The sequence below is a fragment of the Pseudomonas putida NBRC 14164 genome (assembly GCF_000412675.1).
In the GTDB taxonomy this organism is placed as follows: domain Bacteria; phylum Pseudomonadota; class Gammaproteobacteria; order Pseudomonadales; family Pseudomonadaceae; genus Aquipseudomonas; species Aquipseudomonas putida.
This window is the reverse complement of the sequence record NC_021505.1, coordinates 284,717-340,577: the sequence shown is the minus strand read 5'-3', so window position 1 is coordinate 340,577 and position 55,861 is coordinate 284,717. Positions and strand designations below refer to the sequence as shown.

Sequence of the window (55,861 nt, the reverse complement as noted above, 5' to 3'; positions counted from 1 at the left end):
CTGGAGTGGCGAATCGGCCTGGGTGCTGATCAGCGACTACCTGTTGCGGGTGTATGCGCTGCGGATTGTCGCGGTATTGCTGGTGTGCCTGATTGCCGTGCGCCTGTGCCTGCGCCCGTTGCGGCGCCTGGCCGACGCAGCGCGCGGCCTGGGCGGCAACCTCGAGCAGCCTCCCCTGGCGCTGGATGGCCCGGAAGAAGTGCGCCAGGCGGCCCAGGCGTTCAACGCCATGCAGCAGCGGCTGATTGCCATGGTCAATGACAAGGCCTACTTCCTGGCCGCCGTGTCCCACGACCTGCGCACCCCGCTGACCCGCATGCGCCTGCGCCTGGAGCGGCTACCGGACGACGAACATCGCCAGCGCCTGCGACAGAACATTACCCAGATGGACGACATGATCGGCCAGGTACTCGATTACCTGCGCGCAGGCGAGCAGTTGAATTTGCAGCAGGTGGACCTGGACAGGCTGGTGGCACGCCAATGCGCCGAGTTGGCCAGCGCCGAAGAAGCGCTGCCGGTGCATGGCAAGGTGGGGTGTTCGCAGGTGGATGCCCTGTTGCTGCAACGCTGCCTGCAAAACTTGTTGGTCAATGCGTTGCGCTACGCGAAGGACATCTCGGTCACACTGGAACGGGCTGTCGATGGGGTGTTCATCCACATCGACGACCGCGGCCCTGGGATTGCGCCGGGCCTGCTGACAACCATCACCGACCCGTTCGTGCGCGGTGAAGGCTCGCGTAACCAGGCATCCGGCGGCTACGGGCTGGGGTTGAGCATTGCCCAGCGGATTGCCAACAGCCATGGCGGTGAGCTGATGGTGGCGAACCGCGAGGGCGGTGGGTTGCGGGTCAGCATACTGCTGCCTGGCTAACGCTATTTTTCTGTGGGACTGCGCAATCAGGTAACAGTCTTTTACCGATTACCCAGGTTTTCCCCTCCCCGCCTTTGCCTATCCTATGCCCGGTCATCCTGCCTGCGATGGACCCATGAATCACTCTCTGCCCAGCCGCTACGCCTGCCTCGTCATCTGCCTGTTGTTCACCTTTGCCAGCCTGCCGCTGCTGCCCCAACATGCCTGGCTCTGGCCAATCACACTGATCACTGCCCTGCTCAGCCTCGTCGGGCTCAACGACCTGCGCCAGAGCCACCACGCCGTGCGCCGCAACTACCCGATCCTGGGCAATATCCGCTACCTGATCGAAACCATCCGCCCGGAAATCCGCCAGTACCTGATCGAGGGTGACGACGACAAGCTGCCGTTCTCCCGCTCGCAGCGCTCGCTCGTTTACGCACGCGCCAAGAACGAAAGCGCCGAGAAAGCCTTCGGTACCCTGAACGATGCCTACAAACCCGGTTTCGAATTCATCAGCCATTCGATGCTGCCAGTGGCCACGCCAGACCCGGCCTCGTTCCGCATCGCCATTGGCGGGCCGCAATGCCGCCTGCCCTACTCGGCCTCGATCTTCAACATCTCCGCCATGAGCTTTGGCGCCCTCAGCGCCAATGCCATCGCCGCGCTAAACCGCGGTGCGCGCATGGGCCGTTTTGCCCATGACACGGGTGAAGGCAGCATCAGCCCCTACCACCGCGAACATGGCGGTGACCTGATCTGGGAAATCGGCAGTGGCTACTTCGGCTGCCGTACCGAGGACGGTCGTTTCGACCCTCACCGCTTCGCCGAACAGGCCCGCTCGCCGCAGGTGAAGATGATCGAGATCAAGCTCAGCCAAGGCGCCAAGCCAGGCCACGGCGGTATCCTGCCAGGGCACAAGGTCAGCGCCGAAATTGCCGAGACCCGTGGCGTGCGCGCAGGTGAAGACTGCATCTCCCCGGCCGCGCACAGTGCCTTCCGCACGCCAGCCGGGTTGCTGCAATTCGTGGCCAGCCTGCGCGAGCTGTCGGGTGGCAAGCCCGTAGGCTTCAAGTTCTGCTTGGGCCACCCGTGGGAGTTCATGGGCATTGCCAAGGCCATGCTGGCCACCGGCATCACCCCGGACTTCATCGTTGTCGATGGCAAGGAAGGCGGTACCGGCGCGGCACCTCGCGAGTTCAGCGACAACATGGGTGTGCCCATGCGCGAAGGCCTGATGTTCGTGCACAACACCCTGGTCGGCCTGAACCTGCGCTCCAGCATTCGCATTGGCGCTGCGGGCAAGATCGTCAGTGCCTTCGACATCGCCAGCGTACTGGCCATCGGCGCTGACTGGGTCAACTCGGCACGCGGCTTCATGTTCGCCATTGGCTGCATCCAGTCGCAAAGCTGCCACACCAACAAATGCCCGACCGGCGTGGCCACGCAAGACCCACTGCGCCAGCGCGCCCTGGTGGTGCCAGACAAAGCCGAGCGGGTGGCCAGCTTCCACCGCAACACGCTGCACGCACTGGCCGAAATGCTGGCTGCTGCGGGCCTGGAGCACCCTTCGGAGCTTAAGCCCAAGCACCTGGCACGGCGTATCAGCCCCAGCGAAATCGGGCTGTTCTCGGACCTGCACACGTTCCTCAAGCCAGGCGAACTGCTCAGTGGCTCGATTGAAAGCGAGTTTTATGCGCGGATGTGGCGGATGGCGCGTAGCGACAGTTTTGCGCCGGAGACGGGGGACACTGCAACACGAGTTGTGGCATCAAGACTGCGCCACGAAGAGACTGAACCCGCATGATAAACAAGACTGGGGCTGCACCGCAGCCCCAGCTTTCAAGCAAACAACTGCGGATCAGAAGATGCTGATCGGGTACTCGACGAATACGCGGACTTCGTTGCCGTCGTCGTTGTAACCGTTCTGCTGCACAGCGTTGTTGGTACGCAGGAACGAGCTACGCAGCTTGATGGAAAGGTCCTTGGCCGGGCCGTCCTGCACCACGTAACGGATCTGGTTGAAGATCTCGCGCTCTTTACCTTCGCCGAAGCCCTGCGGGTTGGCGACGTTACGGGTGTTGATGTTGTCACCTACCACGTAGGCCAGCTTGTAGGTCAGGCCCGGAATGCCGTAGGCACCGAAGTCCAGGCCGTAGCCCAGCTGCCAGGAGCGCTCGTCTTCGGCGTTGAAGTCGGACCAGTACGAGTTGGCCAGGTAGATGGTCGAACCACCGTCACCCACGCCACCGGCGTTCTGGTAGAAGCCATAGTTGTAACCGGTGCTGCCGGTGCTGCGCTGATGCGCGAGGGTGAACGAGTGCGCACCGTACGCGTAAGTGGCTGCCAGGCTCCAGATGGTGTTGGAGTCGCCATTCAGGCCAGCGGCTTGTACGTACTTGCTGTCGATGTCCGACTTGTAGCCGTTGAAGTCCAGGGTCAGGGACTGGTCGCTGGCGATCGGGAAGACGTAGTTCAAGCCCAGGTAGTGCTTCTTCATCACGTCTTCGTTGTCTGCGGTGTACAGCGAAGCGGTGAAGTTGTCGGTGAACTTGTAGCTACCACCGAAGACGTTGATCGACTTCAGGCCGCCACCGTCACGGCGCTCGGCGCTTTTGCGCGCTTCCTGGGTGAAGCGGCCGGCGTTCAGTTCCAGGCCCTCGATCTCTTTCGAGGTGATCAGGGTACCGGTGAAGCTTTCTGGCAGCAGACGCGCGTCGTCGTACTGCAGCACTGGCAGAGCTGGCATCTGGTCACCGTACTTCAGCACGGTGTTGGAAATGCGGAATTTTACTGCTGCGCCACCACGGGCCAGGTTGTGCGGCGAGCTGGCGTTGCCTTCGGCATTGGTGGTTTCGTGCGGCTTGAAGAAGTCGACGCCGCCGCCACCGTTGTGGCCTTTGCCGCCATCAAGGCGGACGGCGTACAGGCCGAATGCGTCGACGCCGACGCCCACGGTGCCCTGGGTGAAGCCGGAGGAGAAGTTGGCGATGAACGCCTGGCCCCATTCGATCTGGTCGTCGGTGCCGTGCTTCTTGTCACGGTTGATGTAGGCGTTGCGCAGAAGGACGTTGGCGTGGCTGTCCTCGATGAAGCCCTTGCTGTCGGCCTGGTCATTGGCCTGTGCCTGGGTCGCGGCGATCATCGCCAAGGCGACCAGGCTGATCCTGGTTTTCAACATGTTGTTTTCCTTATTTCTTAATCAAAAACGCTCTGCACTATGACGCCAGGAACCAACGCCCCTTCGTAGGTTCGACGCTATGCGGATCCCGCCTGGTGGGCCAGCCGGTAAGTCCACGGCAGCCCTCGGCAGCAGCATGGCCAAGATAATGGCCAGCAGGCGTTGGCCGAATCCTAGCCGTGTGCGATTACAAATGTCAAAAAGTCGTGAAATGCAGGTTGATATAACCAAAATTATCGGCAGAGCTGGTGCATTTCCATGCAGGTTTGCGCTATCAGTGGGCAATTTATCTCGTGTGGGAAATTACCTTTTGATCGAACGGACAATTTCCCGAGAGCAGGCAAACCGTGGCGGCAGAGGCTGTTACAAAGAGACACATATGTAAAGACAACCCTTTACAAATACCCAAGCAAGAGCAAATAGCAAGCATTACCATTCGCGCCTTATTTTTCACCTGCCCGGTCCGGATGTGTCCATGCTTGTACCTTGCCGCCTTTCCCCCTTGACGCTTGGCCTGTCGCTGCTGTTCAGCGCCGGCCTGGCCAGTGCCGCCACCACCACGCTGCCAGAGTCGTCGGTTACCGCCGACAGCGAGCGTGAGAAGGACAACCCGCGCGTCAAGGAGGTGAGCACCGCCACCCGCACCTCGACGCCGGTACGCTATGTGCCACAGGCCATCGACACGGTGAAAACCGCCAATGTGCTGGACTACGGCAACAACACCCTGGGCAAGGCGCTGGAGGGGATCCCCAACGTAAGCAGCGGCGCCGACACCCGCTTTGACAGCGTGCGCATCCGCGGCTTCGAGGCCAGCAACGACTTCTACCTGGACGGCATTCGCGACGACAGCCAGTACATCCGCGACCTGCACAACATCGAGCGGGTCGAGGTGCTGAAGGGGCCAGCGGCGGTGCTGTATGGCCGTGGCAGCCAGGGCGGCATCGTCAACCGGGTCAGCAAGGCTCCGGAGCAGGGGCGCCGCTCGAGCATCGAAGCACAGGCCGGCAGCGAAGACCTGCGCAGCCTGTATGCCGACCTCAGCGCCGACCCCAGCGACACTGTCAGCCTGCGCCTGAACATGGGCAACCAGGACAACAACAGCTTCCGCGAGGGTATCGACGGCAGCCGCCAGCTGTTCGCCCCGTCGGTCAGCTGGCAAATCACCCCCGACCTCAACTGGCTGGTGCAGTACGAATACAGCCGCTACAACCGTACGCCCGACCGGGGCATCCCCGGGGTGAATGGCCGCCCGGCCGACGTCAGCCGCGGCACCACCTACGGCGACCAGCGCGACTACATCGATGATCGCGCCCAGTCCCTGCGCTCACGCCTGAATTACCAGCTGAACGAAACCTGGCAGCTGCGCCATACCCTGGGCCTGTTCAAGCTCGACAGCGAGTTCGACAACACCTACGTCACGGGCTACAACGCCAGCACCAATGTCCTGACCCGCCAGCGCTGGCAGCAGGACCTGAACACCCGCAACCTGTTCAACAACCTGGAGGCCGAGGGCGACTTCGACACCCTGGGCCTGGAGCACAAGCTGCTGCTGGGCCTGGAGTTCGGCAACCAGAAGCGTGACCCTGTGCTGTATACCGCTGGTAGCCAGCCGCTCCCGGGCTTGGGCAAACCCGGTAGCAACCAGCAGCACAATGGCACACTGGCGCTGTCGAGTAACAACCACACTGTGGTCGATAGCCGCGGCCTTTACCTGCAAGACCAGATCCGCCTGAACGATCAATGGCAAATCCTGGCTGGCGTTCGCTTCGACCAGTTCGACGTGGAAACCACCAACAAAGATGGCGTGCGCGAACCGCAGGACAGTAACAGCACCAGCCCGCGCCTGGGCGTGGTCTACACGCCATGGCGGGATCATTCGTTCTACGCCTCGTGGAGCAAGACCTTCTCGCCGGTGGGCGGCGGCTTGATCGGCATCACCCCGGATGCACCGGGCAACGGCAACGACGCCAAGCCGGAAGAGACCCGGCAGAAAGAAATCGGGGTGAAAAGCGATTGGCTCGACCAGCGCCTGACCACCACCCTGGCCATCTACGAGCTGGAACTGTACAACCGCCGCACCCGTGATCCGGAAAACCCGAATAACATCTTGCTCAGCGGCTTGCAGCGTTCGCGCGGCATCGAGTTGACGGCCACCGGCAATATCGTCGGCAACTGGTATGTACGCGGCGGCATCGGCCTGCAGGATGCGATCATCGTCAAGGACAACAACGGCCAGGAAGGCAACCGCATCAACGATGTGGCCAAGCGCAACGCCAGCCTGTTCGTGACCTGGAAACCAGAGCTGGGCTGGTACGCCGAAACCGGCGTTACGCTGGTAGGTGAGCGTTATGCGGACAACCAGAACACCACGGTGTTGCCAGGGTATGGCCGTTGGGATGCGCTGGCGGGGTACCGCACCCATGACTGGGATGTGCGGGCGGCGTTGAGCAACATTGCCGACAAGACCTACTACAGCTCGGCGACCAGTGCGGCGCAGATTCAGGTGGGGGACCCGCGTAGCCTGGTGGTGACGGGTAGCTACAGCTTCTGATCGTTGTTGACTGTACTGGCCTCTTCGCGGGCGCGCCCGCTCCCACAGGTGTTTCACAGGTTTCGAGCCATGTGGTGACTCTGTGGGAGCGGGCATGCCCGCGAAGAGGCCGGTACAAGTAATACCGATCCGATCAGTGCCACACCGCCATCAGCGCCTGCATCTCTGCTTCGCTGATCAGCCCTTGAGGGTACCGCCCGGCAAGCAGACGTCGTGGGTCGGTCGTCCTGACCCTGATGCTTCCATGGTGTTTCAACCACTTCGCCACAACCTTGAGCGACTGGTGATTCACTGCCGATGGGCGCAAAGCCGACTCACTTGCTGCGTTCATGTCTACACGTACTCCCTGGCCCGTGAGCGGCTAATTTACGTAGGTAATGTTACAGATCCGAGAGCGCGGCCCGGCCGAGCTATCTGATTGAAAAACAATACAAAACCTATGCCAGCCTGGGCGCCGGGTGTCGCCAGAAAAAAAGCCCGTCAAATGACGGGCCTTTTTTTAATTCACGCTGGGCTCAACGCTTGACCGGCGCCGGCTGCTGCTGAGTCAGGCAGTGGATGTTGCCGCCACCCAGCAACAATTCGCGGCCAGGGATCATCACTACTTCGTGGTCAGGGAAGATCTTTGCCAGGATCGCTCTGGCTTCGGCATCTGCCGGGTCGTCGAAGCTTGGCGCAATGATGCCGCCGTTGACGATCAGGAAGTTCACGTACGAACCGGCAAGGCGCACCGACGGGTCTCGCTCCTGGCTGCCGGCCACCTGATCGACACCGGCACACTCTTCAGCGGTGGCAAACAGCGGGCCTGGGATCGGCATCTTGTGCACGATGAACTCGCGGCCCTTGGCATCGCGGGTGTTCTTCAACACCTCCATGGCCGCGTGGCAGCGCGCATAGTTGGGGTCGTTCGAATCATCGGTCCAGGCCAGTAACACTTCACCCGGGCGCACGTAACAGCAGAAGTTGTCGACGTGGCCGTCGGTTTCGTCGTTGTACAGGCCATCCGGCAGCCACACCACGGTGTCGACCGCCAGTTGGTCACGCAGCACGGCTTCGATCTGCTCGCGGTTCAGGTGCGGGTTGCGGTTACGGTTGAGCAGGCATTCCTCGGTGGTGATCACGGTGCCCTCACCGTCCACGTGGATCGAACCGCCTTCAAGTACGAAGCCTTCGGTTTGGTAGCGCTGGCAGCGCTCCATTTCCAGCACCTTGGCGGCCAGTTCCTCGTCGCGGTTCCACGGCGCATACAGGCCGCCGTCGAAGCCGCCCCAGGCATTGAAGCCCCAGTCCACGCCACGCACTTCACCTTGGTCGTTGATGACGAAGGTTGGGCCGGTATCACGCACCCAGGCGTCGTCGTTGCTGATTTCGACCACGCGAATGTTCGGCTGGTCGAGTTGGCGACGGGCATTTTCGTACTGGCCGGCGGAGGCCGCGACGGTGACAGGTTCGAAGCGGGCAATGGCCTTGGCCAGGGTCACATGCGCAGCCTGTGCCGGCTTGCCGCCCAGGCGCCAGTTGTCCGGGCGCTCCGGCCAGACCATCCACACCTGGGTTTGCGGGGCCCACTCGGCGGGCATGTGGAAACCATCGGCACGGGGCGTGGAGTTGAGGGTTTTCATGGGTGACCTCTATGATGGCCCTGAGCCGGAGTGTGCTGGGGCGTTTGTCAATTTATAACCGATATATATCGATATTTGAAGCCCGGCAGTCGGGAATGACTCGCGAACTATGCGCAATTAGATCGATAACAATCGAACCATTGAAAGCCGTGCCTGGTGCCGCTACCGGTCTGACGTCTACCATAGCCACACCTTATGCATCCTGTTGCATCGGCATGCGGAAAATTCCAGCGGGGCCGACTAGGGTCAATACTTGGGCAACGGGCCAGCGAGCCACTATGAACATCATCCCTACCGCAATCCCTGAAGTACTGATCATCGAGCCGAAGGTCTTCGGTGACAGCCGTGGTTTTTTCTTCGAAGCATTCAACGCGCGTGAGTTCGCGCGGCAAACTGGCGTGCGCACCGAGTTCGTGCAGGACAACCACTCTCGCTCCATCAAGGGTGTACTGCGCGGGCTGCACTATCAGGTCGAGAACACCCAAGGCAAGCTGGTGCGGGTGGTACACGGGGAAATCCGCGATGTCGCCGTGGACGTGCGCAAAAGCTCGCCAACCTTTGGCCAATGGGTCGCCGTGCACCTCTCGGCCGACAACCACCGCCAGCTATGGGTACCTCCCGGTTTCGCCCACGGTTTTGCGGTGATGAGCGAATCGGCCGAGTTCCTCTACAAGACCACCGATTACTACAACCCCGGCGCCGACCGCTGCATCCGCTGGGACGACCCGCAACTGGCCATCGACTGGGGGTTGCAGCAACCACCGGTGCTGTCGGACAAGGACAAGCTCGGCCTGCCACTGGCAGAGGCGGAACTGCTGCCTTAACTAGCGCATAATTGCGCCAGACTTTTCTGGCGCATTTACGTGATGATTGCAAAACCCACGCCCCCACGCCGTCCCCGCTGGCGCAGCCTGGCCTTGTTGGCCCTGTGCCTGGCCCCGTTGTTGTGGCCCCTGCATCACCTGGCCGAACGCTACTACCAGGAAGAGCTCGCCTCGCAGAACCGCCAGACCCTCGACCTGTACGTCGCCAACCTGCTCGGCACCCTGCACCGCTACGAAACCTTGCCGCAGATCCTCGGTGACCTGCCGGCGCTGCGTGGCGTGCTGGCCGACCCGTTCCGCCTGGAAGCGGTGACCAACGCCAACCGCCTGCTCAAGGACATCGTGCAGCAGACCGGTGCCGAGGTGATGTACCTGATGGACGTCAGCGGCAACACACTGGCCGCGTCCAACTGGGACAAGCGCGACAGCTTCGTCGGTCGCAACTTCGCCTTCCGCCCCTACTTCAACGAAGCCATGGCCGGCCACCTGGGCCGGTTCTTCGGCCAGGGCACTACCTCGGCCAAGCGCGGCTACTTCTTTGCCGCAGCTGTGCGGGACCGCGAGCGCATCGTCGGCGTGCTGGTGGTCAAGGTCGACCTCGACCACACCGAAACCCTCTGGGGCCGCACCCCCGAGCAGTTGCTGCTGACCGACCACAATGGTGTGGTCATCCTGACGTCGCGGCCCGACTGGCGCTTCCGCTCCACCCGCACGCTGACCGAGGCCGAGCGCCAGGCCATCATCGCCATCCAGCCCTACCCGACCCAGGCCCCGCAACCGCTGGTGCTCAACCCGGACGCCTGGATCACCCAGACCCGCGACATCAAGGAAACCGGCTGGCAGGTCAGCATCCTCGCGCCGCGCATGCTGGTCGATCGCTCGGTGCAAACGGTGATGGCCATCGGTGCCGGTACGCTGCTGGTACTGATGCTGCTGGCCGGCCTGGTGATGCAACGGCGGCGCCACTACATCGACCGCATCGACTTCGAAGCCCGTGGCCGCCAAGAGCTGGAAAAGCGTGTGGCCCAACGTACCGCCGACCTTGAAGGCCTGAACACACGGTTGAAAAATGCCGTGCTGGAACGTGAAAACGCCCAGCAAGAAGCAGTGCGCGCCCAGGACGAACTGGTGCAGGCGGGCAAGCTGTCGGTACTCGGCACCATGTCGGCCAGCATCAGCCACGAGCTGAACCAGCCGCTGGCGGCCATCCGCAGCTACGCGGAAAACGCCGAAATCCTGCTGGACCACCAACGCACCGATGACGCCCGCGGCAACCTCAAGCTGATCGGCGAGCTGACCGGGCGCATGGCCTCGATCATCGCCCACCTGCGCGCCTTCGCGCGCCGCGACCGACATGCCCCGGAAAGCGTGGCCTTGCAGCCCGCCCTGGACGATGCCCTGGCACTGCTGGCCAAGCGCCGCCGGGCGATGGCCGTTGAGCTGATCCGCGACCTGCCGGAGGCGACCTTGTGGGTACAGGCCGGTGAAACCCGCCTGCGCCAGGTGCTCGGCAACCTGCTGGCCAATGCCCTCGACGCCCTGACCGAAAAGGCCAACCCGCGCCGCTTGTGGCTAAGTGCCGAGCAGCGCGATGACTGCGTCTACCTGTACATCCGCGACAACGGCCCCGGCTTCAGTCGACAGGCCCTGGAGCATGCCAAGGAGCCGTTCTTCACCACCAAGACCCGCACCCAGGGCCTGGGCCTGGGCCTGGCCATCTGCGAAAGCCTGATGCGCGCCCTGGGCGGTGAACTGCTGCTGGCCAACCACCCGGAAGGTGGCGCACTGCTGACCCTGCAGCTGCGCGTGGCCGCGCCTGGCGCTACTTTGCCCAATTCGGAGGACTCCTCGGCATGACCACCGAGACACTGATCGACAGCCAAGCCCAGGTCATCCTGGTGGACGATGACCCGCACCTGCGCCAGGCGCTGAGCCAGACCCTGGACCTGGCCGGGCTCAAGGTAGTCGCCCTGGCCGATGCCCAAGGCCTGGCCGAGCGTATCGAGGCCGATTGGCCCGGTGTGGTGGTCAGCGACATCCGCATGCCCGGTATCGATGGCCTGCAACTGCTGGAGCAACTGCACGGCCGCGACAGCGAGCTGCCGGTGCTGCTGATTACCGGCCATGGCGATGTGCCGCTGGCGGTGCAGGCGATGCGCGCCGGGGCTTATGACTTCCTGGAAAAACCCTTTGCCACAGACGCCCTGCTCGACAGCGTGCGCCGCGCCCTGGCCCTGCGCCGCCTGGTGCTGGACAACCGCAGCCTGCGCCTGGCACTGAGCGACCGCCAGCAACTGGCCACCCGCCTGGTCGGCCACTCGCCGTCCATGCTGCGCCTGCGCGAGCAGATCGGTGCCCTGGCCGGCACCCGCGCCGATGTGCTGATACTGGGTGAAACCGGCGCGGGCAAAGAGGTGGTGGCCCGCGCCCTGCACGACCTGTCCAGCCGACGCGACGGCCCGTTCGTGGCGATCAACGCCGGCGCGCTGGCAGAGTCAGTGGTGGAAAGCGAGCTGTTCGGCCATGAGCCAGGCGCCTTCACCGGCGCGCAAAAACGCCGTATCGGCAAGTTCGAGTTCGCCAACGGCGGCACGCTGTTCCTCGACGAAATCGAGAGCATGAGCCTGGATGTCCAGGTAAAACTGCTGCGCATGTTGCAGGAACGGGTGGTCGAGCGACTCGGCGGCAACCAGCTGATCCCGCTGGATATCCGCATCATTGCCGCGACCAAGGAAGACCTGCGCCAGTCCGCCGACCAAGGGCGCTTCCGTGCCGACCTGTATTACCGCCTGAACGTGGCGCCGCTGCGTATTCCACCGCTGCGCGAGCGCGGCGATGACATCCTGGTGCTGTTCCAGCACTTCGCCGACGCCGCCAGCCAGCGCCATGGCCTACCCCCGCACACCTTGCAGCCGGCGCAGCGTGCCGTGCTGTTGCGCCACCCCTGGCCAGGCAACGTGCGCGAGCTGCAAAACGCCGCCGAGCGTTTCGCCCTTGGCCTGGAGCTGGCCCTGGACGGCCAGGCGCCGCCGGCGACAGCAGCTGCTGTGCCAGTGCTGAGCGGCAACCTCAGCGAGCAGGTCGAGCAGTTCGAACGCTCGCTGATCGCGGCCGAACTGGCCCAGCCACACAGCTCCATGCGCAGCCTGGCCGAGGCGCTGGGCATCCCCCGCAAGACCCTGCACGACAAGCTGCGCAAGCACAGCTTGAGCTTCGACGGCGGCAGCGGCGGGCATGACGACCAAGAGGACCACCGTTAATGAACACCGATAGCCAGTACCTGCAGTCCGTACTGCACAGCGACATCCCCCTGACCCGCGAAATGGGCCTGGAGGTGATCGATTGGCAGCAGCACACCCTGCGCCTGCAACTGCCGCTGGCGGCGAACGTCAACCACAAGAGCACCATGTTTGGCGGCAGCCTGTACTGCGCCGCCGTGCTGGCGGGCTGGGGCTGGCTGCACCTGCGTCTGCGGGCGCTGGGGATCGATGACGGGCATATCGTCATCCAGGAAGGGCAGATCAGTTATCCGTTGCCGGTTACCGGTGCGGCGGTGGCGCGTTGTGCACCGCCCGACGAAAAGACCTGGGAGCGATTCCTGGCCATGTACCAGCGCCGTGGGCGGGCGCGGTTGACGTTGGAAACCACCGTGAGCAATGCCGGAAGTGACGAGCCTGCGGTGAAATTCAGCGGCCAGTACGTGCTGCACCGCTAGCCCAACAGCCGCTTGAAGCAACTGCCTGGCACACAACCCAAAGACTGGCGCAATTCCTGTGGGAGCGGGCAAGCCCGCGAACACCGGCGAAGCCGGTGCCGTGCACCGCGGTGCCTGCTTCGCGGGCTCGCCCGCTCCCACAGGGTACGGTTAAATCCGTCAGATCAGCTTCAGGAAGGCCTGGCGCCATGCAGCATTGGCAGGCAACGCCAGGAAATACGGATTGAGCAGCGACTCGCGTGGCGGATACCGAAACGGCAAGCCATCCAGCCCGATCACTTCGCCACCGGCCCCCTCCACCACACCCTGGGCCGCAGCGGTGTCCCACTGCGAAGTCGGCGCCAGGCGCGGATAGCAGTCTGCGCTGCCCTCAGCCAGCAGGCAGAACTTCAACGAACTGCCGATATTGGCCAGCTCCAGCTCACCCACCGCAGCCCCAAGGCCGGCCAACAGCGCTTCCTGCTCCGGGCTGGAATGCCGGCGGCTGGCCACCACGGTAAAACGCTCGCCCTGCGCGGGTGCGTTGCGTACCTGGATCGGCTGGGCTGCCTCACCGGCATCTGCACGCCAGGCCCCCATGCCGCGCCCCCCAAAATAGCAGCGCCCATTGGTGGGCATCGACACCACGCCAAACACCACCTCGCCGTTTTCGACCAGGGCGATGTTGACCGTGAACTCTTCGCTGCCGGCAATGAACTCCTTGGTGCCGTCCAGCGGGTCGACCAGCCACCAGCGGCTCCAGCCCTGACGCTCGGCCAGCGGAATGTTGCAGTCTTCCTCGGACAGCACCGGAATGTGCGGCGCCAGCGCCAGCAGGCCATCGGCAATCACCCGGTGCGCTGCCAGGTCGGCGGCGGTCACCGGCGAATCGTCGGCCTTGTTGGTCACGGCCACGTCGGCACGCCAGAACGGCAGGATCGCCTCGCCTGCGGTCAGTGCCAGCTTGACCACTTCGTGCATCAGTTGCAGGTCGTTCATAGCTCCAGCAGCCCCCGCTGGATCATCAGGTCACGGGCCAGGTACAGCGCCGCCAGGGCGCGGCCCTCGGTGAACTGTGGGTGCATGGCCAATGCCGACAACTCGCGCAGGTTGACCTTGTCGACCCGCATCGGCTCTGGCTCATCGCCTTCCAGGCTCTCTTCGTACAGGTCGGTGGCCAGCACTACCTGGATCTTCTGGCTCATGTAGCCCGGCGACAGCGACAGCTCGGTCAGGTGCTCCAGCTGGCGTGCGCCAAAACCGGCTTCTTCCTTGAGCTCCCGGTCGGCTGCCGCCAGCACATCCTCGCCCGGCTCGATCAGGCCCTTGGGCAACGACAGCTCGTATTCATCGGTGCCGCCGCAGTATTCCTCCACCAGCACGGCATGCTCGGCGTCGAGCATGGCCACGATCATCACCGCGCCGTAGCCGTTACCCCGGCCCACCAAACGCTCGTAGGTACGCTCATTGCCATTGCTGAAACGCAATTGCACGGCTTCGACGCGGAACAGGCGGCTGCTGGCGACGATTTCGCGGCTGAGGACGGTGGGTTTCTGGCGCATGGGGCGGCTCCTTGGCGTGAACGGGTTACTATACCGTGGCTAGCCGACTGATCGAGAGTTTCCCATGCCTGTTATTCCCTGGTCTGCCATCGATACCGTCCTGCTGGACATGGACGGCACCCTGCTCGACCTGCATTACGACAACCGCTTCTGGCTGGAGCACCTGCCCCAGCGCTATGCCGAGCTGCACGGGGTGAGCCGGACCATGGCGGAAATGGAGCTGCAGCCACTGTTCGAGCGCAATGCCGGCACGCTGAACTGGTATTGCCTGGATTTCTGGAGCCGCGAGCTGCGCCTGCCAATCCGGGAGCTGAAGCAGGAAATCGCCGACCTGATCGCCCTGCGCCCAGACGCCGACACCTTCCTGGCGGCAATCCGCAAGGCGGGCAAACGCGTGGTGATGATCACCAATGCGCACCGCGACTCGCTGTCGCTGAAGCTGGAGCGGGTGGAACTGGCGCCGTACTTCGAACGGCTGATCAGCTCGCACGATTATGGCTACCCGAAGGAAAGCCCGCAGTTCTGGGATGCCTTGCAGGCGGACATCGGTTTTGAGCCGGGGCGCAGCCTGTTTATCGATGACACGCTGGCGATACTGCGCAGTGCACAGCGATTTGGGGTGGGCCACCTGCTGGCGGTGCGCCAGCCGGATAGCAAGGCAGGGCCGCGGGATACCGAAGAGTTTGCGGCGGTCGAGGATTACCGGGAATTATTGGTAGGCCTATGAGGCCCTCTTCGCGGGTTCACCCGCGAAGAGGCCGGTACAGGTTTCAGAAATCAGTCAGGAATACGCAGCACCTGCCCCGGATAGATCTTGTCCGGGTGCGACAGCATCGGCTTGTTGGCCTCGAAAATCTTGTTGTACTGGTTGGCGTTGCCATAAACCACGACTGAAATGGCCGATAGCGTGTCGCCCTTTTTCACCGTAACGAACCGGGCCGCCTTCACAACCGGCCCAGTCACGGTGATCTGGTCATCCACGCTGGCTACACCATTGATGTTGCCGGCTGCGAGGATGATCTTCTCCTTCTCTTCCTGGCTGGCCACTTCACCCTTGAGGGTGATCGTGTCTCCCTCTACAGTGGCGGTGATGTTCGGGTTGCCCAGGCCAACGTCTTGCACGTGTTTTTTCAGCTGCTCCTCGGCATTGGCATTGCCAGGGGTCAGCAGATCGATCAACTTCTCGCCGGCTTCCTTCACGAAACTGAACAGGCTCATTGCGCTCTCCTTGTTGACGAAACCTCGGACTCACGAGTCTAGGCCAGCTTTTCCACTCCCGCCCCCTGTGCGACCAATCGACACGGTCTATCAAGGCATAGACCCTAGCGATTAGACGCCGCCGGCCCGCAAGCCTAGGCTTGTGCTATCAGAAAGCCGCCGGTATTCAACGCCCCGATGAACAGCAAACCTCCGGTCTGCGCGGCATCATCGCCCTTGTCCATGCCCGCCGCCAGCAACACCTACGATTACGTCCAGCTCAGCGACGCCCAACGCGACAGCACCCCGCTGGCCGAAGAAGTGGCCCTGGCCATTGTCTACAACGGCCTCAACCAGGCGGTGATGCTGGTCAGCCCCACCGACCTGGAAGACTTCGCCGTCGGTTTCAGCGTTGGTAGCGGCATTGTCGAAGGCACCGCAGAAATCTACGACCTGAAGCTTTCCGGCAGCGGCTCGGCAATGTATGCCGACCTGGAAATTTCCAGCCGGGCGTTCTGGAACCTCAAAAACCAGCGCCGCCAGCTGGCCGGCACCAGTGGTTGCGGCCTGTGCGGAGTCGAAGCGCTTGAACAGGCGCTACCGGACCTGCCCGAACTGCCAGGCGCGCCCCTGCCCCCGCCCCAGTGGCTGGTTGGCCTGCGTGAACGCATCGATGCCTTCCAGCCGCTGGGCCAGCATTGCGGGGCTGTGCATGCCGCACTGTTCATGGACCGCCATGGCGAGCTGCTGCTCGGCCGTGAAGACATCGGCCGGCACAACGCCCTCGACAAGCTGATCGGCGCCCTGCTGCGCCAAGGCATAGACAGCCAGGGCGGCCTGGCCATCGTCACCAGCCGCTGCAGCCTGGAGCTGATCCAGAAAGTACTGCGTGCCGGCATCCAGACCCTGGTCAGCCTGTCGGCGCCCACCGGCCTTGCCCTGCAATGGGCACGCAAGCACAACCTCAACCTCATCCATCTGCCCAAGCACAGCGCACCGCGGGTCTACAGCCCGGCGGCGGAGTCGTAACAGCCGTGACCTCTTACCAGCACCTCCCGGACAACGCCCCAGCCTCCCCCCCTCGCTACAAGCCCTACCACGGCCCCGCCGGTGGCTGGGGGGCGTTGCGCAGCGTGGCCAAGGCCTGGGTCGGCAGCGACAACGCGCTGAAGAACATTCGCGCGCTGCTCAAGACCAACCAGAACGGCGGCTTCGACTGCCCGGGCTGCGCCTGGGGTGATTCGCCGGAAAGCGGCATGGTCAAGTTCTGCGAAAACGGCGCCAAGGCGGTGAACTGGGAGGCGACCAAGCGCCGCGTCGATGCCGCCTTCTTCGCCCGTTACAGCGTCACCTCGCTGCTGCAGCAGAGCGACTACTGGCTGGAGTACCAAGGGCGCCTGACCGAACCGATGGTCTACGACGCGCCCAGCGACCGGTACCTGCCAATCAGCTGGGATGCCGCGTTCGCCCTGATCGCCCGCGAGCTGAACAAGCTGGCCAACCCTGACCAGGCCGAGTTCTATACCTCGGGGCGCGCCAGCAACGAAGCGGCGTACCTGTACCAGTTATTCGTGCGCGCCTACGGCACCAACAACTTCCCCGACTGTTCGAACATGTGCCACGAGGCCAGTGGCGTGGCCCTCGGGCAAAGCGTCGGGGTTGGCAAGGGCACCGTCACCTTCGACGATTTCGAGCATGCCGACACAATTTTCGTCTGGGGCCAGAACCCCGGCACCAACCACCCGCGCATGCTCGACCCGCTGCGCGATGCGGTGAAGCGTGGCGCCCAGGTGGTGTGCGTAAACCCGCTGAAGGAACGTGGCCTGGAGCGTTTCCAGCACCCGCAGAACCCGCTGGAGATGCTGACCAACAGTGACCGGCCGACCAACACCGCGTTCTTCCGCCCGGCACTGGGCGGCGACATGGCGATGCTGCGCGGCATGGCCAAGTTCGCCCTGCAATGGGAACGCGAAGCCCAGGCCAAAGGCGAACCGGCCGTGTTCGATCATGCTTTCATTGCCGAACATGGCCATAGCGTCGACGAGTACCTGGCAGTGGTAGATGCCACGCCGTGGGAGCACATCCAGGCGCAGTCCGGCCTGGCCCTAGCCGACATCGAGCTGGCCGCCCGCATGTACTGCCGCGGCAAGCGGGTGATCATGTGCTGGGCGATGGGCATCACCCAGCACCGCCATTCGGTGCCGACCATCCAGGAAATCGTCAACCTGCAGATGCTGCGCGGCAACATCGGCGCACCCGGCGCTGGCCTGTGCCCGGTGCGTGGCCACAGCAACGTGCAGGGCGACCGCACCATGGGCATCAACGAGCGCCCGCCGGTGGCCCTGCTTGACGCCATCGAAAAGCGTTTTGGCTTCCCCGTGCCCCGGCACAACGGCCACAACACCGTCGAAGCGATTCACGCCATGCTCGATGGCCGAGCCAAGGTATTCATCGGCCTGGGGGGTAATTTTGCACAGGCCACGCCGGACACCGAGCGTACCGCACAGGCACTGCGCAATTGCGAGCTGACCGTACATATCAGCACCAAGCTCAACCGCAGCCACCTGGTGCACGGCAAGCAGGCGCTGATCCTGCCGTGCCTGGGCCGCACCGACATCGACCTGCAGGCCGACGGGCCACAAGCGGTGACGGTGGAAGACTCGTTCAGCATGGTGCACGCCTCCAACGGCCAGCTGAAGCCACTGTCGACGCAAATGCGCTCGGAACCGGCAGTGGTTGCCGGCATCGCCGCCGCGACCCTGGGCAAGCAACCGGTGGACTGGCACTGGCTGGTGGCCGACTACGACCGCATCCGCGACCTGATCGGCGATACCATCGCCGGCTTCAGCGGTTTCAACCAGCGCCTGCAACACCCAGGCGGCTTCTATCTGGGTAACAGCGCCGCCAGTCGCGAATGGAAGACCAGCACCGGCCGCGCCAACTTCAAGGCCAACCTGCTGCCGGATTCGTTGCTCGATGAGCGCGTGCGCGCCAGTGGCCAGCTGCCGGACCTGATCATGCAGTCGATGCGCTCTCACGATCAGTACAACACCACCATCTACGGCCTGGACGACCGCTACCGCGGCGTGCGCGGCCAGCGCGAGGTGCTGTTCGCCAACGAAGCCGACATCATACGCCTGGGCTTCCAGCCGGGGCAGAAGGTCGACATCGTGTCGCTGTGGGGGGATGAGCATGTGCGCCGGGTGCAGGGCTTCACCCTGCTGGCCTTCGACATCCCCGCCGGGCAGGCAGCGGCGTACTACCCCGAAGTGAACCCGCTGGTGCCGCTGGAGAGCATTGGCGATGGTAGCCATACGCCGACATCGAAGTTCATTGCCATCAAACTGGAGCGGGCACGGGACGACGGGCGTATCCTGTAGAAACGAAAAAGCCCTGTTCCGTGGCGGTTCAGGGCTTTGTCATAAAGGTCTCAGACAGCCGGAAATCGATAAAGTTTCACAGCAAATACAGTAACTTAGCGAATTGTGTACAACTCGTGTTACTCGTCGGATTTCCGTTGCCAGCCGCGCCGCTTAGCCTCAAATTCGCCTCGTCATCCCTATGAGGCTCTCTTGATGAAGAAGTACTCCTCGATTTTGTTGTTGTCTTTCAGCTTGCTCAGCGGCGTTGCCATGGCAGGCGGCAATACCGAGGCCGGCATTGGCGGCGCATTGGGTGGGGTACTGGGCTCCGTCGTGGGCAACTCCATCGGTGGTAGCACGGGCGGTGCCATTGGTGCCGGTCTGGGTGGCGCAGCCGGCGGTGCCCTGGGCGCCGACAAGCGCCAGCGTGGCGAGGCCGCTATTGGCGGCGCGCTGGGCGCTGCAGGCGGTAACGTGGTCGGTCGCTCGGTGGGCGGCACCACCGGTAGCTACATTGGTGCAGCAGCCGGCGGTGGTGCCGGTGGCGCCCTGGGTAACTACATGGGCAACAAGGCCGACGAAGACGAGCGCCATGATGATCGCCGCTACCGTCGCGACTATGACGATCGTCGCCACTACGACCGTGGTCGCCATTACGGCCACCGCAAGCACAAGCGCCACTGGCGTGACTGATGCCTGAGGGCCTCGCCCCGGCAGCAAAAGCCCCGCCCCTTTCGGCGGGGCTTTTTTACGCCTGCTGTTCCAGTACCAGGCCAGACAGGATCATTTGCAGCGGCTCAGGCAACACCACAGGACGGCCACTGGCCCGTTCGATGAACACCTGAACCACCGTACCTGCCGCACACGCCTCCGGCTCGCCCGGGCGGAACAGCGCCAGGCGGTACTCCACCGTACTACCCGCCAGGCGCGTCACCCCCAGGCCCACTTCGAGTACGTCGGGGAAGCCCGGCAGCGCGAAGAAATCCGCCGCCGAACTGACCACGAATGCCGCCAGCTCGCCGTCACGCAGGTCCACCTCGGCCTGTTCGACAAGGAAGGCCTGGATAGCCGTTTCGAAAAAGCCATGCACGGTAGCACCGGCGATATGGCCGTTGACGTCGTTGTCCGAAGGGCGAGTGAGGATGGGGTGGAAGTGGGAGAAGGCAGTGCGCTGAGGGGATTCGGTCATGAGTTATCCACAGTTGGTTGCAATCGATCAGGAAGCTTCCCACAACAAGTTCGGAAGGCCTATAGTCGCAATCAACTATAGATTGCATAGCATGGTCAGTCCCGATGAAGCCGAGAAATACACCCATGCCAACTCATCTTCTCGACCATGCCAACCTGAGCCGCATGGCGGAATCAGGCCGTATCAACGCTACGCATATCGTAGGTCACCCAGGGGGCTGGGCGGTTCAGGTAGATATCAACCATCAGGAACATGTGCTTACCGCCCAGCGCAGCGGCAACGTCAGGCTTTTCAAGAAACTTGAGACTCTGGTGACTTACCTGCTGGATCTGGGAATCGACCATTTCGTGGTCGATGCATCCACTTTCGATCCTGGGCAGATGACTACTTATCAACGGCCTGACCGCGCCCAGGCGTTGAAGCGGGCCCATGAAGCAGCTGCCTATGAGGCGTGGTTCCACGAGCAGGTAATAGCGAGCCTGGATGACACAGCGCCAGTGATGGACGATGAGGAGGCCGAACTACTGTTTGCTGCTCGTCGTGCCACCCTGGCTGCCAAGATACGTTGATGCAGCTGATGTGGCGCCAAATGGCGCTCAAAGACCGCATGCGCATCATGGACCATATCGCTCAGGACAATCCTGCAGCGGCAATCGAGCTGGACGAAACCTTCGGGGACAAAGCCAGGCGCGCAGCACAGAATCCGGTTCTCTACAAGGTGGGCAGATACCCAGGAACCAGGGAAATCGTAGTCAGGCCCAATTATGTGATGATCTACCGCGTCGTAGATAACCGTGTCGAGATCATCCGCATTCTGCACGCCCGACAGCAATGGCCTTGAACACCAGATACAAAAAAGCCGCCCCTGAGGGCGGCTTTCTTGTTGCGGCTGGGTTCAGCTTACAGCTGCGGGCCAGCGGCCTTGATGGCGTCGGAAACTTCAAACTTCTTGAAGTTTTCGATGAACAGCTTGGCCAGGCCTTTGGCGGCCTCGTCGTAGGCAGCTTTGTCAGCCCAGTTGGTGCGCGGGTTGAGCAACTCGGTTTCAACACCCGGGACAACTTTTGGCACGTCCAGGTTGATGATGTCCAGATGCTCGGTTTCGGCACCGACCAGCGCGCCGCTCTGGATCGCAGCGATCACCGCACGGGTGGTCGGGATGCTGAAGCGCTTGCCAACGCCGTAGCCACCGCCGGTCCAGCCGGTGTTGACCAGGTAGACCTTGGAGTTGAAGCCATTGATACGCTTGATCAGCAGCTCGGCGTACTCGCCAGCCGGACGCGGGAAGAACGGTGCGCCGAAGCAGGTGGAGAAGGTCGACTTGATGCCGCCGCCCGAACCCATTTCGGTAGAACCAACCAGCGCGGTGTAACCGGACAGGAAGTGGTAGGCCGCCTGTTCGTTGTTCAGGATCGAAACCGGAGGCAGAACACCGGTCAGGTCGCAGGTCAGGAAGATGACCGCGTTAGGCTCGCCGCCCAGGTTCGCTTCGGAACGCTTGGCAACGTGCTCCAGCGGGTACGCTGCACGGCTGTTCTGGGTCAGGCTGACGTCGGTGTAGTCGGCGTGCTTGTTGCCGTCGAGAACGACGTTTTCCAGCACAGCGCCGTGCTTGATGGCTTTCCAGATGACCGGCTCGTTCTTCTCGGACAGATCGATGCACTTGGCGTAGCAGCCGCCTTCCATGTTGAAGACAACGCCTTCGCCCCAACCGTGCTCGTCGTCACCGATCAGGTAACGGCTTTCGTCGGCCGACAGGGTGGTCTTGCCGGTGCCGGACAGGCCGAAGAACAGGGTTACATCGCCTTCTTCGCCGATGTTGGCCGCGCAGTGCATTGGCAGTACGTCGGCCGCCGGCAGCAGGAAGTTCTGCACCGAGAACATGGCTTTCTTCATTTCGCCGGCGTAACGCATGCCAGCGATCAGCACTTTCCTGGCGGCGAAGTTGATGATCACGCAACCGTCGGAATTGGTGCCGTCACGCTCAGGCTCGCACACGAAGTTGGCAACGTTGAGCACCTGCCACTGGTCGCGGCCAGCCGGGTTGAACTGCTCCGGGTTGATGAACAGGCAACGGCCGAACAGGTTCTGCCAGGCAGTCTGGGTGGTCATCTTCACCGGCAGGTAGTGCTCGGCGGCTGCCCCTACGTGAACGTAGGAAACGAAGTGATCCTGGGCGTTGTTGAACGCCTCGACGCGGTCCCACAGGGCATCGAACTTGTCGGCCGGGAACTTGCGGTTGATCGGGCCCCAGGAAATGGCGTCCTGGGTGGAAGGTTCTTCGACGATGAAACGGTCAGCCGGCGAACGGCCAGTACGGTGACCAGTCTCTACGACCAGTGCGCCAGTATCGGCTAGTACGCCTTCACCGCGTTGCAGCGCTTCTTTTACCAGCTCATCGACGCTCAGGTCGGTGTACACGGTGTTGTTGGCTTGCGTCATGAGATACCCCATCCGGCCCGAGGCCGAGTGCTCCAAACGTTTTGTAGTTGTCTTGAAAAAACTACTACAGCGAAAAAAGTGGCCGGATTATGCCAGAAACGCCCAAAAAAAGTAGGCCCCTCCTGTCGTAACCGCGCTTTTGCGCAATTCGACAGGAGATTCCCCTGCAATTAAACGTTTCAGTGGCGAGTTTCTGAGGCGGTGTCTGTACCGCCACCGGCAAACAGTTGCGCCACATCGCTTGCATCGAAGAAATAGCGCTCGTTGCAGAACTGGCAATCGATCTCCACCTGGCCGCCGCACTCTTGCACCAGTGCCTTGGCGTCATGCTCGCCCAAGCTCACGAGCGCATTACCGGAGCGTTCGCGCGAGCAGCTGCAATTGAAGCGCAACGGCTGAATGTCGAACAGGCGCACGGCATCTTCGTGGTACAGGCGGTGCAGCAGGGTTTCGTTACCTTCGGCCCATTCTTCAGGCTTGAGGGTCTTGGCCAAGGCGATCACGTGCTGCCAGCTGTCTTCACGCTCTTCGTCGTCAGGCTGGCGATCACGCGGCAGTTGCTGCAGCAGCAGGCCACGGGCCTTGCCGTTTTCGGCGTTGAGCCAGAAGCGGGTATTGAGCTGTTGCGACTGGACGAAGTAGTTGGTGAAGCACTCCGACAGGTTGGCACCGTCGAGGTCCACTGTACCTTGGTAGCGCTGGCCCTTGACCGGGTCGATGGTCAGGGTCAGGTGGCCCTCGGGCATCAACTGCGCCAGCGTGGCATCAGCGGCGATCTGATCGGCCTCGTAGCGCGCCACGCCACGGATGTCGCGATCGCCCGAGCATTCCACCATCAGCAGCGGGATCGGCCCTTCGGAGCGCGCCTGCAGAATCAGCAGGCCATCGAACTTCAACGCCCCCACCAGCAAGGCGGTGGCAGCCATCAGTTCGCCGAGCAGCACCTGCACCGGCTGTGGGTATTCATGACGCGCCAGCACCGCGGCATAGCTGTCATCGAGAGACACCCACTCGCCGCGCACATCGCGCTCGTCGAAGATGAAACGTTGGGTGAAATCGGTATCAGGCAAATCGCTCATAGGTTTTGGCTATCTAAAAAATGATGACAAAATGGTTACAGCGGTTGTCGAAAACCTTCGAAAACCCGTGACAGAGCGCTCACAAGGCGCTCCGATTCCTGTTTGCAATAGAGGTATCTTATGGACAATCGACCACTGTTCCAAGCAAGGTGGTCCTTGGGGCCATTGGCAGCCTGCACGCTGCTTCCCATCGCTCTACTGTGTTTCTGGTTATGGCCTTTTGGCCAGATCCTGTGCCTGACTTTCGACGAGTGGCTGTTCCACAGCCTGAATGCGCCGCTGGCCGACAACACCACCTGGCGCTACATCTGGACCGTCGGCAGCCTGCGCCCGTTCGACATCGTCGTTGGCCTGATCCTTCTGGCAGTGCTTATCCGTGGTGACTGGGTGTTCAAGGCAGCTCAGGTTCGCCAGGCCTTTTTCGGCTTTCTGGTCACGCTACTCCTCTTAGTGGTGATTCGCGCGCTGTTTTCCAAGTGGGTGGATGCAGCCGGCTGGCAGCACAAGAGCCCGTCGATGATCTTCGACGACGTGGTGCACCTCAGCGACTATTACCCGAACCTGGAGGCGGCCTGGGAGCTCAAGGACCGGTCCAGCAAAAGTTTCCCGGGGGATCACGCTTCGGTGCTGCTGATCTGGGCGCTGTTCATGAGCGTATTCAGCCGCCGCCTGGTGCAGTTCCTGGTGATCTGGGGGCTGGCGGTGCTGTTCATGCTGCCGCGCCTGGTGGCCGGCGCCCATTGGGGGCAGGATGACTACATTGGCGGGTTGCTGATGGCAGTGCTGGCGTTGGGCTGGAGCTACTACACGCCGCTGGCGGCCAAGGGCAGTGAGGCGTTGATGCGCTGGACGGCGCCGTTGTTCAACCTGCTGGCCAGATTACCGCTTGTCGGGCGAATGGCCGTGCTCCGCTAGATGCTTGGGGCTGCTACGCAGCCCTTTCCGACCGGTCCGGCAGGGCCGCTCCCACAAGGCTCTGTGGGAGCTGGCTTGCCGGCGATGGGCCGCAAAGCGGCCCCGGCTATTCAAAGCTCCCATGCAACTGATGAATCTGCCGCCGCTGCTTCTTGGTCGGCCGGCCATCGGTGGTCACGCCCATGGCCCCGGCCTTACGCATTTCGGCCGCCTGCTCCCGGCGGCGCACGCTTTCTTCGGTTTCCTCGTACAGCGTCTGCGCTTCTGGCGCCCCACGCCGCACCACCGACAACGCCTTCACCACCACGGTGCGTTCATCGAACCCGGTGCGCAGCAAAAATTCGTCGCCCACCCGTGGCTCCTTGCCCGGTTTGCAACGCTCGCCCCGGCAATGCACCTTGCCGCTCTCGATCGCCGCCTTGGCCAGCGCCCGCGTCTTGTAGAAACGCGCCGCCCACAGCCACTTGTCCAGGCGAACCTTGTCGTCGTCTTCGGCTTTTTGTGCCATCCCGTTACCTCGGATTCTGTCTTTCATCGAACTGTACTACCTTCACATACGGATGCAAAAAGTCCCCGCCATGCTTACAGTTCACCACCTTACTCGCAGGGTGCGCTTCGTGAAGACATTTGACCATTTGACTGTGATCGGCCTGCGTGAGTGGATAGCCCTGCCCGACCTTGGTGTCGCCGGGCTGCGCGCCAAGATCGACACCGGCGCCAGCACCTCAAGCCTGCACGCTACCGAGGTGGAACCGTTCGAGCGTGACGGCCAGCCGTGGGTCCGTTTCACCGCGCACCTGGGCTCGGTGGTGCAGTTGCGTCACCGGCGTTGCGAGGCGCCGCTGGTCACCATGAAAACCATCAAGAGCTCCAACGGCCACGCCCAGACCCGCTATGTCATCCGCACGTCACTGGCGCTGGGCGATGGTGTGTGGGAGGTGGAGTTCACCCTGGCCTGTCGCAAGAACATGCGCTACCGCCTGCTGCTCGGTTCCAAGGCCTTGATCCAGGGCCAGCTGGTCGTGAACCCCGGCTTGAAGTACGTCCAAGATAAACCGGCCTTTCCGGCCACCCTTTCCCCTGTCACAGGTGCTGCATGAAGATCGCTGTGCTGTCGCGCAATCCGCGTCTGTATTCCACCCGCCGCCTGGTCGAAGCCGGTACCCAGCGTGGCCACGAAATGGTGGTGATCGACACCCTGCGGGCCTATATGAACATTGCCAGCCACAAGCCGCAGATCCACTACCGCGGCAAGCCGCTGGAGGGCTTCGATGCTGTGATCCCGCGCATCGGGGCTTCGGTCACCTTTTACGGCTGCGCGGTGCTGCGCCAGTTCGAAATGATGGGCGTGTACCCGCTCAACGAATCGGTGGCCATTGCCCGCTCGCGCGACAAACTGCGCTCGCTGCAATTGCTGTCGCGCCGTGGTATCGGCCTGCCCATTACCGGCTTCGCCCACTCACCGGACGACATCCCCGACCTGATCCAGATGGTCAATGGCGCCCCGCTGGTGATCAAGGTGCTGGAGGGTACCCAGGGCATCGGCGTGGTGCTGTGCGAAACCACCCAGGCGGCCGAGTCGGTGATCGAGGCGTTCATGGGCCTGAAGCAGAACATCATGGTTCAGGAGTACATCAAGGAGGCCGGCGGCGCCGACATTCGCTGCTTTGTGGTGGGAGACAAGGTGATTGCCTCGATGAAGCGCCAGGCCAAGCCGGGCGAGTTCCGCTCCAACCTGCACCGGGGTGGCGTCGCCAGCCTGATCAAGATCACCCCGGAAGAGCGGATTACCGCCATTCGTGCGGCCAAGGTGATGGGGTTGAGCGTGGCGGGTGTTGATATCCTGCGGTCCAACCATGGGCCGTTGGTGATGGAGGTGAACTCATCGCCGGGGCTGGAGGGGATCGAGGTGACCACTGGCAAGAACGTGGCCGGCATGATCATCGAGCACCTTGAGAAGAACGGCGGGCCTAATCAGACCCGGACCAAGGGCAAGGGCTGATTCAAGCCTGTACCGGCCCTATCGCCGGCAAGCCGCTCCCACAGGATTACCACAACCTCCAGGCTTGTAGATTACCTGTGGGAGCTGGCTTGCCGGCGATAGGGCCGGTGTGGTCAACCAGATTCATACAGCATTACGCGGCAGCAAAAGCCCCAACGGCAACCGCACCCGCGCCTCGATCCCGCCACCGGACCGGTTACGCAGCTCCACATTCCCGCCATGCTGGGCCGCGATGCGCTTGACGATCGCCAACCCCAGACCGGTGCCCTTGCCGCCCCGTGCACGGTCCCCACGAATGAACGGGTTGAAGATGGTCTCCAGCTCCGATTCGTCGATCCCGGTGCCACGGTCCAGCACGCTCAGCACCACGTATGGCGCACTCTCGTCACCCGACACATAGGCAGCCACTTCCACGCCCTTGCCGGCATGGTGCAAGGCGTTGCCGATCAGGTTGCCCAGCATGCGCTTGAGCGAAACACGGCGCAGCGGGAACGGCGGGATTGGCTCCAGGCACAGGCGCACACGTTCTTTCGGCTGGTTGTACGGGGCCACCACTTCACGCACCAGTTCAGCCAGGTCGACCTCTTCCACCGGCTCGTCGCGGCCATCGCGGATGAACGCCAGGAACTGATCGAGGATCGCATCCATGTCCTCGATATCGCGGACCATGTCGTCACTCAGGTCGCTGTCGCTGTCCAGCAATGACAACGACAGGCGCAGGCGCGTCAACGGTGTGCGCAGGTCGTGGGAAACCCCGGCCAGCATCAGCTCGCGCCCGCGCCCGGCCTGTTCGACATCTTCGGCCATCTGGTTGAAGGCCTTGTACACCTCGGTCATCTCGCTGGGTGTATCGCTGATCGGCAGGCGCACGCTGCGCCCCTGGCCCAGCTGACGAGCGGCGAATACCAGGCGCTTGAGCGGCTGGTTCAACTGGCGCACAAAGATCCAGGCAGAGGCTGTGGACAACAGGCCGATGGCCAGGAACCAACCCAGCACGTTCCAGATCTTCTGCCCACGCAGCGGGTGCGGGTACAGCGGCACTTTCAGCCAGCCCGGGCCCAGGCTTGGCGCATTGACCCACAACGCCGGTGGCGCATGAATACGCAGCCGCACCTCGGTGTCTTCGCCCAGCTCCGCCTGCATCTGCCGTTGGTAGATTTCGCTGTAGGGCCAATGCTGCTCGCCCTCGGGCACACCCGAGCCGGTCACGCGGATAAGGCCCGCCGCCTCGGCAATCTTGTCTCGGTTTTCTTCGTCGGCAGCCCAATAGGCGCGCAAGGTCAGCGCCACACCGTGGCTGTACTGACGGTCGACCAGTACGTCCTCGTTCATCAGCAGGTAGACCAGGGTCAAGGCCTTGCTGAACAGGACGACGATCAACACCAGCCACAGGGTGCGGGCGAAGAAACTCTGCGGAAACCAGAGCGGCGTTTTCATGGACGACGCGGCATCATTTACCTGCGTTTCCGTCTGGCACGAACACGTAGCCCAAGCCCCAGACGGTCTGGATGTAACGCGGCTTGGACGGGTCCGGCTCGATCATGCGGCGCAGGCGCGAGATCTGCACGTCGATGGAGCGTTCCAGTGCATCCCACTCACGGCCACGGGCCAGGTTCATCAGCTTGTCGCGGGTCAGCGGCTCGCGGGCGTGCATCACCAGGGCCTTGAGCACGGCGAACTCGCCGGTGGTGAGCATGTGCACTTCATCGCCACGCTTGAGTTCGCGGGTGGCCAGCGACAGCTCGTAGTCGCCGAAGGTGACCGATTCGTCCTCACTGCCCGGCGCACCCGGCACGGCGGGGGCCTGACGGCGCAACACAGCCTTGACGCGGGCCATCAGCTCGTCCGGGTTGAACGGCTTGCCCAGGTAGTCGTCAGCGCCCAGTTCCAGGCCCTTGATACGGCTCAGCTCGTCGCCCTTGGCGGTGAGCATGATGATCGGGATCTGGTTGTTCTGCTGGCGCAGGCGCTTGCACGCGGACAGGCCATCCTCGCCCGGCAGCATCAGGTCGAGCACCACCAGGTTGAACACCTCGCGCTGCAGCAGGCGGTCCATCTGCTCGGTGTTGGGCACCGCACGGGCACGGTAGCCCTTGCTGGTGAAGAACCGTTCCAGCAGGCTGCTAAGCCCCGGATCGTCGTCGACGATGAGAATCTTGTCACCTTCAGCGGTGTTTGCGGTGCCGGTCATGAATAACTCCTCTGATTTCGCCGCGCATTATGGCGTAGCCATTGCTGCACGTTGCGTGAGCATTGTTAGCAGATTTTTCCCCCGGCGCCAGTTCCAGCTGGCTGGGCGCCATCACCGCAAGCCGATTGCGATGGGTATAATGCGCGGCTTTCATCCAGCGCCGCCGGGCGAAAAGCCCACAGGCGACCCCCGTATTCACAAATGTCAGGTGGTTTACATGGACAGCATCAACAGCCGTATCGCCGAGGAACTGGGCGTACGCCCCCAGCAGGTCGAGGCGGCCGTGGGCCTGTTGGACGAAGGCTCGACCGTGCCCTTCATCGCCCGGTACCGCAAGGAAGTGACCGGTAGCCTGGACGACACCCAGCTGCGCCATCTGGAAGAGCGCCTGCGCTACCTGCGCGAACTCGACGACCGTCGCGCCAGCATCCTGGCCAGCATCGAGGAACAGGGCAAGCTGACCCCGGAACTGGCCCGCGAAATCAAGCTGGCCGACACCAAGACCCGCCTCGAAGACCTGTACCTGCCGTACAAGCAGAAGCGCCGCACCAAGGGCCAGATCGCCCTGGAAGCCGGCCTGGGCGACCTGGCCGACGGCCTGTTCAACGACCCCAACCTGGCCCCGGAAAGCGAAGCCGCACGCTTCGTAAACGCCGAAAAAGGCGTAGCCGACGTCAAGGCCGCGCTGGAAGGTGCCAAATACATCCTCATGGAGCGCTTCGCCGAAGACGCCGCCCTGCTCGACAAGCTGCGCAGCTTCCTCAAGCAGGAAGCCGTGCTCAGTGCCCGTGTGGTGGCCGGCAAGGAAGAAGAAGGCGCCAAGTTCCGCGACTACTTTGCGCACGACGAACTGCTGCGCAACGCCCCGTCGCACCGTGCCCTGGCGATCTTCCGCGGGCGCAACGAAGGCGTGCTGAGCGCCTCGCTGAAAGTGGGCGAAGAACTGCCTGGCACCCTGCACCCGTGCGAAGTGATGATCGGCAACCACGTCGGCATTGAAAACCGCAGCCGCCCGGCCGACAAATGGCTGGGCGAGGTGGTGCGCTGGACCTGGAAGGTCAAGCTGTACACCCACCTGGAAACCGACCTGTTCGGCGAACTGCGCGACAACGCCGAAGGCGAGGCGATCAACGTGTTCGCCCACAACCTGCACGACCTGCTGCTGGCCGCCCCGGCCGGCCCGCGCGCCACCCTGGGCTTCGACCCGGGCCTGCGCACCGGTTGCAAGATCGCCGTGGTCGATGCCACCGGCAAGCTGCTGGACTACACCACGGTGTACCCGCACGCGCCAAAGAATGACTGGGACCGCACCATTTCCATCATGGCCGCACTGTGCGCCAAGCACTCGGTGGAACTGATCGCCATCGGCAACGGCACCGCCAGCCGCGAGAGCGACAAGCTGGTGGCCGAACTGGTCAAAAAATACCCAGCGCTGAAAATTACCAAGATCATGGTCTCCGAGGCCGGTGCGTCGGTGTACTCGGCATCGGAACTGGCCGCCCGCGAGTTCCCGGACCTGGACGTGTCGATCCGTGGCGCCGTGTCGATTGCCCGCCGCCTGCAGGACCCGCTGGCCGAGCTGGTGAAGATCGACCCGAAATCCATCGGCGTCGGCCAGTACCAGCACGACGTTTCCCAGCTGAAACTGGCGCGTGGCCTGGACGCCGTGGTCGAGGACTGCGTGAACGCCGTGGGCGTGGACGTCAACACCGCCTCGGTGGCGCTGCTGACCCGTATCTCCGGCCTCAACGCCACACTGGCACAGAACATCGTCGCCCACCGCGATGCCAACGGCCCGTTTGCCACCCGTGCAGCGCTGAAAAAAGTCAGCCGCCTGGGTGAAAAAACCTTCGAACAAGCAGCCGGCTTCCTGCGTGTAATGAACGGCGACAACCCGCTGGACGCCTCCGCAGTGCACCCGGAGGCCTATCCGCTGGTGCAGCGCATCGCCGCCGACACCGACCGCGATATCCGCTCGCTGATCGGCGACAGCAGCTTCCTCAAGCGCCTGGACCCCAAGAAGTTCACCGACGAGTCCTTCGGCCTGCCGACCGTCACCGACATCCTGCAAGAGCTGGACAAGCCTGGCCGCGACCCACGCCCAGAGTTCAAGACCGCCACCTTCCAGGACGGCGTCGAAGACCTCAAGGACCTGGAGCCCGGCATGATCCTGGAGGGCGTGGTGACCAACGTCACCAACTTCGGTGCCTTCGTCGACATCGGCGTGCACCAGGACGGCCTGGTGCACATCTCGGCGCTGTCGGAGAAGTTCATCAAAGACCCGCGTGAAGCGGTGAAGGCCGGCGACGTGGTCAAGGTCAAGGTCATGGAAGTGGACATCTCGCGCAAGCGCGTCGGCCTGTCCATGCGCATGGGCGACACCCCAGGCGAGAAGGTCGAAGGCAACCGCGGTGGCAACCGTGGCAATGGCGGCAACCGCCAGCAGCCAGCCCAACGCCCGCGTGAAACCGCCACTGCAGCACCGGCCAACAATGCCATGGCCTCGCTGTTCGCCAACGCCAAGCAGTTGAAGAAGAAGTGATGGACGTACCCCGCGAATACGTCGAAAGCGCCTTCAGCCAGCTGCTGGGCTGCCGCCTGCAACGCCTGGACACGGGTGTTGCCGAGGTGGCCCTGGCCCTCGAGCCGCACTTGCGCAACCGTGGCCAGAAGCTGCACGGCGGGGCAATCTTCAGCCTGGTGGACATCGCCATGGGCCTGGCCTGCTCGGCCAGCCATGGCTTTGACCAGCAAAGTGTCACCATCGAGTGCAAGATCAACTACATGCGCGCCGTCAGCGACGGCGAAGTGCTGTGCACCGCCCGTGTGCTGCACGCCGGGCGGCGTACCCTGGTGGTCGACGCCGACGTAGTCCAGGGCGACAAGCTGGTGGCTAAAGCGCAAGGAACCTTCGCGGTTCTCTAGCTCACCAAGCAGTATCTGCGGTATTTTCAGCAGTGCGCTGGCACTGCTGGAACCGCGTAAACCAGGCGACAACGCCAGTTCCTTTCTTCCTACCCTTGTAGACCGTTATCTCTACCCCCATATTGGGGCGACTGACGCGTGAAGGAATACATCTTGAGCGAACTCCTCAACCGCCGCCTGAGCCTGCTCGGCGCCAATCTTCCCCTGCTCAAGCAGTGCCTGCACGGTATTGAGCGCGAATGCCTGCGCGTGACCGACGAAGGTCGCCTGGCCCAGACCCCGCACCCGGAAGCTCTGGGGTCGGCGCTGACCAACGAGCAGATCACCACTGATTATTCCGAGTCGCTGCTGGAGTTCATCACCCCAGCGCTGCCCGACCCGGCCAAAGTGCTCGAAAGCCTCGAACAGACCCACCGTTTCGTCTACAGCAAGCTGGGCGACGAATACCTGTGGAGCCCGTCGATGCCGTGCACGCTGCCGGCCGAGGAGGACATCCCGATCGCCGAGTACGGCAGCTCGAACATCGGCAAGCTCAAGCACGTCTACCGCAAGGGCCTGGCCCTGCGCTACGGCCGCACCATGCAGTGCATCGCCGGTATCCATTACAACTTCTCGCTACCCGAAGCCCTGTGGCCTCTGCTGCGCGAAGCCGAAGGCAGCACGCAAGACAACCGCGACTACCAGTCGTCAGCCTACATCGCCCTGATCCGCAACTTCCGCCGCTACAGCTGGCTGCTGATGTACCTGTTCGGCGCCTCGCCAGCGCTGGACAAAGGCTTCCTGCGTGGCCGCCCGCACCAGCTCGAAGAGCTGGACGCCGAAACCCTGTTCCTGCCCTACGCCACCAGCCTGCGCATGAGCGACCTGGGCTACCAGAGCAACGCCCAGGCCGGCCTCACGCCTTGCTACAACAACCTGGCCAGCTACACCGACAGCCTGCGCAAGGCCGTGGGCACGCCCTACCCGCCTTATGTCGAGGTCGGTACGCACGTGGACGGCGAGTGGGTGCAGCTGAACACCAACATTCTGCAGATCGAGAACGAGTACTACTCGAACATCCGCCCCAAGCGCGTCACCTACACCGGCGAGCGGCCGATCCAGGCCCTGACCTCGCGGGGCGTGCAGTATGTGGAAGTACGTTGCCTGGACATCAACCCGTTCCTGCCGGTAGGTATCGACCTGACCGAGGCGCGCTTCCTCGACGCGTTCCTGCTGTTCTGCGCCCTGGAAGACAGCCCGCAGCTGGACAACGGCGAATGCCGCCAGTGCACCGACAACTTCCTGACCGTGGTGAAGGAAGGCCGTCGCCCGGGCCTGGAGCTGCATCGTGATGGCCAGCCGATCACCCTGAAGGATTGGGCCAGCGAGCTGATTGAGCGTATCCGGCCACTGGCCGACCTGCTCGACCAGGCGCAAGGCGGCGATGCCCACGGCAAAGCCCTGGATGCCCAGCAGGCCAAGGTGGATGATGCCGCGCTGACCCCGTCAGCCCAAGTGCTGGCACGCATGACCGAGCACGACGAAACCTTCATCCAGTTCTCCCTGCGCCAAAGCCGTGTCCACGCCGAGACATTCCGCGAACAGCCACTGAGCAACGAACAGCAACAGGCGTTCGAAACACTAGCCCGCGAATCGCTCACCAAGCAGTCCGAGCTGGAACAGGAAGAGGTCGGTGACTTCGACCTGTTCGTCGGCGCCTATCAGGCCAGCATCCTGGCGATCAGCAACTGATGAGCCGCGCCGTCGCCTCGCGCAAGCCGCGCGCCAGCAGCCAGGCCAGGATCGAGGCGATCCTGGCGGCTGCGCGTGAGCTGCTGGCCGAACAAGGGGTGGCGGCACTTTCCATCTACAGCGTGGCCGAGCGGGCGCAGATTCCACCGTCGTCGGTGTATCACTTCTTCGCCAGCGTGCCGGCCTTGCTGGAAGCGCTGACGGCCGATGTACACCGGGCGTTTCGTGAAGCCCTGAGCGCACCGTTCGACAGCAGCGCGTTCAGCACCTGGCACCAGCTGTCACGGCTCATCGAGCAACGCATGCTGGATATCTATAACGAAGATGCTGCGGCGCGGCAGCTGATTCTGGCCCAGCACGGCCTGAGCGAAGTGGTGCAGGCCGACCGGCAGCACGACATGGAACTGGGCGACTTGATGCACAAGTTGTTCGACCAGCATTTTCACCTGCCGGTGATGCCGCTGGATGTGGATGTGTTCGCCCTGGCCATGGAACTGAGCGACCGGGTATATGCGCGGTCGGTGCAGTTGCACGAGGCGATCACCCCGCGCATGGCCGAAGAAGGCAAGCGGGTGTTCGAGGCGTATCTGGGGTTATACCTGCCGCCGTTTCTGGCCAAGCGTCAGCCTTGAAGGCCTCATCGCCGGCAAGCCAGCTCCCACAGGTACAACACAAGGCTTGAAACCTGCGCAGTACCTGTGGGAGCTGGCTTGCCGGCGATTGGGCTGCAAAGCAGCCCCATGGGCCACGTTCATCACAGCTTGGCGATAGACACTTCAGTCGATTTCACAAAGGCAATCACTTCGCTGCCAACCTGCAGCTCCAGCTCTTTTACCGAGCGGGTGGTGATGACCGAAGTGACGATACCCGAGGCAGTCTGCACGTCGATTTCCGACAGTACCGGGCCTTCGAGGATTTCTTTCACGGTGCCTTTGAACTGGTTGCGGACGTTGATGGCTTTGATGGTCATGATGTCATTCCTTCTCTATGGCTTCAGTCAGGTAAGTGAGTGGTTCAGTGCGCCCAACGCAGTTGCGTGGGCAGCGGGGCTACAGGGTCCGGCTCGGGCGCAATGCCCGGAGCCGACAGAACACGGTTGAGCACTTCGCTTTCCAGCGCGGCCAGGCGGTGCGAACCAAGTGCCCTGGGCCGTGCCAGGTCGACCGTAAGGTCAAGCCCGACTTCGCCGTCCTCGATCAGGATCACCCGGTCAGCCACGGCAACTGCCTCGCTGACATCGTGGGTGACCAGCAGCACAGTGAAGCCGTGCTGAAGCCACAGGCGTTCGATCAGTTGCTGCATTTCGATACGGGTCAATGCATCCAGTGCACCCAGCGGCTCATCCAGCAGCAGCAGGCGTGGCTGGTGAATCAAGGCGCGGGCCAAGGCCACACGCTGCTTCTGGCCACCGGAGAGGGCTGCCGGCCATTCATTGGCGCGGTCGGCCAGGCCAACCGCATCCAGCGCTTCCAGCGCACGTGGGCGCCAATCACCCGACAGGCCCAGGCCAACGTTGTCGATCACCTTCTTCCACGGCAGCAGGCGCGCGTCCTGGAACATCAGGCGGGTTTCTTCACGGGCCTCTTCCAGCGGCGCAGCACCGGCCAGCAACTGCCCGCCAGTGGGCTGGTCGAGCCCGGCCAGCAGCCGCAGCAGGGTGCTTTTGCCGCAGCCGCTGCGGCCAACGATGGCAACGAACTGGCCGGCCGGAATGTGCAGGTCGATGCCCTTCAACACTTCGCGCTGGCCAAAGGTCTTGCGCAGGCCATTGGAGGCCAGCGGGATGCCACGCAGCAGGCGTGGCGGCTGTTCCTTGAGCACAGTCATGCACCCTCCTTCTTGGCCACTTGATAGGCCGGGTGCCAGCGCAGCCAAACACGTTCCAGGCCACGGGCAGCGAGGTCGGCGAGTTTGCCAAGCACGGCATACAGGACGATGGCCAGTACCACCACGTCGGTCTGCAGGAACTCACGGGCGTTCATCGCCAGGTAACCGATGCCGGCATTCGCCGAAATGGTTTCGGCCACGATCAGGGTCAGCCACATGAAGCCCAGGGCGAAGCGCACCCCCACCAGGATCGATGGCAGCGCGCCCGGCAGGATCACCTGGCGGAACAGGCTGAAGCCGGACAAGCCGTAGCTGCGCGCCATCTCTACCAGCGCCGGGTCAACGTTGCGAATACCGTGATAGGTGTTCAGGTAGATCGGGAACAGCGTGCCCAGCGCGACCAGAAAGATCTTTGCCGACTCGTCGATACCGAACCACAGGATCACCAGCGGGATCAGCGCCAGGTGCGGCACGTTGCGGATCATCTGCACCGAGCTGTCGAGCAGGCGTTCGCCCCAGTTCGACAGGCCGGTGATGAAGCCCAGTACCAGGCCGATGCTGCCGCCGATGGCGAAGCCCAGGCCGGCACGCCAGCCACTGATGGCCAGGTGGGTCCAGATGTCGCCGCTGCGCACCAGCTCGACACCGGCGCTGACCACTGCGCTAGGTGCCGGCAGGATGCGCGTCGACAGCCAGCCAGCGCTGACCGCCAGTTGCCAGACTGCCAGCAGCAGCACCGGCAGCGCCCACGGCGCCAGGCGCTGGGTCAGGGTGGAGGAAGTTGCACGACTCATGGCCCGGCCCTCAGCTCTGCGACACGGATTTGGGCAGGATGTCGTTGGCCACCATCTCGCCGAACGGGCTCACGTAGCCACCGGTTTTCGGTTGCTCCGGGCGCTGAACATCAAGGTGCGGGAACAGCAGCTCGGCAACGCGGTAAGACTCTTCGAGGTGTGGATAACCCGAGAAGATGAAGGTATCGATCCCCAGGTCGGCATATTCCTTCACCCGCGCGGCGACAGTCGGGCCGTCGCCTACCAGCGCGGTACCGGCGCCGCCACGTACCAGGCCAACGCCTGCCCACAGGTTGGGGCTGACTTCCAGGTTGTCGCGGTTGCCGCCGTGCAGGGCAGCCATGCGCTGCTGGCCCACCGAGTCGAAGCGCGCCAGCGAGGCCTGGGCACGGGCGATGGTGTCATCGTCCAGGTGCGAGATCAGGCGGTCGGCGGCGGCCCAGGCTTCTTCGTTGGTTTCCCGCACAATCACGTGCAGGCGGATACCGAAGCGTACTTCACGGCCTTGAGCGGCCGCTTTTTCGCGCACCTGGGCGATTTTCTCGGCAACGGCTGACGGCGGCTCGCCCCAGGTCAGGTACAACTCGACCTGCTCGGCGGCCAGGTCCTGAGCGGCCTCGGAGGAACCGCCGAAATACAGCGGCGGGCGTGGTTGCTGAATCGGCGGGTAGAGCAGCTTGGCGCCCTTCACCTGGATGTGCTTGCCGTCGTAGTCGACGTTTTCGCCTTCCAGCACCTTGCGCCAGATACGGGTGAACTCGACCGACGCTTCGTAGCGTTCCTGGTGGTTCAGGTGCAGGCCATCACCGGCCAGTTCATCCGGGTCGCCACCGGTTACCAGGTTGAACAGGGCACGGCCATTGGACAGGCGATCCAGGGTCGCAGCCTGGCGTGCTGCCACGGTCGGCGAAATGATGCCCGGACGCAGGGCAACCAGGAATTTCAGGTGCTGGGTCACAGGGATCAGCGACGCGGCCACCAGCCAGGAATCCTCGCAGGAACGGCCGGTCGGGATCAGTACCCCACCAAAGCCCAGACGGTCGGCGGCCTGCGCGATCTGCTGCAGGTAACCGTGGTCGACCGCACGCGCGCCGTCGGAAGTGCCCAGGTACTTGCCGTCACCGTGGGTCGGGAGGAACCAGAAAATATTAAGGCTCATTGGAGTTGTCTCCTCAAGGGTGGCTCAGCCAGGGCGGCGCCCCGGCACAGGCGAATCAATCAAGGCGCGCTAGCGACCTTGGCCGGGGGTGTCCAGATCACGTCCTTGATGCTCAGCGGCTTGGGTATCAGCTTGAGCGCCTGGAAGGTGTCGGCGATTTTCTGTTGTGCGGCCACTACCTCGGGAGTCAGCGGTGCTGCACCGTAGCCTTGGCGCTTGACCGAGGTCAGGGTGATGTCGGCAGGCAGGCCGAGCAGCGGTGCCACCTGGTCGGTCACTTCCTGCGGGTTGGCCTGCGACCATTCGCCCACGGCGCGCACTTCCTCGATGAGGGTGTTGATCACCGCCGGGTGCTGAGTCGCGTAGTTGCGGGTGGCCAGGTAGAACTGGTGGTTGTCGACCAGGCCCTTGCCGTCACGCAGGGTACGGGCCTGCAATTGTTTTTCCGCAGCGGCCTGGTACGGGTCCCAGATCACCCAGGCATCGACGCTGCCACGCTCGAATGCGGCGCGGGCATCGGCAGGGGGCAGGTACACCGGCTGGATATCGCTGTACTTGAGGCCGGCGTCTTCCAGGGCGCGGACCAGCAGGTAGTGGACGTTGGAGCCTTTGTTGAGGGCGACTTTCTTGCCTTTGAGTTCCTTGATCGACTGGATCGACGAACCCTTCGGCACTAGGATCGCTTCGCTGTGCGGCGCTGGCGGCTCGTAGGCCACGTAGAGCAGATCGGCGCCGGCGGCCTGGGCAAATACGGGCGGGGTTTCGCCGGTAACGCCAAAGTCGATGGAGCCGACGTTCAGCCCTTCAAGCAGCTGCGGGCCGCCGGGAAATTCGGTCCACTGCACCTGTACGCCCTGCTCGGCCAGGCGCTTTTCCAGCGTGCCCTTGGCCTTGAGCAGCACCAGGGTGCCGTATTTCTGGTAACCGATACGCAGGCTTTCGGCCTGGGCTTGGGTAATGGCGCCGAAGGACACAGCCGCCGCAAACAGGGCGACCAGACCGCGACGCAAGAAGACTGTGCGCATGGCGCTCTCCTGTGCGAATGAGGTTCGGGTTGCACCTGCTTGCCTCGTTATCGGGCGAGTAAGGTGGTGAAGCGGGTTGTGCCGGTCAGATGCTCCAGCGGGCGCTGATCAGGCGTTCGTTCAGTACGCCGGGGGCCACGGGGCGTGGCCGACGGGCCAGGGCAACGTGGAAGGTTTCCAGCGAGTCCAGCAGGCGTTCTTCCAGTGCCGGCACCAACTGCGCGGGCTTCGTGCCGTCTGCATAAGACACCTGGCTGTCGTCGGCGAAGATCCCTTGCAGGGTCTCTTGTGCCTTGAGTGCCGACAGCACGGGTTTCAATGCGTAATCCACCGCCAGCATGTGGGCGATGCTGCCGCCGGTGGCGATCGGCAACACGATCTTGTGGGCCAGGGCGCGTTCGGGCAGCAGGTCCAGCAAGGTCTTCAGTGCACCGGCAAACGAAGCCTTGTACACCGGGGTGGAAACGATCAGGCCATCGGCCTGGGCTACCAGTTGCTGGAAGTGCTGCACATGCGGGCTGTCGAAACGGGCATGCAGCAGGTCTTCGGCGGGGAAGTCACGTACCTGGAACGTCACCACTTCAACGCCACGGCCCTGCAGCCACTGGCGCGAACGCTCAAGCAGCACGCCGGAGCGTGAACGAAGACTTGGGCTACCACCGATTGAGACGACCAGCATTGCTGCGCTTCCTTGTGTTCTGTTGGAGGTGACATTAACAGCTGCTATATATATCTAGAAATCATATTTTTTCATTTGGTTATTCCATTATTGTCTTTATTCGCGAGGGCCTCTTCGCGGGCGCGCCCGCTCCCACCGGATTATGTGGAAAGCCGGGTCTGCTCTGTTTCTGTGGGAGCGGGCGTGCCCGCGAAGAGGCCCACACATTCCGCGCAGGCATAAAAAAGGGCCGTCGAAACGGCCCGAAAATCCCTGCTTGGCTAAGAGCAATGCAACGAGGAATCCTTTAACGATTTGGCTGTGGGGTCAGACGCAGATAGGGCTTGACCGCCCGGTAACCTTTGGGGAAGCGCTGCTTGATTTCTTCCTCATCCTTGAGCGAAGGCACGATCACCACCTCGTCGCCGTCCTGCCAGTTACCTGGCGTGGCGACCTTGTGGTTGTCGGTCAACTGCAGCGAGTCGATCACCCGCAGGATTTCATTGAAGTTGCGCCCGGTACTGGCCGGATAGGTAATGGTCAGGCGCACCTTCTTGTTCGGGTCGATGACGAACAGCGAGCGCACGGTCAGGGTATCGCTGGCGTTCGGGTGAATCAGGTCGTACAGGTCGGACACCTTGCGGTCGGCATCGGCGATGATCGGGAAGTTGACCACGGTGTTCTGGGTCTCGTTGATGTCCTCGATCCATTTATGGTGCGAGTCGACCGGGTCCACCGACAGGGCGATGGCCTTGACCCCGCGCTTGGCGAAATCGTCCTTGAGCTTGGCGGTCAGGCCCAGCTCGGTGGTGCACACCGGAGTGAAGTCGGCCGGGTGGGAAAACAATACCCCCCAGCTGTTGCCCAGCCACTCGTGGAAGCGGATTTTGCCTTCGCTGGAATCCTGTTCGAAATCGGGGGCGATATCGCCGAGTTTGAGGCTCATGGGCTGCGGCTCCTTGGCTGGGTTCTGTACCGTATGGGTTCAATGTGCCTGCATTCGATTAAAAACAAAAAGAATAAATAACGATTTATTTATAACCATAATGCATACAAATTTACGGGCACAAAAAAGCCTCGCACTAGGCGAGGCTTCTTTTTCAGCTACGGCTTACAGGAAGTTGTAAGTGTAGTTGAAGATCAGACGGGTCTGATCCTGGTCAGCCAGTGAGCTGGTGCCGGTGCCACGGTATACGCCGTGACGCAGGCTGGCGCCCAGGCCCTTGAAGGTGCCTTCCTGGATGACGTAGTCGATACGGGCATCACGCTCCCACTCGCTGAAGTGGCCGTTGCCGTTAGCGTTCTTGCCATCTTCACCTTTCAGGTAGGCAACCGAGGCTTTCAGGCCTGGCACACCCAGGCGTGCGAAGTCGTAGGCGTACTGGCCGAAGGTGGTGTTTTCACCAGCCTTGGCGAACTGGTTGATCATGCTGTCGGTGAACAGGTAGAAGCTGGAGCCACCGGCGCCTTCGTTACGGCCGTTGCCGTCAACCACGTTGCCTTGGTTCAGCCAGACGAAACCACCATCGTCATTGACGCGCTGGTGGCCGAGCATCAGCGAGTGGCCACCCAGGGTGTAGGTGAACATCGCGGACCAGGTCTTGTTGTCGACCTCGCCAGTGTTCTTGGCATAACCGCCGTTGTTGCTGAAGCGGTAGCCGGCCTCACCGTTCTTGCCGTCGCTGCTGCTGTCGAAGTAGCGCAGGTCGGTCTTGAACGACTGGTCGTCAGCAATCTTGAACACGTGGGTCGCGCCCAGGAAGTGCTGCTTGTAGAAGTCTTCCAGGTTCGAGTAGTAGTACTGCAGGGTCAGGTCTGGAGTGAGCTTGTAGTCCAGGCCGCCGTAGCGGAACTTGTTGCTGTCCTGGGTAGCACCGGCTACCGACAGGCCGGTACGGTTGCTCGAAGCACGGCCCATGGCGTGGGTCAGCTGACCGGCGTTGATGGTCAGGTTGTCGATTTCCTTCGACTGGATGGTGCCACCCTCGAAGGTTTGCGGCAGCAGACGGCCATCGTTGGAGACCAGGATCGGCAGGTTCGGCGCCAGGGCGCTACCGTAGTGAACTTCGGTCTTCGAGAAGCGCGCCTTGGCGTTGGCGCCAACGCGAGCCCACTGGCTTTCAGCAGAGCCGTCGCTGTCGCTCGGGAAGAAGCTGCTGTTGTCTGGGTGCTTGCCACGGCCACCATCCAGGTGGATACCCCACAGGGCCTGGGCATCGACACCGAAACCAACGGTGCCTTCAGTGAAGCCGGAGATGTAGTCGAGCTTGAAGCCCTGACCCGACTCGCGGTTGTCAGCACCGCCATCACGGTTGTCGTTGTTGAAGTACATGGTGCGCGAGCTGAGCGACAGTTTGCTGTCTTCAACGAAACCGGCAGCGCCTGCTTGTTGGGCGAGAACCCCCAGTGCCACGGCCAGGGCCAGGCTGGACTTGTACATGTTTTGCTCCTCTACGTTCTAATTTTTGTGTATCTCTGGCGGAGGGATCTGCTGCCCCTTCTCACCGTGGATTGGCGATTTAGTCCCAAAGCGTGACCACTAAGTCAATCGTTTCTAAACGTTTCGCGACTTTGGTCTAAGACGCCAGCTGCGCTACAGGATAATGACAATCCTATAAATCCAAAATGACCGTTTTATGAATTGGTAAGATTTTTACGGAATATGGTTGGAACCTTTACAGCAAAACGTTGTAGCAACCCTGCCATTAATAACCATTTGTTATTTGCAAACGTTTGCTCATAACCTAATTCCGGATCGTTCTATAGGGTCGAAAAAGCCTAGCAGCCCGCTTTGATTTCGCCACTAGGCAGGATCGCCACTAAAGTAGCGGGGCCTTTTACGGTCAATGTGGGAGCGGCCTTGTGTCGCGATGGGGCGCGAGGCGGCCCCAGGACTTCAGCTTCGTCGCGTAAATTGCCGGGGCCGCAGTGCGGCCCATCGCGACACAAGGCCGCTCCCACAAAAACCGCACTCACCTGGGCTTAAAGCATTTGGCTCCTAAGCTAATGCAAAAAAGTTATTTATTTTTAAATTCTTAGATCATTTAGTCTCTCGCCATCCATCGCCCTGATTGCCTGACGAGAGGTTCACCATGATCCCGCACGCTCCGCTGCGCCTGTTCGCCGCCCTGACCCTCGCCAGCACCAGCTGGGTTGCCCAGGCCGCCGACCTGACCGTGGCCTACCAGACCACCGTCGACCCGGCTAAAGTGGCTCAGGTCGATGGCGACTACGAAAAAGCCAGCAAGGCCAGCATCGACTGGCGCAAGTTCGATAACGGCGCCGACGTGATCACTGCGGTGGCCAGCGGCGACGTGCAAATCGGCTACCTGGGTTCCAGCCCGCTGGCTGCTGCCGCCACCCGCAAGCTGCCGGTCGAGACCTTCCTCATCGCCACCCAGATTGGCGCTGGTGAAGCGCTGGTCGCCCGCGACAGCATCAAGACTCCACAAGACCTGATCGGCAAGAAGGTCGCCGTGCCGTTCGTTTCCACCGGCCACTACAGCCTGCTGGCCGCCCTGAAAAGCTGGAATATCGACCCGTCCAAGGTACAGATCCTCAACCTGGCGCCACCGGCCATCATTGCCGCCTGGAAGCGCGGCGACATCGATGCCACCTACGTCTGGGACCCAGCCTTGGGCGTGGCCAAGGAAAACGGCAAGGTGCTGATCACCTCGGGCGAACTGGCCCAGAAAGGCGCACCCACTTTCGATGCCTGGATTGTGCGCAAAGACTTCGCCGACAAGCACCCTGAGGTGGTCAAAGCCTTTGCCAAAGTCACCCTCGACGCCTACGCCGACTACCGCAAGGACCCGAAAGCCTGGCTAGCCGACAAGGGCAACGTAGACAAGCTGGTGAAGCTGTCCGGCGCCAAGGCCAGCGACATCCCGGTGCTGCTGGAGGGCAACGTGTACCCACTGGCCGCAGACCAGGCCAACGCCCTGGGCGCGCCGACCACCCAGGCACTGACCGACACGGCCAACTTCCTCAAGCAGCAAGGCAAGGTCGACGCCGTACTGCCGGACTACTCGCCGTACGTCAGCGCCAAGTTCCTTCCAAACTGATCCGGAGCCCGTCATGGCCTTGCTCGAGCTGGAGCGCATCAGCGCACAGTACCCTGGCGCCAGCACCCCGGTGCTGGCCGACATCAACCTGAGCCTGGGGCCACGCCAGCTGCTGGTGGCCTTGGGGCCTTCCGGCAGCGGCAAGACTTCGCTGCTCAACCTGATCGCCGGCTTCGTCGCCCCCAGCGGCGGGCGCATCACCCTCGACGGCGTACCGGTGCAGGGCCCTGGTGCCGAGCGCGGTGTGGTGTTCCAGGACGATGCCCTGCTGCCATGGCAGAACGTGCTGGGCAATGTCGCCTTCGGCCTCGAACTGGCCGGCGTGCCCCGCGCCCAGCGTGAGGCCAAGGCCCGCGAAATGCTCGCCCTCGTCGACCTCGATGGCTTTGGCGAACGGCGCATCTGGCAGTTGTCCGGTGGCCAGAAGCAGCGCGTAGGCCTGGCCCGCGCGCTGGCGGCCGACCCACGGGTATTGCTGATGGACGAACCGTTCGGTGCCCTCGACGCGTTTACCCGCGAGCAGATGCAGGAACTGCTGCTGCAGGTGTGGCAGCGCACCGCCAAGCCGGTGTTCCTGATTACCCACGACATCGAAGAAGCGGTGTTCCTTGCCAGCGAACTGGTACTGCTGGCGCCCAACCCGGGGCGCGTAGTGGAGCGCCTGCAACTGGACTTCGGCCAGCGCTATGCCGCTGGCGAATCAGCCCGGGCCATCAAGTCCGATCCCGCCTTCATCGAAACCCGCGAGCATGTGCTGGCGCGGGTGTTCTCCCAACGCCAAAGCCTGCAGGAGCGCGCATGAGCAGCCTGGACCTGCCGGTCGCCGGCAAGCACAACGCCCAAACCCGGCCAGCCGCCAAGCAGCGCCGGCCATTGTCCACCCGGTGGATCAGTGCTCTGACCATGGTCAGCCTGCTGCTGGTCTGGTGGCTGGTGACGGCCGCCGGCTGGATCGAACCCCTGTTCCTGCCTTCGCCCGGTGACATCCTGGCCAGGGCCTGGACCCTGCTGACCCAAGGTTACATGGACGCCAGCCTGTGGCAGCACCTGGGCGCGAGCCTGGGCCGCATCGGCCTGGCGCTGGTGGCCGCGACCCTGACCGCGATCCCGGTCGGCATCGCCATCGGCTACAACCGCGTGGCCCGCGGCATCCTCGACCCGCTGATCGAGTTCTACCGGCCCATCCCGCCGCTGGCCTACCTGCCGTTGATCGTCATCTGGTGCGGTATCGGCGAGCTGTCGAAGGTGCTGCTGATCTACCTGGCGATCTTCGCCCCGATCGCCATTGCCACCGCCACCGGTGTGCGCACGGTCGACCCGGCCAAGCTGCGGGCGGCACAGTCGCTGGGCGCGACCAAGACGCAGCTGATACGCCATGTGATCCTGCCCAGTGCGCTGCCCGACATCCTCACCGGCATCCGCATCGGCCTGGGGGTGGGCTGGTCGACACTGGTCGCCGCCGAGCTGATTGCCGCCACCAGCGGCCTGGGCTTCATGGTCCAGTCGGCGGCGCAGTTCCTGGTCACTGATGTGGTGGTGCTGGGTATTTTGCTGATCGCCCTGATCGCCTTCGCCCTGGAAATGAGCCTGCGTGCCCTGCAACGCAAACTGGTGCCCTGGCACGGGCAGAGCCACTGATTGCCGACTGACCACGCCGGCAACCCGGCGCCTAGAACGAGAAAAGACATGAGCCTGACCGTTACCCCTCTCAGCCCGGCCCTCGGTGCCCAGATCAGCGGCGTGGACATCAGCCGCGATATCACTGCAGAAGAACGCGACGCCATCGAACAGGCGCTGCTCAAGCATCAGGTGCTGTTCTTCCGCGACCAGCCGATCAACCCCGAGCAGCAGGCGCGCTTTGCCGCCCGCTTCGGCGACCTGCACATTCACCCGATCTACCCCAACGTGCCGGAAACCCCGCAGGTGCTGGTGCTCGACACGGCAGTCACCGATGTACGCGATAACGCCGTGTGGCACACCGACGTGACCTTTTTGCCGACCCCGGCACTGGGCGCGGTGCTCAGCGCCAAGCAGTTGCCCGCCTACGGTGGCGATACCCTGTGGGCCAGCGGTATCGCGGCCTTCGAAGCCTTATCGGCGCCGCTGCGCGAGATGCTCGACGGGCTGACCGCCACCCACGACTTTACCAAGTCGTTCCCGCTGGAGCGTTTTGGCACCACGCCGGAAGACCTGGCGCGCTGGGAGGCCACGCGGCGCAACAACCCGCCGCTGTCGCACCCGGTGGTGCGCACGCATCCGGTGAGCGGGCGCAAGGCGTTGTTCGTCAATGAAGGGTTTACTACGCGCATCAATGAGCTGAGCGAGCTGGAAAGCGATGCGCTGTTGAGGCTGCTGTTCGCCCATGCGACGCGACCGGAGTTCAGCATTCGCTGGCGTTGGCAGGAGAATGACGTGGCGTTCTGGGACAACCGCGTGACCCAGCATTTTGCGGTGGATGATTACCGGCCGAACCGGCGGGTGATGCACCGGGCAACCATCCTTGGGGATGCACCTTTCTAGCAGTTGCCTGTCTGGCCTCTTCGCGGGCTTGCCCGCTCCCACAGGTACACACAGGTTTCGAAACCGGTGCCGTGCCTGTGGGAGCGGGCAAGCCCGCGAAGAGGCCAGGACAGGAGAGCTTGGTCAGCGGACCAGATGCAGGTACTGCATGTGCCGCTCGTACTGGTCGAGGATGTCGTTGATGATCTGCTCCTTGCTGTAGCCCACCAGGTCATAGTTCTGGCTGCCTTCGCTCAGGTGCACCTCCGCCCGGTAATAGCGGCGGTTCTTCAACTCCTGCGTACCCAGCCCACCCAGGGCGAACGATGGCGTGAAGTAGCCACGCATCTGCACCTGGTAAATGAACGGCTGTTCCTCGCCATGGCCAATCTTCAGGCTGACGTTGTCGTGGCTCGGGTCGTCCTGGGTAATTATTACCAGGCCCTTCTGCTCGAACACTTCACGCACGTCGGCAATCGCCGGACGCACCACATCGTCCATGAAGCGGTACACCTCATCACGCGACGGGAAGTGCACCGCCTGGCTCAGGCGCTGGCGCCAACCGCCACGGCCGCGACGTGACTGGGCGAACGGGGCCAGCGAGTGCATCTGCGCGATCTGCCGTTGCGACTCCAGGTAAAACGCCTTGTGCAGCCCCCACATCATGCACAGCAGAATCAGCGAGAACGGCAACGAGGTCAGCACCACCGCCGACTTCAGCGAATCGATGCTGCCCGCGAACAGCAGTGCACTGGTGATCAGCGCCGTCATCGCGCCCCAGAAGATGCGCAGCCAGTTCGGCCCGTCCTCGTCCGCGTCGCCACCCTTGGCCGACAGAGTCGACAGCACCACAGTGCCCGAATCGGCCGAGGTCACGAAGAACACGAAGCTGATGAACACCGTGGTGGCAATCACCGCCTTGCTCCATGGGTAGGTCTCCAGCAGCAGGTACAGGCTCATCGACGGGTTATCCAGTGCCGACTGGCCCAGCGCGGTCATGCCGTGGTTGATCACCTGGTCCAGGGCGCTGTTGCCGAAAATCGACATCCACGCCAGGGTGAAGCCCAGGGGGATCAGCAGCACGCCAAAGACGAATTCGCGGATGGTGCGGCCACGGGAGATACGGGCGATGAACAGGCCCACGAACGGCGCCCAGGCAATCCACCAGGCCCAGTAGAACACTGTCCAGCCGCCCAGCCAGTCGCGGTTATCACCGTAGGCATACACATCAAAACTCTTGCGTGGCAGAGCGCCCAGGTAATCACCCAGGTTCTGGATCAGCGTGTTGAACAAGTGTTGGGTAGGCCCGGCAAAGAGCACGAACAACAACAACGCGCAGGCCAGGAACAGGTTGATGTCGCTCATCACCCGCACGCCCTTCTCCACCCCGGCAACGGCCACGGCCACTGCCGCGCCCATCATCAGGGTGATGAGGATCACCTGTACCCACTGGCTGTGGCTGATACCGAACAGGTAGTCCAGGCCGGCGTTCAGGTGCAGTACGCCAAAGCCCATGTCGGCACCCAGGCCGAACACCGTGGCAATGATACCGAAGCCATCAACTGCGTAGCCGATAGGGCCGTTGATGCGCTTGCCGATCAGAGGGTACAGCGCCGAACGCAACGCCAGCGGCAGGTTGTGGCGGTAGGCGAAGTAGGCCAGCGCCATGCCGACAAAGGCGAATACGCCCCAGCCATGCAGGCCCCAGTGCAGGAACAGGATCTGCATCGCCTGGCGCCCGGCCTCGGCCGTGCCCGCTTCGCCCTGGGGCGGTTGCAGCATGTGCGTCAGCGGTTCGGAAACGCAGAAGAAGAACAGGGTAATGCTGATACCGGCGGCGAACAGCATGCCGGCCCACGAGAGGTAACTGAACTCGGGTTCGTCGTGGTCGGCACCGAGCTTGATCTTGCCGTAGCCGGACAAGGCGGTGACCACCACGAAGACCAGATACAGCGTCATGGCCAACATGTAGTACCAGCCGACCGTGTTGGCCGCCCAGTTCTGCGCCGCCAGCAGCCAGTCGCCTGCGGCTTGCGGGTTGGAGATGACTACCAGGCCAAAGATGAGGATGAAACTTGCCGCAAAGTAGAACACCGGGGGGTTCATACGGATTTTGCCGTTGGCGGCGGAAGGGTTCGGTGCACTCATCGGGCGTGCACCTCGTCGAATGACGTGAGGTTCGGAATGAACGGGTTCAGCAAAGGAATCCTCCTGTTGAACACCGGCAGCGGACCAGCGTTTTTACATTGAACAAGCGTTCAAGTTAAACATGGATCGGATTTCAATGCGAATTGGGGCGCTGATTGGCGTCCTCCTGCACTGGCCTCTTCGCGGGCTTGCCCGCTCCCACAGGTACTCCACAAGACCGATTCTTTGTGGGTTACTTGTGGGAGCGGGCAAGCCCGCGAAGAGGCCAGTGCAGCCAATATCAATGCCAGATCAGTTCTTGTCCTGGCAATCCAGCTGCAGGTTGGCCTGGGTGATGTTGCTTTCAGCAGGCACACTGCGGGTCAGCCACACGTTACCGCCAATGGTCGAACCCTTGCCGATGGTAATACGCCCCAGCACCGTGGCCCCGGCGTAGATCACCACATCGTCCTCGACAATCGGATGGCGCGGCAGGCCTTTGTGCAGGGTGCCGGACTCATCGCTGGGGAAGCGTTTGGCGCCCAGGGTCACCGCCTGGTAGATGCGCACGCGCTCACCGATGATCGCGGTTTCGCCGATGACCACGCCGGTGCCGTGGTCGATGAAGAAGCTCGGGCCGATCTGCGCGCCGGGGTGGATGTCGATACCGGTGGCCGAATGCGCCAGCTCCGAGCTGATCCGCGCCAGCAGTGGCAGGCCGGCCTTGTACAGGTGATGCGCCAGGCGGTGATGGATGATCGCCAGGATGCCCGGGTAGCACAGCAGCACTTCATCGACGCTGCGCGCGGCGGGGTCGCCGTGATAGGCGGCCAGCACGTCGGTGTCGAGCAGCACCCGCAGTTCCGGCAGCGCAGCAGCAAAGCCCTGGATCAGCTTCAACGCATGGCCATCGACGCTGGCCAGTTCAGCCTTGCTTTGCCGGGCGGCGTAGCGCAACTCCAGGCGCGCCTGGGTCAGCAAGGCGGTCAGCGCGGCATCCAGGGTATGGCCAACGTAGAAGTCTTCGCTCTCTTCGCGCAGGTCCACAGGCCCAAGGCGCATGGGGAACAACGCGCCGCACAGTTGCTCCAGGATCTGCCGCATTGCTTCGCGCGACGGCAACTCGCGCCCGCCCTGCTCGCCAATGCTGCGGCCATTGCGGGTGCGCCATTGCTCACGGGCGCCGCGCAGGCCGCTAACGATGTTGTGCAACTGCCAGTGCGCGGATGAAGGTTGTTCGCTCACGGTTTTCTCCTGCCGTATAGGCCATCTGGTTTTTCGCCAGGCCCGGCCCTTTCGCGGGCACGCCCGCTCCCACAGGTACAGCACCGCTATTGAGCCCTGTGCTGTACCTGTGGGAGCGGGCGCGCCCGCGAAAGGGCCGGGCCTGCCTACATGCGATCCACTCTACGGCAAATCCGCCCCTTGGAAAAAACAACGCTTTATTCCATCCTGCGCTAAGTCAGGCATAAGCCGCGATGACGTAGCGAGCATCCTCGCCTACCCTCAAAGCAGCCAGCACCTGACACAAATCAAAAAGGGAATAACAAAATAATTTTTTATTATTTCCTGGCCTAAGCAGCCAACCCTATAGTCGCCACCTCACTACTTACACAACAAGCGCGGGGCTCTGACATGTCGAAATTCGCCAAACCGCTACTCAACGCCAGCCTGGCCATCCTGCTGGGTGCCGGCCTGCTCGGCCAGGCGTTCGCCGGCGAGCAGTTGAAGACCATCCAGGAAAAAGGCGTGATCAACGTCGGCCTCGAAGGCACCTACCCACCGTTCAGCTTCCAGGACGAGAACGGCAAGCTGGCCGGCTTCGAGGTGGAGCTTTCGGAACTGCTGGCCAAGGAGCTGGGGGTCAAGGCCAAGATCCAGCCGACCAAGTGGGACGGCATCCTCGCCGCGCTGGAATCCAAGCGCCTGGACGTGGTGGTCAATCAGGTGACCATTTCCGAGGAGCGCAAGAAGAAATACGATTTCTCCGAGCCCTACACCGTTTCCGGTATCCAGGCACTGATCCTGAAGAAGAAAGCCGAGCAGTTGAACATCAAGTCTGCGCAAGACCTGGCCGGCAAGAAAGTCGGCGTGGGCCTGGGCACCAACTACGAGCAGTGGGTCAAGCAAGACGTCCCGAAAGCCGAAGTGCGCACCTATGAAGACGACCCGAGCAAGTTCGCCGACCTGCGCAACGGCCGTATCGACGCCATCCTGATCGACCGCCTGGCCGCGCTGGAATACGCGCAAAAAGCCAAAGACACCGAACTGGCCGGCGATGCCTTCTCGCGCCTGGAAAGCGGCGTGGCCCTGCGCAAGGGCGAGCCTGAACTGCTGGCAGCCATAAACAAGGCCATCGACAAGCTCAAGGCTGACGGCACGCTGGCCAAGCTGTCCGAGAAATACTTCGGTGCCGATGTCACCAAATGATTGCTGAAAGCCTGCAACTCGTTGTCGACTCCGCGCCCTTCCTGCTGAAGGGTGCGGGTTATACAGTGCTGCTCAGTGTCGGCGGCATGTTCTTCGGCCTGCTGCTGGGCTTTGCCCTGGCGCTGATGCGGCTGTCGAAGATCTTGCCACTGAACTGGCTGGCGCGGATCTACGTGTCGTTCTTCCGCGGCACGCCGCTGCTGGTGCAGCTGTTCGTGATCTATTTCGGCATGCCGCAGATCGGCATCGAACTCGACCCCATCCCGGCTTCGCTTATCGGCCTGTCGCTGAACATGGCGGCCTACATCTGCGAAATCCTGCGCGCTGCAATTTCCTCGATCGACCGTGGTCAGTGGGAAGCCGCCGCCAGTATCGGCATGACCCGCGTCCAGGCCATGCGCCGGGCGATCCTGCCGCAGGCCTTGCGTACCGCCCTGCCCCCGCTGGGCAACAGCTTCATTTCGCTGGTCAAGGACACTGCCCTGGCGGCGACCATCCAGGTGCCCGAGCTGTTCCGCCAGGCGCAGCTGATTACCGCACGCACCTTCGAAGTGTTCACCATGTACGTGGCGGTCGCGGTCATCTACTGGGTGCTGTGCAGCATCCTCGCGCACTTCCAGAACCGCATGGAAGCGCGGGTCAACCAGCATGACCAGGAGCAATGAGCATGATTGAAGTCAAAGGCCTGACCAAGCGCTTCAAGGGCCAGACCGTGCTCAACGGCATCGACCTGACCGTGCAGCCCGGCGAAGTGGTGGCCATCATCGGCCCAAGCGGCTCGGGCAAGACCACCTTCCTGCGCTGCCTGAACCTGCTGGAAACCCCCGACGCCGGGCAGATCAAGATCGGCGCCATCAGCATTGATGCCAACCGCCCGCTGGGTGGCCAGCAGAGTGCGATACGCCGCTTGCGCCAGCAGGCCGGGTTCGTGTTCCAGAACTTCAACCTGTTCCCGCACCGCACCGCCCTGGAGAACGTGATCGAAGGGCCGGTGATCGTCAAGAAGACGCCCCGCGAGCAAGCCATCGAGCTGGGGCGGCGCCTGATGGCCAAGGTCGGCCTGGCGGGCAAGGAAGACGCCTACCCACGGCGCCTGTCCGGGGGCCAGCAGCAACGCGTGGCCATCGCCCGCGCCCTGGCCATGGAGCCGGAGGTGATCCTGTTCGATGAACCCACCTCGGCACTGGACCCGGAGCTGGTGGGTGAAGTGCTGGCGACCATCCGCGGCCTGGCCGAAGAGAAACGCACCATGATCATCGTCACCCACGAGATGAGCTTTGCCCGCGACGTGGCGAACCGGGTGATTTTCTTCGACAAGGGCGTGATCGTGGAACAGGGCGAGGCCAAGGCACTGTTTGCGGCGCCGAAGGAAGAGCGTACCCGCCAGTTCCTGCGCAAGTTCCTCGGCACCGCTGCCTCCGAGTAAACCTGTTCCGGCCTCTTCGCGGGCACGCCCGCTCCCACAGGTGTCGCACCGGTTTCAATACCTGTGCAGTGCCTGTGGGAGCGGGCGTGCCCGCGAAAGGGCCGGCACATCTGTAACAAATCCCTCCTTCTATACATATTCCAAAGAGTTAGTTCATAAACTTTTTATAAAGCATTAGGGTATATAAACCGGACCACCGGACCAGCACACTTTTGTCGCGACCAGCTGTAGCGACACAACTTTTTTGTGAGGTCAGGAATGGTCAGGATCACAATCACCCCAGTGCGTATCGCCAGGGCATTGAGTGCAGCCAAGGAGCGGTACTGATGTCCAGCCAGCCAAATACCCAATTCCATAGCGATCTCGACAGCTCGCCCCTGCTGCTGCCGGCCAAGGTACTGCGCAACGACGCCGAAGCCTTGCAAGCGGCCCGCGAACTGGCCGAGGTTGCCCGCGAGCAAGCCGCCCGCCGCGACCAGCAACGCAAACTGCCGTGGGCGGAGATCGAGCTGTTCACCCGCAGCGGCCTGGGCAGCATCAGCGTACCCAAGGCCCACGGCGGCCCCGACGTGTCGTTCGAAACCGTAGCCGAAGTGTTTCGCCTGATCAGCGCCGCCGACCCGGCCTTGGGGCAGATCCCGCAGAACCAGTTCGGCATGCTGCAACTGATTCGCCTGACGGCCACCGAGGCGCAACAGGCGCTGATCTTCCGCAGCGTGCTCGACGGTTGGCGCATCGGCAATGCCGGCCCCGAACGCGGCACCAAGGACACGCTCACCCTCAAGGCCCGGATCACCCGCGCGGGCGATAGCTATCGCATCAGCGGCGAAAAATTCTATTCCACCGGTGCGCTGTTCGCCCACTGGGTAGCAGTGAAGGCACTGGATGACGAAGGCCGCCAGCGCCTGGCGTTTGTGCGCCGTGGCACTCCGGGGCTGCGCATCGTCGATGACTGGTCCGGATTCGGCCAGCGCACCACCGCCAGCGGCACTGTGCTGCTGGACCAGGTGCCGGTAGACGCGGAGCTGGTGATCGACAACTGGCGCCAGCGCGATATCCCCAACATCCAGGGCGCAGCCTCGCAGCTGATCCAGGCGGCGATCGACGCCGGCATTGCCGAAGCGGCAATCGATGATGCGATCACCTTCGTGCGTGAAAAGTCGCGCCCGTGGATTGAAGCCAACGTGGACCGCGCCAGCGACGACCCTTATGTGATCGCCGACATCGGCAGGCTGAAGCTTGAGCTGCACGCCGCCGAAGCGCTGCTGCGCAGGGCCGCGCGAGTACTCGACGAGGTCAATGCTGCGCCCATCGACGCAGCCAGCGCGGCCCGGGCCTCGATTGCCGTAGCCGAGGCCAAGGTGCTGACCACCGAAATTGCCCTGCAGGCCAGCGAGAAGCTGTTCGAGCTGGCCGGCAGCCGCGCCACCCTTGCCGAGTTCAACCTCGACCGCCACTGGCGCAATGCCCGGGTGCACACCCTGCACGACCCGGTGCGCTGGAAGTACCACGCGGTAGGCGCGTACCACCTTAACGGCACCCTGCCTGCGCGGCATTCCTGGATCTGATTTGCTGCCTTTGGGGCTGCTGCGCAGCCCTTCGCGGGCTTGCCCGCTCCCACAGGATTACCGCCGCCTGAACTGGCATCACTTTACCTGTGGGAGCGGGCAAGCCCGCGAAGAGCCGCGAAGCGGCCCCCGGAGAACTCTATGACAATCGCTATCATCACCAGCGACGCCCAGGCCCTGGCCGTCGCCGAAGACATCGCCCAGCAACTGCGCCGCGACAGCGCCCTGCGCGATCGCGAGCGCCGCCTGCCCCACGCCGAACTCGAGCTATTCACCCGCTCCGGCTTGTGGGCCATCAGCGTGCCGAAGGCCTTTGGCGGCGCCGGCGTGTCCAACGTCACCCTGGCCAAGGTCATCGCCCGTATCGCCCAGGCCGACGGCTCGCTGGGACAGATCCCGCAAAACCATTTCTACGGCCTGGAAGTGCTGCGGGTAAACGGCAGCCCCGAACAGCAACAGCGCCTGTACGCCGAAGTACTCGCCGGCCGCCGCTTCGGCAATGCCCTGGCCGAGCTGGGCACCAAGACCGCCAATGAGCGCACCACCCGCCTGAGCCGAGACGGCGAGGGCTTTCGCATCAACGGCCGCAAGTTTTATTCCACCGGCGCCATCTACGCCCAGCGCATTCCCACCTCGGTCGTCGACGACCAAGGCGTACAGCAGCTGGCGTTCGTCCCGGCCGACAGCCAGGGCCTGCAGGTGATCGACGACTGGAGCGGCTTCGGCCAACGCACCACCGGCAGCGGTTCGGTGGTGTTCGACAACGTGTATGTCAGCGCCGCCGACGTGGTGCCGTTCCAGAGCGCTTTCGAGCGCCCCACCCCGGTTGGGCCGCTGGCGCAAATCCTCCATGCCGCCATCGACACCGGCATCGCCCGTGCCGCCTATGAAGACGCCCTGCACTTCGTGCGCACACGCAGCCGCCCGTGGGTCGACTCCGGCCTGGACAAGGCCACGGATGACCCGCTGACGCTGAAGAGCTTCGGTCACCTGGCGATCCGCCTGCATGCCGCCGAAGCCCTGCTGGAGCGCGCCGGCGAATACCTCGACCGCGCCCGTGACGACAGCACCGCCGACAACGTGGCCGCCGCCTCCATCGCCGTGGCCGAAGCGCGGGCCATCAGCACCGAGATTTCCCTCGCCGCCGGCACCGCCCTGTTCGAACTGGGCGGCAGCCAGGCAACGCTTGCCGAGCACAACCTCGACCGCCACTGGCGCAACGCCCGCGTGCACACCCTGCACGACCCGGTGCGCTGGAAGTATCACGCGATTGGCAACTACTACCTCAACGATGCCAACCCACCACGCCGGGGGACCATCTGATGGCCAGACAGATTCTGCTCAATGCCTTCAACATGAACTGCATCGGGCACATCAACCACGGCCTGTGGACCCACCCACGGGACACCTCGACCCAGTACAAGTCCCTGGAGTACTGGACCAACCTGGCGCGCCTGCTGGAGCGCGGCCTGTTCGACGGGCTGTTCATCGCCGACATCGTCGGCACCTACGACATCTACGGCCAGTCGCTGGACGTCACCCTCAAGGAGTCGATCCAGCTGCCGGTCAACGACCCACTGCTGCTGGTTTCGGCCATGGCTGCGGTCACCCGCCACCTGGGGTTCGGCCTTACCGCCAACCTCACCTACGAGGCGCCGTACCTGTTCGCCCGGCGCCTTTCCACCCTCGACCATCTGAGCAATGGCCGGGTGGGCTGGAACATCGTCACCGGCTACCTGGACAGCGCAGCCCGGGCCATGGGCCTGGCACAGCAGCCGGAGCATGACCGCCGCTATGACCAGGCCGACGAATACCTGCAAGTGCTTTACAAGCTGCTGGAAGGCAGCTGGGCCGACGACGCCGTGGTCGCAGACCGCGAGCAGCGTGTGTATGCCCAGCCCGACAAGGTGCGCAAGGTCAGCCACCACGGCGAGTTCTACAACGTCGAGGGCTATCACCTGAGCGAACCCTCACCGCAACGCACCCCGGTACTGTTCCAGGCCGGCAGCTCGCAGCGTGGCCTGGCGTTCGCCGGCAACCATGCCGAATGCGTGTTCATCAGCGGCCAGGACAAGGCCGCTACCCGCGCCCAGGTCGACAAGGTACGCGCTGCCGCCCAGGCCGCCGGGCGCGACCCGCAAGCGGTCAAAGTGTTCATGGGCATCACGGTGATCGTCGCCGCCACCGAGCAAGCGGCCCAGGCCAGGCATGCCGAGTACCTGGGCCATGCAAGCCCCGAGGCCGGCGTCGCGCACTTCGCCGCATCCACCGGCATCGACTTTGCGGCCTACGGGCTGGACGAGCCGATTGGCTTCAGCCAGGGCAATGCCATCCAGTCCGCCACGCGCCAGTTGCAGGACAACGCCTGGACCCGCCGTCGGCTGCTTGAACAGCACGCCCTGGGTGGCCGCTACGTAACCCTGGTCGGCTCACCGGAACAGGTGGCCGAACAGTTGATCGCCTGGATCGACGAAACCGGGCTGGACGGTTTCAACCTGACCCGCACCGTCACCCCGGAAAGCTTCGAGGACTTCATCGACCTGGTCATCCCGCAGTTGCAACAGCGTGGCCGCTACAAGACCGCCTACGCCGAAGGCACCCTGCGCGAGAAGTTGTTCCAGGCCGACCACCCGCACCTGCCCGCCGATCACCCGGGCTCGACCTACCGCTTTACCCCAACCCCTGCCCCGACTGGAGCCCTGCACCATGCTTGAGAAACTGTTCCGGCCCGTCGCGGCCTTTGCCCTCACCCTGGGCCTGACCGCCAGTGCCCTGGCTGCCGAACCGCTGAAGATCGGCACCACCTCGGCCTTTGCCATTCCGCTGGAAGCTGCAGTGGAGGAAGCGCACAAGCAAGGCCTGGAAGTGAAGCTGATCGAATTCAGCGACTGGATTGCGCCCAATGTCAGCCTCAACAGCGGCGACATCGACGTGAACTACTTCCAGCACATCCCGTTCCTGGAAAAC

The 55,861-nt window shown here is 63.0% G+C and carries 53 protein-coding genes (2 of these 53 cut by a window edge); 31 read left to right on the top strand and 22 right to left on the bottom strand.

What is annotated here, in order from left to right:
* Positions 1 to 871: the 3' portion of an ATP-binding protein gene (locus PP4_RS01490; protein WP_041167951.1), read on the top strand. The gene continues 497 nt to the left of window position 1, outside the view; 871 of the gene's 1,368 nt are visible here — the last part of the coding sequence; its start codon lies beyond the left edge, outside the window; the stop codon is at positions 869 to 871.
* Between the two features lie 115 nt (positions 872 to 986).
* Positions 987 to 2,657 carry an FMN-binding glutamate synthase family protein gene (locus PP4_RS01485; protein WP_016497578.1) on the top strand — a complete coding sequence of 557 codons (1,671 nt, stop codon included), beginning with the start codon at positions 987 to 989 and terminating at the stop codon, positions 2,655 to 2,657.
* 54 nt (positions 2,658 to 2,711) lie between these two features.
* On the opposite strand, the gene PP4_RS01480 is transcribed toward PP4_RS01485, so the two are convergent.
* Positions 2,712 to 4,031 (bottom strand): OprD family porin, encoded by a 1,320-nt coding sequence (locus PP4_RS01480; RefSeq protein WP_016497577.1) that lies wholly within the window; start codon positions 4,029 to 4,031, stop codon positions 2,712 to 2,714.
* A 475-nt stretch (positions 4,032 to 4,506) separates the two neighbouring features.
* On the opposite strand from PP4_RS01480, the gene PP4_RS01475 reads away from it, so the two are divergent.
* Positions 4,507 to 6,582 (top strand): TonB-dependent receptor, encoded by a 2,076-nt coding sequence (locus PP4_RS01475; RefSeq protein ID WP_016497576.1) that lies wholly within the window; start codon positions 4,507 to 4,509, stop codon positions 6,580 to 6,582.
* Positions 6,583 to 6,715: 133 nt separating this feature from the next.
* Here PP4_RS01475 and PP4_RS01470 read toward each other — a convergent pair whose 3' ends face one another.
* Together PP4_RS01470 and aguA are read right to left on the bottom strand one after the other, a co-directional pair.
* On the bottom strand, positions 6,716 to 6,913 hold the full coding sequence (locus PP4_RS01470) for a hypothetical protein (RefSeq protein ID WP_026034717.1): 198 nt from the start codon (positions 6,911 to 6,913) through the stop codon (positions 6,716 to 6,718).
* 184 nt (positions 6,914 to 7,097) lie between these two features.
* Positions 7,098 to 8,204 carry an agmatine deiminase gene (gene aguA, locus PP4_RS01465; protein ID WP_016497575.1) on the bottom strand — a complete coding sequence of 369 codons (1,107 nt, stop codon included), beginning with the start codon at positions 8,202 to 8,204 and terminating at the stop codon, positions 7,098 to 7,100.
* Between the two features lie 278 nt (positions 8,205 to 8,482).
* Here aguA and rfbC point away from each other — a divergent pair, with 278 nt between their 5' ends.
* From rfbC to PP4_RS01445, 4 genes are read left to right on the top strand one after another with little or no spacing between them, the layout of a single operon-like run.
* Positions 8,483 to 9,028: a dTDP-4-dehydrorhamnose 3,5-epimerase gene (rfbC, locus tag PP4_RS01460; RefSeq protein ID WP_016497574.1), complete on the top strand. Its 546-nt coding sequence runs from the start codon at positions 8,483 to 8,485 to the stop codon at positions 9,026 to 9,028.
* Between the two features lie 42 nt (positions 9,029 to 9,070).
* On the top strand, positions 9,071 to 10,885 hold the full coding sequence (locus PP4_RS01455) for a sensor histidine kinase (RefSeq protein WP_016497573.1): 1,815 nt from the start codon (positions 9,071 to 9,073) through the stop codon (positions 10,883 to 10,885).
* Entirely contained in the window at positions 10,882 to 12,288 is a 1,407-nt protein-coding gene (locus PP4_RS01450; RefSeq protein ID WP_016497572.1) for a sigma-54-dependent transcriptional regulator, read from the top strand. The genes PP4_RS01455 and PP4_RS01450 overlap by 4 nt, the downstream gene beginning before the upstream one ends.
* Entirely contained in the window at positions 12,288 to 12,743 is a 456-nt protein-coding gene (locus tag PP4_RS01445) for a thioesterase domain-containing protein (RefSeq protein ID WP_016497571.1), read from the top strand. Before PP4_RS01450 ends, PP4_RS01445 begins: the two co-directional genes overlap by 1 nt.
* A 159-nt stretch (positions 12,744 to 12,902) precedes the next feature.
* Here the strand turns inward: PP4_RS01445 and cysQ are convergent, their stop codons facing one another.
* Together cysQ and nudE are read right to left on the bottom strand one after the other, a co-directional pair.
* Positions 12,903 to 13,721, bottom strand: a complete 819-nt coding sequence (gene cysQ, locus PP4_RS01440) for a 3'(2'),5'-bisphosphate nucleotidase CysQ (protein WP_016497570.1) — start codon at positions 13,719 to 13,721, stop codon at positions 12,903 to 12,905.
* Positions 13,718 to 14,284: an ADP compounds hydrolase NudE gene (nudE, locus tag PP4_RS01435; protein ID WP_016497569.1), complete on the bottom strand. Its 567-nt coding sequence runs from the start codon at positions 14,282 to 14,284 to the stop codon at positions 13,718 to 13,720. Before nudE ends, cysQ begins: the two co-directional genes overlap by 4 nt.
* 64 nt (positions 14,285 to 14,348) lie before the next feature.
* Between nudE and yrfG the strand changes: the two genes are divergently transcribed.
* Entirely contained in the window at positions 14,349 to 15,011 is a 663-nt protein-coding gene (gene yrfG, locus PP4_RS01430) for a GMP/IMP nucleotidase (RefSeq protein WP_016497568.1), read from the top strand.
* 50 nt (positions 15,012 to 15,061) lie between these two features.
* Here yrfG and lysM read toward each other — a convergent pair whose 3' ends face one another.
* Positions 15,062 to 15,502: a peptidoglycan-binding protein LysM gene (gene lysM / locus PP4_RS01425; protein WP_016497567.1), complete on the bottom strand. Its 441-nt coding sequence runs from the start codon at positions 15,500 to 15,502 to the stop codon at positions 15,062 to 15,064.
* Between the two features lie 177 nt (positions 15,503 to 15,679).
* Here lysM and fdhD point away from each other — a divergent pair, with 177 nt between their 5' ends.
* The 3 genes from fdhD to PP4_RS01410 all read left to right on the top strand — a co-directional run bounded on the left by fdhD (position 15,680) and on the right by PP4_RS01410 (position 19,536).
* Complete coding sequence (gene fdhD, locus PP4_RS01420) at positions 15,680 to 16,510, top strand: formate dehydrogenase accessory sulfurtransferase FdhD (protein ID WP_041167489.1); 831 nt, start codon at positions 15,680 to 15,682, stop codon at positions 16,508 to 16,510.
* Positions 16,511 to 16,515: 5 nt separating this feature from the next.
* Positions 16,516 to 18,861, top strand: coding sequence for an FdhF/YdeP family oxidoreductase (locus PP4_RS01415; RefSeq protein ID WP_016497565.1), 2,346 nt, complete (start codon positions 16,516 to 16,518; stop codon positions 18,859 to 18,861).
* Between the two features lie 195 nt (positions 18,862 to 19,056).
* Positions 19,057 to 19,536: a glycine zipper domain-containing protein gene (locus PP4_RS01410; protein WP_016497564.1), complete on the top strand. Its 480-nt coding sequence runs from the start codon at positions 19,057 to 19,059 to the stop codon at positions 19,534 to 19,536.
* A gap of 55 nt (positions 19,537 to 19,591) precedes the next feature.
* Here the strand turns inward: PP4_RS01410 and PP4_RS01405 are convergent, their stop codons facing one another.
* On the bottom strand, positions 19,592 to 20,032 hold the full coding sequence (locus PP4_RS01405; protein WP_016497563.1) for an acyl-CoA thioesterase: 441 nt from the start codon (positions 20,030 to 20,032) through the stop codon (positions 19,592 to 19,594).
* Positions 20,033 to 20,157: 125 nt separating this feature from the next.
* Here PP4_RS01405 and PP4_RS01400 point away from each other — a divergent pair, with 125 nt between their 5' ends.
* Together PP4_RS01400 and PP4_RS01395 are read left to right on the top strand one after the other, a co-directional pair.
* Positions 20,158 to 20,601, top strand: a complete 444-nt coding sequence (locus PP4_RS01400) for a hypothetical protein (RefSeq protein WP_016497562.1) — start codon at positions 20,158 to 20,160, stop codon at positions 20,599 to 20,601.
* Complete coding sequence (locus PP4_RS01395; RefSeq protein WP_016497561.1) at positions 20,601 to 20,873, top strand: type II toxin-antitoxin system RelE/ParE family toxin; 273 nt, start codon at positions 20,601 to 20,603, stop codon at positions 20,871 to 20,873. Before PP4_RS01400 ends, PP4_RS01395 begins: the two co-directional genes overlap by 1 nt.
* A gap of 59 nt (positions 20,874 to 20,932) precedes the next feature.
* On the opposite strand, the gene PP4_RS01390 is transcribed toward PP4_RS01395, so the two are convergent.
* Together PP4_RS01390 and hslO are read right to left on the bottom strand one after the other, a co-directional pair.
* The gene (locus tag PP4_RS01390; protein WP_016497560.1) at positions 20,933 to 22,474 is read right to left on the bottom strand and encodes a phosphoenolpyruvate carboxykinase; all 1,542 of its coding nucleotides are present in this window, start codon (positions 22,472 to 22,474) and stop codon (positions 20,933 to 20,935) included.
* A gap of 179 nt (positions 22,475 to 22,653) precedes the next feature.
* Complete coding sequence (hslO, locus tag PP4_RS01385) at positions 22,654 to 23,553, bottom strand: Hsp33 family molecular chaperone HslO (RefSeq protein ID WP_016497559.1); 900 nt, start codon at positions 23,551 to 23,553, stop codon at positions 22,654 to 22,656.
* A 120-nt stretch (positions 23,554 to 23,673) separates the two neighbouring features.
* Here hslO and PP4_RS01380 point away from each other — a divergent pair, with 120 nt between their 5' ends.
* A complete protein-coding gene (locus PP4_RS01380) occupies positions 23,674 to 24,468 on the top strand; it encodes a phosphatase PAP2 family protein (RefSeq protein ID WP_041167487.1) in 795 nt (264 codons plus the stop codon).
* A 106-nt stretch (positions 24,469 to 24,574) separates the two neighbouring features.
* On the opposite strand, the gene PP4_RS01375 is transcribed toward PP4_RS01380, so the two are convergent.
* Positions 24,575 to 24,976: an RNA-binding S4 domain-containing protein gene (locus PP4_RS01375; RefSeq protein WP_016497557.1), complete on the bottom strand. Its 402-nt coding sequence runs from the start codon at positions 24,974 to 24,976 to the stop codon at positions 24,575 to 24,577.
* Positions 24,977 to 25,085: 109 nt separating this feature from the next.
* Between PP4_RS01375 and rimB the strand changes: the two genes are divergently transcribed.
* Positions 25,086 to 25,568, top strand: coding sequence for a retropepsin-like aspartic endopeptidase RimB (gene rimB / locus PP4_RS01370; protein WP_016497556.1), 483 nt, complete (start codon positions 25,086 to 25,088; stop codon positions 25,566 to 25,568).
* The gene (gene rimK, locus PP4_RS01365) at positions 25,565 to 26,470 is read left to right on the top strand and encodes a 30S ribosomal protein S6--L-glutamate ligase (RefSeq protein ID WP_012316721.1); all 906 of its coding nucleotides are present in this window, start codon (positions 25,565 to 25,567) and stop codon (positions 26,468 to 26,470) included. Before rimB ends, rimK begins: the two co-directional genes overlap by 4 nt.
* A gap of 123 nt (positions 26,471 to 26,593) precedes the next feature.
* Here rimK and PP4_RS01360 read toward each other — a convergent pair whose 3' ends face one another.
* A complete protein-coding gene (locus tag PP4_RS01360) occupies positions 26,594 to 27,907 on the bottom strand; it encodes an ATP-binding protein (protein ID WP_016497555.1) in 1,314 nt (437 codons plus the stop codon).
* A gap of 13 nt (positions 27,908 to 27,920) precedes the next feature.
* On the bottom strand, positions 27,921 to 28,661 hold the full coding sequence (ompR, locus tag PP4_RS01355) for an osmolarity response regulator transcription factor OmpR (RefSeq protein ID WP_016497554.1): 741 nt from the start codon (positions 28,659 to 28,661) through the stop codon (positions 27,921 to 27,923).
* Positions 28,662 to 28,878: 217 nt separating this feature from the next.
* On the opposite strand from ompR, the gene PP4_RS01350 reads away from it, so the two are divergent.
* The 4 genes from PP4_RS01350 (at position 28,879) to PP4_RS01335 (ending at position 33,949) form a co-directional block, all read left to right on the top strand.
* The gene (locus PP4_RS01350; RefSeq protein WP_016497553.1) at positions 28,879 to 31,203 is read left to right on the top strand and encodes a Tex family protein; all 2,325 of its coding nucleotides are present in this window, start codon (positions 28,879 to 28,881) and stop codon (positions 31,201 to 31,203) included.
* The gene (locus PP4_RS01345) at positions 31,203 to 31,586 is read left to right on the top strand and encodes a PaaI family thioesterase (RefSeq protein ID WP_012270050.1); all 384 of its coding nucleotides are present in this window, start codon (positions 31,203 to 31,205) and stop codon (positions 31,584 to 31,586) included. The genes PP4_RS01350 and PP4_RS01345 overlap by 1 nt, the downstream gene beginning before the upstream one ends.
* Before the next feature lie 153 nt (positions 31,587 to 31,739).
* A complete protein-coding gene (gshA, locus tag PP4_RS01340; RefSeq protein ID WP_016497552.1) occupies positions 31,740 to 33,317 on the top strand; it encodes a glutamate--cysteine ligase in 1,578 nt (525 codons plus the stop codon).
* Positions 33,317 to 33,949 (top strand): TetR/AcrR family transcriptional regulator, encoded by a 633-nt coding sequence (locus tag PP4_RS01335; RefSeq protein WP_016497551.1) that lies wholly within the window; start codon positions 33,317 to 33,319, stop codon positions 33,947 to 33,949. The genes gshA and PP4_RS01335 overlap by 1 nt, the downstream gene beginning before the upstream one ends.
* 122 nt (positions 33,950 to 34,071) lie before the next feature.
* On the opposite strand, the gene PP4_RS01330 is transcribed toward PP4_RS01335, so the two are convergent.
* The 8 genes from PP4_RS01330 to PP4_RS01295 all read right to left on the bottom strand — a co-directional run bounded on the left by PP4_RS01330 (position 34,072) and on the right by PP4_RS01295 (position 41,220).
* Positions 34,072 to 34,287 (bottom strand): TOBE domain-containing protein, encoded by a 216-nt coding sequence (locus tag PP4_RS01330; RefSeq protein WP_008095172.1) that lies wholly within the window; start codon positions 34,285 to 34,287, stop codon positions 34,072 to 34,074.
* Positions 34,288 to 34,331: 44 nt separating this feature from the next.
* A complete protein-coding gene (ssuB, locus tag PP4_RS01325; RefSeq protein ID WP_016497550.1) occupies positions 34,332 to 35,144 on the bottom strand; it encodes an aliphatic sulfonates ABC transporter ATP-binding protein in 813 nt (270 codons plus the stop codon).
* Positions 35,141 to 35,938 carry an aliphatic sulfonate ABC transporter permease SsuC gene (gene ssuC, locus PP4_RS01320; RefSeq protein ID WP_016497549.1) on the bottom strand — a complete coding sequence of 266 codons (798 nt, stop codon included), beginning with the start codon at positions 35,936 to 35,938 and terminating at the stop codon, positions 35,141 to 35,143. Before ssuC ends, ssuB begins: the two co-directional genes overlap by 4 nt.
* Before the next feature lie 10 nt (positions 35,939 to 35,948).
* Positions 35,949 to 37,097 (bottom strand): FMNH2-dependent alkanesulfonate monooxygenase, encoded by a 1,149-nt coding sequence (gene ssuD, locus PP4_RS01315; protein WP_016484400.1) that lies wholly within the window; start codon positions 37,095 to 37,097, stop codon positions 35,949 to 35,951.
* Between the two features lie 59 nt (positions 37,098 to 37,156).
* The gene (locus tag PP4_RS01310) at positions 37,157 to 38,122 is read right to left on the bottom strand and encodes a sulfonate ABC transporter substrate-binding protein (protein ID WP_016497548.1); all 966 of its coding nucleotides are present in this window, start codon (positions 38,120 to 38,122) and stop codon (positions 37,157 to 37,159) included.
* Between the two features lie 85 nt (positions 38,123 to 38,207).
* Entirely contained in the window at positions 38,208 to 38,801 is a 594-nt protein-coding gene (ssuE, locus tag PP4_RS01305; RefSeq protein ID WP_016497547.1) for an NADPH-dependent FMN reductase, read from the bottom strand.
* A gap of 286 nt (positions 38,802 to 39,087) precedes the next feature.
* A complete protein-coding gene (locus PP4_RS01300; RefSeq protein WP_016497546.1) occupies positions 39,088 to 39,726 on the bottom strand; it encodes a peroxiredoxin in 639 nt (212 codons plus the stop codon).
* A gap of 165 nt (positions 39,727 to 39,891) precedes the next feature.
* A complete protein-coding gene (locus tag PP4_RS01295; RefSeq protein ID WP_016497545.1) occupies positions 39,892 to 41,220 on the bottom strand; it encodes an OprD family porin in 1,329 nt (442 codons plus the stop codon).
* 652 nt (positions 41,221 to 41,872) lie between these two features.
* On the opposite strand from PP4_RS01295, the gene tauA reads away from it, so the two are divergent.
* From tauA to tauD, 4 genes are read left to right on the top strand one after another with little or no spacing between them, the layout of a single operon-like run.
* Complete coding sequence (gene tauA, locus PP4_RS01290) at positions 41,873 to 42,844, top strand: taurine ABC transporter substrate-binding protein (RefSeq protein WP_016497544.1); 972 nt, start codon at positions 41,873 to 41,875, stop codon at positions 42,842 to 42,844.
* Positions 42,845 to 42,857: 13 nt separating this feature from the next.
* Positions 42,858 to 43,646, top strand: coding sequence for a taurine ABC transporter ATP-binding subunit (tauB, locus tag PP4_RS01285; protein ID WP_016497543.1), 789 nt, complete (start codon positions 42,858 to 42,860; stop codon positions 43,644 to 43,646).
* Positions 43,643 to 44,482, top strand: a complete 840-nt coding sequence (gene tauC, locus PP4_RS01280; RefSeq protein ID WP_016497542.1) for a taurine ABC transporter permease TauC — start codon at positions 43,643 to 43,645, stop codon at positions 44,480 to 44,482. Before tauB ends, tauC begins: the two co-directional genes overlap by 4 nt.
* Positions 44,483 to 44,530: 48 nt before the next feature.
* Positions 44,531 to 45,364, top strand: a complete 834-nt coding sequence (tauD, locus tag PP4_RS01275) for a taurine dioxygenase (RefSeq protein ID WP_016497541.1) — start codon at positions 44,531 to 44,533, stop codon at positions 45,362 to 45,364.
* 123 nt (positions 45,365 to 45,487) lie between these two features.
* Here tauD and betT read toward each other — a convergent pair whose 3' ends face one another.
* Both betT and epsC read right to left on the bottom strand, forming a co-directional pair.
* Positions 45,488 to 47,491, bottom strand: coding sequence for a choline transporter BetT (gene betT / locus PP4_RS01270; RefSeq protein ID WP_016497540.1), 2,004 nt, complete (start codon positions 47,489 to 47,491; stop codon positions 45,488 to 45,490).
* Positions 47,492 to 47,782: 291 nt separating this feature from the next.
* The gene (gene epsC, locus PP4_RS01265; RefSeq protein ID WP_016497539.1) at positions 47,783 to 48,715 is read right to left on the bottom strand and encodes a serine O-acetyltransferase EpsC; all 933 of its coding nucleotides are present in this window, start codon (positions 48,713 to 48,715) and stop codon (positions 47,783 to 47,785) included.
* 390 nt (positions 48,716 to 49,105) lie between these two features.
* Here epsC and tcyJ point away from each other — a divergent pair, with 390 nt between their 5' ends.
* The 7 genes from tcyJ to PP4_RS01230 form a co-directional block, all read left to right on the top strand.
* Positions 49,106 to 49,900, top strand: coding sequence for a cystine ABC transporter substrate-binding protein (tcyJ, locus tag PP4_RS01260; protein WP_016497538.1), 795 nt, complete (start codon positions 49,106 to 49,108; stop codon positions 49,898 to 49,900).
* Positions 49,897 to 50,565 carry a cystine ABC transporter permease gene (tcyL, locus tag PP4_RS01255; RefSeq protein WP_016497537.1) on the top strand — a complete coding sequence of 223 codons (669 nt, stop codon included), beginning with the start codon at positions 49,897 to 49,899 and terminating at the stop codon, positions 50,563 to 50,565. The genes tcyJ and tcyL overlap by 4 nt, the downstream gene beginning before the upstream one ends.
* A gap of 2 nt (positions 50,566 to 50,567) precedes the next feature.
* Positions 50,568 to 51,326: an L-cystine ABC transporter ATP-binding protein TcyN gene (gene tcyN, locus PP4_RS01250; protein ID WP_016497536.1), complete on the top strand. Its 759-nt coding sequence runs from the start codon at positions 50,568 to 50,570 to the stop codon at positions 51,324 to 51,326.
* A 326-nt stretch (positions 51,327 to 51,652) separates the two neighbouring features.
* Positions 51,653 to 52,894 (top strand): SfnB family sulfur acquisition oxidoreductase, encoded by a 1,242-nt coding sequence (locus PP4_RS01245; RefSeq protein ID WP_016497535.1) that lies wholly within the window; start codon positions 51,653 to 51,655, stop codon positions 52,892 to 52,894.
* A gap of 141 nt (positions 52,895 to 53,035) precedes the next feature.
* A complete protein-coding gene (locus PP4_RS01240; RefSeq protein ID WP_016497534.1) occupies positions 53,036 to 54,217 on the top strand; it encodes an SfnB family sulfur acquisition oxidoreductase in 1,182 nt (393 codons plus the stop codon).
* Entirely contained in the window at positions 54,217 to 55,608 is a 1,392-nt protein-coding gene (locus PP4_RS01235) for an LLM class flavin-dependent oxidoreductase (protein WP_016497533.1), read from the top strand. The genes PP4_RS01240 and PP4_RS01235 overlap by 1 nt, the downstream gene beginning before the upstream one ends.
* Positions 55,601 to 55,861, top strand: the 5' portion of a protein-coding gene (locus tag PP4_RS01230; protein ID WP_016497532.1) for a MetQ/NlpA family ABC transporter substrate-binding protein. 540 nt of this gene lie beyond the right edge of the window; only the first 261 of its 801 coding nucleotides appear in the window; the start codon lies at positions 55,601 to 55,603; its stop codon lies off the right edge, out of view. Before PP4_RS01235 ends, PP4_RS01230 begins: the two co-directional genes overlap by 8 nt.

What these genes read in the sequence shown, in the direction of transcription:
- nudE (WP_016497569.1), bottom strand. Translation starts at nt 14,284, where the DNA reads ATGCGCCAGAAACCCACCGTCCTCAGCCGCGAAATCGTCGCCAGCAGC.
- ssuE (WP_016497547.1), bottom strand. Translation starts at nt 38,801, where the DNA reads ATGCTGGTCGTCTCAATCGGTGGTAGCCCAAGTCTTCGTTCACGCTCC.
- tauD (WP_016497541.1), top strand. Translation starts at nt 44,531, where the DNA reads ATGAGCCTGACCGTTACCCCTCTCAGCCCGGCCCTCGGTGCCCAGATC.
- PP4_RS01375 (WP_016497557.1), bottom strand. Translation starts at nt 24,976, where the DNA reads ATGGCACAAAAAGCCGAAGACGACGACAAGGTTCGCCTGGACAAGTGG.
- ssuD (WP_016484400.1), bottom strand. Translation starts at nt 37,097, where the DNA reads ATGAGCCTTAATATTTTCTGGTTCCTCCCGACCCACGGTGACGGCAAG.
- PP4_RS01470 (WP_026034717.1), bottom strand. Translation starts at nt 6,913, where the DNA reads ATGAACGCAGCAAGTGAGTCGGCTTTGCGCCCATCGGCAGTGAATCAC.
- PP4_RS01240 (WP_016497534.1), top strand. Translation starts at nt 53,036, where the DNA reads ATGACAATCGCTATCATCACCAGCGACGCCCAGGCCCTGGCCGTCGCC.
- PP4_RS01395 (WP_016497561.1), top strand. Translation starts at nt 20,601, where the DNA reads ATGCAGCTGATGTGGCGCCAAATGGCGCTCAAAGACCGCATGCGCATC.
- tauC (WP_016497542.1), top strand. Translation starts at nt 43,643, where the DNA reads ATGAGCAGCCTGGACCTGCCGGTCGCCGGCAAGCACAACGCCCAAACC.
- tcyN (WP_016497536.1), top strand. Translation starts at nt 50,568, where the DNA reads ATGATTGAAGTCAAAGGCCTGACCAAGCGCTTCAAGGGCCAGACCGTG.
- betT (WP_016497540.1), bottom strand. Translation starts at nt 47,491, where the DNA reads ATGAGTGCACCGAACCCTTCCGCCGCCAACGGCAAAATCCGTATGAAC.
- PP4_RS01300 (WP_016497546.1), bottom strand. Translation starts at nt 39,726, where the DNA reads ATGAGCCTCAAACTCGGCGATATCGCCCCCGATTTCGAACAGGATTCC.
- PP4_RS01380 (WP_041167487.1), top strand. Translation starts at nt 23,674, where the DNA reads ATGGACAATCGACCACTGTTCCAAGCAAGGTGGTCCTTGGGGCCATTG.
- tauB (WP_016497543.1), top strand. Translation starts at nt 42,858, where the DNA reads ATGGCCTTGCTCGAGCTGGAGCGCATCAGCGCACAGTACCCTGGCGCC.
- PP4_RS01330 (WP_008095172.1), bottom strand. Translation starts at nt 34,287, where the DNA reads ATGACCATCAAAGCCATCAACGTCCGCAACCAGTTCAAAGGCACCGTG.
- tcyJ (WP_016497538.1), top strand. Translation starts at nt 49,106, where the DNA reads ATGTCGAAATTCGCCAAACCGCTACTCAACGCCAGCCTGGCCATCCTG.
- PP4_RS01295 (WP_016497545.1), bottom strand. Translation starts at nt 41,220, where the DNA reads ATGTACAAGTCCAGCCTGGCCCTGGCCGTGGCACTGGGGGTTCTCGCC.
- PP4_RS01350 (WP_016497553.1), top strand. Translation starts at nt 28,879, where the DNA reads ATGGACAGCATCAACAGCCGTATCGCCGAGGAACTGGGCGTACGCCCC.
- yrfG (WP_016497568.1), top strand. Translation starts at nt 14,349, where the DNA reads ATGCCTGTTATTCCCTGGTCTGCCATCGATACCGTCCTGCTGGACATG.
- PP4_RS01480 (WP_016497577.1), bottom strand. Translation starts at nt 4,031, where the DNA reads ATGTTGAAAACCAGGATCAGCCTGGTCGCCTTGGCGATGATCGCCGCG.
- PP4_RS01475 (WP_016497576.1), top strand. Translation starts at nt 4,507, where the DNA reads ATGCTTGTACCTTGCCGCCTTTCCCCCTTGACGCTTGGCCTGTCGCTG.
- PP4_RS01450 (WP_016497572.1), top strand. Translation starts at nt 10,882, where the DNA reads ATGACCACCGAGACACTGATCGACAGCCAAGCCCAGGTCATCCTGGTG.
- PP4_RS01245 (WP_016497535.1), top strand. Translation starts at nt 51,653, where the DNA reads ATGTCCAGCCAGCCAAATACCCAATTCCATAGCGATCTCGACAGCTCG.
- cysQ (WP_016497570.1), bottom strand. Translation starts at nt 13,721, where the DNA reads ATGAACGACCTGCAACTGATGCACGAAGTGGTCAAGCTGGCACTGACC.
- fdhD (WP_041167489.1), top strand. Translation starts at nt 15,680, where the DNA reads ATGAACAGCAAACCTCCGGTCTGCGCGGCATCATCGCCCTTGTCCATG.
- PP4_RS01390 (WP_016497560.1), bottom strand. Translation starts at nt 22,474, where the DNA reads ATGACGCAAGCCAACAACACCGTGTACACCGACCTGAGCGTCGATGAG.
- PP4_RS01335 (WP_016497551.1), top strand. Translation starts at nt 33,317, where the DNA reads ATGAGCCGCGCCGTCGCCTCGCGCAAGCCGCGCGCCAGCAGCCAGGCC.
- PP4_RS01410 (WP_016497564.1), top strand. Translation starts at nt 19,057, where the DNA reads ATGAAGAAGTACTCCTCGATTTTGTTGTTGTCTTTCAGCTTGCTCAGC.
- ssuB (WP_016497550.1), bottom strand. Translation starts at nt 35,144, where the DNA reads ATGACTGTGCTCAAGGAACAGCCGCCACGCCTGCTGCGTGGCATCCCG.
- hslO (WP_016497559.1), bottom strand. Translation starts at nt 23,553, where the DNA reads ATGAGCGATTTGCCTGATACCGATTTCACCCAACGTTTCATCTTCGAC.
- PP4_RS01345 (WP_012270050.1), top strand. Translation starts at nt 31,203, where the DNA reads ATGGACGTACCCCGCGAATACGTCGAAAGCGCCTTCAGCCAGCTGCTG.
- PP4_RS01360 (WP_016497555.1), bottom strand. Translation starts at nt 27,907, where the DNA reads ATGAAAACGCCGCTCTGGTTTCCGCAGAGTTTCTTCGCCCGCACCCTG.
- tcyL (WP_016497537.1), top strand. Translation starts at nt 49,897, where the DNA reads ATGATTGCTGAAAGCCTGCAACTCGTTGTCGACTCCGCGCCCTTCCTG.
- tauA (WP_016497544.1), top strand. Translation starts at nt 41,873, where the DNA reads ATGATCCCGCACGCTCCGCTGCGCCTGTTCGCCGCCCTGACCCTCGCC.
- PP4_RS01235 (WP_016497533.1), top strand. Translation starts at nt 54,217, where the DNA reads ATGGCCAGACAGATTCTGCTCAATGCCTTCAACATGAACTGCATCGGG.
- lysM (WP_016497567.1), bottom strand. Translation starts at nt 15,502, where the DNA reads ATGAGCCTGTTCAGTTTCGTGAAGGAAGCCGGCGAGAAGTTGATCGAT.
- rfbC (WP_016497574.1), top strand. Translation starts at nt 8,483, where the DNA reads ATGAACATCATCCCTACCGCAATCCCTGAAGTACTGATCATCGAGCCG.
- ssuC (WP_016497549.1), bottom strand. Translation starts at nt 35,938, where the DNA reads ATGAGTCGTGCAACTTCCTCCACCCTGACCCAGCGCCTGGCGCCGTGG.
- PP4_RS01455 (WP_016497573.1), top strand. Translation starts at nt 9,071, where the DNA reads ATGATTGCAAAACCCACGCCCCCACGCCGTCCCCGCTGGCGCAGCCTG.
- aguA (WP_016497575.1), bottom strand. Translation starts at nt 8,204, where the DNA reads ATGAAAACCCTCAACTCCACGCCCCGTGCCGATGGTTTCCACATGCCC.
- PP4_RS01445 (WP_016497571.1), top strand. Translation starts at nt 12,288, where the DNA reads ATGAACACCGATAGCCAGTACCTGCAGTCCGTACTGCACAGCGACATC.
- PP4_RS01400 (WP_016497562.1), top strand. Translation starts at nt 20,158, where the DNA reads ATGCCAACTCATCTTCTCGACCATGCCAACCTGAGCCGCATGGCGGAA.
- rimK (WP_012316721.1), top strand. Translation starts at nt 25,565, where the DNA reads ATGAAGATCGCTGTGCTGTCGCGCAATCCGCGTCTGTATTCCACCCGC.
- PP4_RS01310 (WP_016497548.1), bottom strand. Translation starts at nt 38,122, where the DNA reads ATGCGCACAGTCTTCTTGCGTCGCGGTCTGGTCGCCCTGTTTGCGGCG.
- ompR (WP_016497554.1), bottom strand. Translation starts at nt 28,661, where the DNA reads ATGACCGGCACCGCAAACACCGCTGAAGGTGACAAGATTCTCATCGTC.
- PP4_RS01485 (WP_016497578.1), top strand. Translation starts at nt 987, where the DNA reads ATGAATCACTCTCTGCCCAGCCGCTACGCCTGCCTCGTCATCTGCCTG.
- PP4_RS01405 (WP_016497563.1), bottom strand. Translation starts at nt 20,032, where the DNA reads ATGACCGAATCCCCTCAGCGCACTGCCTTCTCCCACTTCCACCCCATC.